The 57671-nt window shown below is 40.2% G+C and carries 48 protein-coding genes; 23 read left to right on the forward strand and 25 right to left on the reverse strand.

Annotated features, from left to right (window positions below; all coding sequences use genetic code 11):
• The first annotated feature begins 168 nt into the window (after positions 1-168).
• Genes N477_RS17345 through N477_RS17365 form a run of 5 tightly spaced genes read left to right on the forward strand, consistent with a single transcriptional unit; the run spans position 169 to position 7302 of the window.
• On the forward strand, positions 169-1422 hold the full coding sequence (locus N477_RS17345) for an efflux RND transporter periplasmic adaptor subunit (RefSeq protein WP_063360115.1): 1254 nt from the start codon (positions 169-171) through the stop codon (positions 1420-1422).
• A gap of 15 nt (positions 1423-1437) precedes the next feature.
• Positions 1438-2160, forward strand: a complete 723-nt coding sequence (locus tag N477_RS17350; protein ID WP_063360114.1) for an ABC transporter ATP-binding protein — start codon at positions 1438-1440, stop codon at positions 2158-2160.
• Complete coding sequence (locus N477_RS17355) at positions 2157-4598, forward strand: ABC transporter permease (protein WP_063360113.1); 2442 nt, start codon at positions 2157-2159, stop codon at positions 4596-4598. Before N477_RS17350 ends, N477_RS17355 begins: the two co-directional genes overlap by 4 nt.
• Before the next feature lie 59 nt (positions 4599-4657).
• On the forward strand, positions 4658-5992 hold the full coding sequence (locus N477_RS17360; RefSeq protein ID WP_063360112.1) for a sigma-54-dependent transcriptional regulator: 1335 nt from the start codon (positions 4658-4660) through the stop codon (positions 5990-5992).
• On the forward strand, positions 5989-7302 hold the full coding sequence (locus N477_RS17365; RefSeq protein WP_063360111.1) for a sensor histidine kinase: 1314 nt from the start codon (positions 5989-5991) through the stop codon (positions 7300-7302). Before N477_RS17360 ends, N477_RS17365 begins: the two co-directional genes overlap by 4 nt.
• A 485-nt stretch (positions 7303-7787) precedes the next feature.
• Here N477_RS17365 and N477_RS17370 read toward each other — a convergent pair whose 3' ends face one another.
• Positions 7788-8627 (reverse strand): cytochrome b, encoded by an 840-nt coding sequence (locus N477_RS17370; protein WP_063360110.1) that lies wholly within the window; start codon positions 8625-8627, stop codon positions 7788-7790.
• A 93-nt stretch (positions 8628-8720) separates the two neighbouring features.
• Between N477_RS17370 and N477_RS17375 the strand changes: the two genes are divergently transcribed.
• Positions 8721-9194, forward strand: coding sequence for an Rrf2 family transcriptional regulator (locus N477_RS17375; protein ID WP_269200073.1), 474 nt, complete (start codon positions 8721-8723; stop codon positions 9192-9194).
• Positions 9195-9280: 86 nt separating this feature from the next.
• Here the strand turns inward: N477_RS17375 and N477_RS17380 are convergent, their stop codons facing one another.
• The 3 genes from N477_RS17380 to N477_RS17390 form a co-directional block, all read right to left on the reverse strand.
• Positions 9281-9868 carry a hypothetical protein gene (locus N477_RS17380; RefSeq protein ID WP_063360108.1) on the reverse strand — a complete coding sequence of 196 codons (588 nt, stop codon included), beginning with the start codon at positions 9866-9868 and terminating at the stop codon, positions 9281-9283.
• Between the two features lie 224 nt (positions 9869-10092).
• On the reverse strand, positions 10093-11088 hold the full coding sequence (locus tag N477_RS17385; RefSeq protein ID WP_081216315.1) for a ChaN family lipoprotein: 996 nt from the start codon (positions 11086-11088) through the stop codon (positions 10093-10095).
• A gap of 582 nt (positions 11089-11670) precedes the next feature.
• Complete coding sequence (locus N477_RS17390) at positions 11671-12747, reverse strand: response regulator (RefSeq protein WP_063360107.1); 1077 nt, start codon at positions 12745-12747, stop codon at positions 11671-11673.
• 118 nt (positions 12748-12865) lie between these two features.
• On the opposite strand from N477_RS17390, the gene N477_RS17395 reads away from it, so the two are divergent.
• Positions 12866-13960 (forward strand): helix-turn-helix domain-containing protein, encoded by a 1095-nt coding sequence (locus tag N477_RS17395; protein ID WP_063360106.1) that lies wholly within the window; start codon positions 12866-12868, stop codon positions 13958-13960.
• A gap of 68 nt (positions 13961-14028) precedes the next feature.
• Here N477_RS17395 and N477_RS17400 read toward each other — a convergent pair whose 3' ends face one another.
• From N477_RS17400 to N477_RS17410, 3 genes are read right to left on the reverse strand one after another with little or no spacing between them, the layout of a single operon-like run.
• The gene (locus tag N477_RS17400) at positions 14029-14880 is read right to left on the reverse strand and encodes a hypothetical protein (protein ID WP_063360105.1); all 852 of its coding nucleotides are present in this window, start codon (positions 14878-14880) and stop codon (positions 14029-14031) included.
• A gap of 30 nt (positions 14881-14910) precedes the next feature.
• Positions 14911-15705: a hypothetical protein gene (locus tag N477_RS17405; protein ID WP_063360104.1), complete on the reverse strand. Its 795-nt coding sequence runs from the start codon at positions 15703-15705 to the stop codon at positions 14911-14913.
• Between the two features lie 28 nt (positions 15706-15733).
• The gene (locus N477_RS17410) at positions 15734-16591 is read right to left on the reverse strand and encodes a hypothetical protein (protein ID WP_063360103.1); all 858 of its coding nucleotides are present in this window, start codon (positions 16589-16591) and stop codon (positions 15734-15736) included.
• Between the two features lie 303 nt (positions 16592-16894).
• Between N477_RS17410 and N477_RS17415 the strand changes: the two genes are divergently transcribed.
• The gene (locus tag N477_RS17415) at positions 16895-17260 is read left to right on the forward strand and encodes a hypothetical protein (protein ID WP_063360102.1); all 366 of its coding nucleotides are present in this window, start codon (positions 16895-16897) and stop codon (positions 17258-17260) included.
• Positions 17261-17338: 78 nt separating this feature from the next.
• Here N477_RS17415 and N477_RS17420 read toward each other — a convergent pair whose 3' ends face one another.
• Both N477_RS17420 and N477_RS17425 read right to left on the reverse strand, forming a co-directional pair.
• The gene (locus N477_RS17420; protein ID WP_063360101.1) at positions 17339-18847 is read right to left on the reverse strand and encodes a hypothetical protein; all 1509 of its coding nucleotides are present in this window, start codon (positions 18845-18847) and stop codon (positions 17339-17341) included.
• Positions 18848-19051: 204 nt separating this feature from the next.
• Positions 19052-19261 carry a hypothetical protein gene (locus N477_RS17425; RefSeq protein ID WP_063360100.1) on the reverse strand — a complete coding sequence of 70 codons (210 nt, stop codon included), beginning with the start codon at positions 19259-19261 and terminating at the stop codon, positions 19052-19054.
• Positions 19262-19338: 77 nt separating this feature from the next.
• On the opposite strand from N477_RS17425, the gene N477_RS17430 reads away from it, so the two are divergent.
• Positions 19339-19845, forward strand: coding sequence for a GNAT family N-acetyltransferase (locus N477_RS17430; RefSeq protein ID WP_063360099.1), 507 nt, complete (start codon positions 19339-19341; stop codon positions 19843-19845).
• On the opposite strand, the gene N477_RS17435 is transcribed toward N477_RS17430, so the two are convergent.
• The 9 genes from N477_RS17435 to ald form a co-directional block, all read right to left on the reverse strand.
• The gene (locus N477_RS17435; protein ID WP_063360098.1) at positions 19840-20085 is read right to left on the reverse strand and encodes a hypothetical protein; all 246 of its coding nucleotides are present in this window, start codon (positions 20083-20085) and stop codon (positions 19840-19842) included. The genes N477_RS17430 and N477_RS17435 overlap by 6 nt on opposite strands.
• A gap of 13 nt (positions 20086-20098) precedes the next feature.
• Positions 20099-20941 (reverse strand): CsiV family protein, encoded by an 843-nt coding sequence (locus N477_RS17440; protein ID WP_063360097.1) that lies wholly within the window; start codon positions 20939-20941, stop codon positions 20099-20101.
• Complete coding sequence (mfd, locus tag N477_RS17445; protein ID WP_063360096.1) at positions 20938-24411, reverse strand: transcription-repair coupling factor; 3474 nt, start codon at positions 24409-24411, stop codon at positions 20938-20940. The genes N477_RS17440 and mfd overlap by 4 nt, the downstream gene beginning before the upstream one ends.
• A gap of 17 nt (positions 24412-24428) precedes the next feature.
• A complete protein-coding gene (locus tag N477_RS17450; RefSeq protein ID WP_046355559.1) occupies positions 24429-25319 on the reverse strand; it encodes a carbon-nitrogen hydrolase in 891 nt (296 codons plus the stop codon).
• Positions 25306-26364 carry an agmatine deiminase family protein gene (locus N477_RS17455; protein WP_063360095.1) on the reverse strand — a complete coding sequence of 353 codons (1059 nt, stop codon included), beginning with the start codon at positions 26362-26364 and terminating at the stop codon, positions 25306-25308. Before N477_RS17455 ends, N477_RS17450 begins: the two co-directional genes overlap by 14 nt.
• 56 nt (positions 26365-26420) lie before the next feature.
• Positions 26421-27017, reverse strand: coding sequence for a PilZ domain-containing protein (locus N477_RS17460; RefSeq protein WP_063360094.1), 597 nt, complete (start codon positions 27015-27017; stop codon positions 26421-26423).
• Positions 27018-27102: 85 nt separating this feature from the next.
• The gene (locus tag N477_RS17465; protein WP_063360093.1) at positions 27103-28971 is read right to left on the reverse strand and encodes a methyl-accepting chemotaxis protein; all 1869 of its coding nucleotides are present in this window, start codon (positions 28969-28971) and stop codon (positions 27103-27105) included.
• A 122-nt stretch (positions 28972-29093) separates the two neighbouring features.
• Positions 29094-29936, reverse strand: coding sequence for an HDOD domain-containing protein (locus N477_RS17470; RefSeq protein ID WP_063360092.1), 843 nt, complete (start codon positions 29934-29936; stop codon positions 29094-29096).
• A gap of 153 nt (positions 29937-30089) precedes the next feature.
• Entirely contained in the window at positions 30090-31211 is a 1122-nt protein-coding gene (ald, locus tag N477_RS17475) for an alanine dehydrogenase (RefSeq protein ID WP_039609996.1), read from the reverse strand.
• 137 nt (positions 31212-31348) lie between these two features.
• Here ald and lrp point away from each other — a divergent pair, with 137 nt between their 5' ends.
• The 7 genes from lrp to rmf all read left to right on the forward strand — a co-directional run bounded on the left by lrp (position 31349) and on the right by rmf (position 38898).
• A complete protein-coding gene (gene lrp, locus N477_RS17480) occupies positions 31349-31828 on the forward strand; it encodes a leucine-responsive transcriptional regulator Lrp (protein WP_039609997.1) in 480 nt (159 codons plus the stop codon).
• Between the two features lie 68 nt (positions 31829-31896).
• Complete coding sequence (locus N477_RS17485) at positions 31897-34542, forward strand: DNA translocase FtsK (RefSeq protein WP_063360091.1); 2646 nt, start codon at positions 31897-31899, stop codon at positions 34540-34542.
• Position 34543: 1 nt separating this feature from the next.
• Positions 34544-35173: an outer membrane lipoprotein chaperone LolA gene (lolA, locus tag N477_RS17490; protein ID WP_063360090.1), complete on the forward strand. Its 630-nt coding sequence runs from the start codon at positions 34544-34546 to the stop codon at positions 35171-35173.
• The gene (locus N477_RS17495) at positions 35166-36521 is read left to right on the forward strand and encodes a replication-associated recombination protein A (protein ID WP_063360089.1); all 1356 of its coding nucleotides are present in this window, start codon (positions 35166-35168) and stop codon (positions 36519-36521) included. The genes lolA and N477_RS17495 overlap by 8 nt, the downstream gene beginning before the upstream one ends.
• A gap of 6 nt (positions 36522-36527) precedes the next feature.
• On the forward strand, positions 36528-36908 hold the full coding sequence (gene crcB / locus N477_RS17500; RefSeq protein ID WP_063360119.1) for a fluoride efflux transporter CrcB: 381 nt from the start codon (positions 36528-36530) through the stop codon (positions 36906-36908).
• Between the two features lie 10 nt (positions 36909-36918).
• Positions 36919-38208 (forward strand): serine--tRNA ligase, encoded by a 1290-nt coding sequence (gene serS / locus N477_RS17505; RefSeq protein WP_063360088.1) that lies wholly within the window; start codon positions 36919-36921, stop codon positions 38206-38208.
• Between the two features lie 519 nt (positions 38209-38727).
• Positions 38728-38898 (forward strand): ribosome modulation factor, encoded by a 171-nt coding sequence (gene rmf, locus N477_RS17510; RefSeq protein ID WP_023398857.1) that lies wholly within the window; start codon positions 38728-38730, stop codon positions 38896-38898.
• Between the two features lie 69 nt (positions 38899-38967).
• On the opposite strand, the gene fabA is transcribed toward rmf, so the two are convergent.
• Positions 38968-39483: a bifunctional 3-hydroxydecanoyl-ACP dehydratase/trans-2-decenoyl-ACP isomerase gene (gene fabA, locus N477_RS17515; RefSeq protein ID WP_046355548.1), complete on the reverse strand. Its 516-nt coding sequence runs from the start codon at positions 39481-39483 to the stop codon at positions 38968-38970.
• 191 nt (positions 39484-39674) lie between these two features.
• Here fabA and N477_RS17520 point away from each other — a divergent pair, with 191 nt between their 5' ends.
• The 4 genes from N477_RS17520 to N477_RS17535 all read left to right on the forward strand — a co-directional run bounded on the left by N477_RS17520 (position 39675) and on the right by N477_RS17535 (position 42592).
• The gene (locus N477_RS17520; RefSeq protein ID WP_063360087.1) at positions 39675-40529 is read left to right on the forward strand and encodes a 6-carboxytetrahydropterin synthase; all 855 of its coding nucleotides are present in this window, start codon (positions 39675-39677) and stop codon (positions 40527-40529) included.
• On the forward strand, positions 40522-41340 hold the full coding sequence (locus N477_RS17525) for a M23 family metallopeptidase (RefSeq protein WP_063360086.1): 819 nt from the start codon (positions 40522-40524) through the stop codon (positions 41338-41340). The genes N477_RS17520 and N477_RS17525 overlap by 8 nt, the downstream gene beginning before the upstream one ends.
• The gene (locus N477_RS17530) at positions 41340-41771 is read left to right on the forward strand and encodes an acyl-CoA thioesterase (protein ID WP_063360085.1); all 432 of its coding nucleotides are present in this window, start codon (positions 41340-41342) and stop codon (positions 41769-41771) included. Before N477_RS17525 ends, N477_RS17530 begins: the two co-directional genes overlap by 1 nt.
• Before the next feature lie 527 nt (positions 41772-42298).
• Positions 42299-42592 (forward strand): hypothetical protein, encoded by a 294-nt coding sequence (locus tag N477_RS17535; protein ID WP_063360084.1) that lies wholly within the window; start codon positions 42299-42301, stop codon positions 42590-42592.
• An 849-nt stretch (positions 42593-43441) separates the two neighbouring features.
• On the opposite strand, the gene N477_RS17545 is transcribed toward N477_RS17535, so the two are convergent.
• Both N477_RS17545 and azu read right to left on the reverse strand, forming a co-directional pair.
• Positions 43442-45385 (reverse strand): S41 family peptidase, encoded by a 1944-nt coding sequence (locus N477_RS17545; RefSeq protein WP_081216314.1) that lies wholly within the window; start codon positions 45383-45385, stop codon positions 43442-43444.
• A gap of 243 nt (positions 45386-45628) precedes the next feature.
• A complete protein-coding gene (gene azu / locus N477_RS17550) occupies positions 45629-46078 on the reverse strand; it encodes an azurin (RefSeq protein WP_063360081.1) in 450 nt (149 codons plus the stop codon).
• Positions 46079-46579: 501 nt separating this feature from the next.
• On the opposite strand from azu, the gene N477_RS17555 reads away from it, so the two are divergent.
• On the forward strand, positions 46580-48577 hold the full coding sequence (locus N477_RS17555) for a S8 family serine peptidase (RefSeq protein WP_063360080.1): 1998 nt from the start codon (positions 46580-46582) through the stop codon (positions 48575-48577).
• Between the two features lie 59 nt (positions 48578-48636).
• On the opposite strand, the gene N477_RS17560 is transcribed toward N477_RS17555, so the two are convergent.
• Together N477_RS17560 and N477_RS17565 are read right to left on the reverse strand one after the other, a co-directional pair.
• Positions 48637-52005: a PAS domain S-box protein gene (locus N477_RS17560; protein WP_063360079.1), complete on the reverse strand. Its 3369-nt coding sequence runs from the start codon at positions 52003-52005 to the stop codon at positions 48637-48639.
• A 126-nt stretch (positions 52006-52131) separates the two neighbouring features.
• Positions 52132-53268: a response regulator gene (locus N477_RS17565; RefSeq protein ID WP_063360078.1), complete on the reverse strand. Its 1137-nt coding sequence runs from the start codon at positions 53266-53268 to the stop codon at positions 52132-52134.
• Between the two features lie 115 nt (positions 53269-53383).
• Here N477_RS17565 and N477_RS17570 point away from each other — a divergent pair, with 115 nt between their 5' ends.
• Positions 53384-54082 carry a response regulator transcription factor gene (locus N477_RS17570; RefSeq protein WP_063360077.1) on the forward strand — a complete coding sequence of 233 codons (699 nt, stop codon included), beginning with the start codon at positions 53384-53386 and terminating at the stop codon, positions 54080-54082.
• 168 nt (positions 54083-54250) lie between these two features.
• Positions 54251-55219 carry a CHASE3 domain-containing protein gene (locus tag N477_RS17575; RefSeq protein ID WP_196760652.1) on the forward strand — a complete coding sequence of 323 codons (969 nt, stop codon included), beginning with the start codon at positions 54251-54253 and terminating at the stop codon, positions 55217-55219.
• 129 nt (positions 55220-55348) lie between these two features.
• Here N477_RS17575 and N477_RS17580 read toward each other — a convergent pair whose 3' ends face one another.
• Complete coding sequence (locus tag N477_RS17580) at positions 55349-56416, reverse strand: response regulator (protein WP_063360075.1); 1068 nt, start codon at positions 56414-56416, stop codon at positions 55349-55351.
• A gap of 4 nt (positions 56417-56420) precedes the next feature.
• Positions 56421-57623 carry an EAL domain-containing protein gene (locus N477_RS17585; RefSeq protein WP_081216311.1) on the reverse strand — a complete coding sequence of 401 codons (1203 nt, stop codon included), beginning with the start codon at positions 57621-57623 and terminating at the stop codon, positions 56421-56423.
• Positions 57624-57671 lie beyond the last annotated feature (48 nt).

The raw sequence follows: 57671 nt of genomic DNA on the forward strand, positions 1-57671 counted from the left end.
GTTCATGATCTTGCCCTGCCTCCATATATTTCAATCCCATAATTATTTTAAAATTCCCGAAACCGGGAAGGTTTGAAAGCCGAAAAATTAAAAATCATTTTAAATCAGGGTCTTAAATTTGGCATGTAATTGGCTCTAGTAATTTAGAAATAATTACTGAGACTGAGCATGGATATTAAAGACTCGCTTTCTAAAAATAAAAAACACACGCCTCACTTAAAAATAGCTTTCTTCGGTATAACTGGTTGTATTGCATTAATTGCGTTGGCATTTTCAGATTTTGATAAAAAAGATCTTGATTTGCATAGCTTGGTACTCGCTGAAGTACAAAGGGGTAAACTGAATCTAGCAGTATCAGGTTATGGGACTCTTCGCTCTAAACAAAGTCGATTTATTACAGCAAGCCATCGCACGCAAGTAGAAGAGATCTTTTATCTACCCGGTAGTCGTGTGCAGTCCGACACTATCATTATGCGCTTGTCAAACCCGGAACTAGTACAAGCTTTAAATAGAAGTCGGCTTGCACTCGCAAGACAAAAAGCCACTTTTGAAGCGTTAAAACTGAGTCAGCACAATGCTTTATTGGCGCAACAAGGTCAACTTACGTTGCTAAAAAGTGAGCTTGCGAATGCACAAAACCGCGAAGAAGCAGAAGCAAAATTGATTGCAACAGGCATAGTATCGATACTTGACCACAAGCGTTCTCAGTTAGAGGTGGATCAACTCACCCAGCGGGTTAAATTAGCCGAATTACAACTAACTCAAACTGAGGCATTGCACGCGCAAAGACTGCAAATAGAACAAGAACTAATGCGCGAAGTGGAACTGAGCTTTACTGCAGCACAGCAGGATGTCAATAAATTGCAAGTGCGTGCCGGTATCAACGGCATGCTTCAAGAAGTGAATGTAGAGCAAGGCCAATCTGTTCAAGTGGGGGCGCCTTTGGCTTTGGTTGGCAGCGAATCTGCTTTGTTAGCAGATCTTCAGGTTCCACAGAAGCAAGCGAGTAGGGTTAAAGAAGGCCAAATTGGGATTATCAATACTTTTAGTGCGGAGGTAGAAGCGCGAGTCAAGCGCATCGATCCTGTTGTCAGGGATGGGCGCATAGCTATTGAGTTGGAACTTACAGGTGCTTTGCCGGATAACGCAAGGCCATCGTTGTCGATTGAAGGGCGGATCATCACAGATATCAAGTCCAATGCGCTTTCTTTGCAAAAGCCAAGTTATATTTCTGAGCAAAGTAATGCATCATTATTTGTACTTAATTTAAATACAAATCAACTCGTTAAAACCCCCATAGAGTTTGGTACACTCGCTGGTAGCGCCATCGAAATTCGATCTGGTGTACAAGCCGGCGAGCAAGTTGTGATCTCTGATATGTCTGACTTTAAACACCTCGCACAAATAACAATAACGCAATAATTATAAGGAAACACCATGGCTAATACTCCAGTTATCGAGCTTATCAATGTCTCGAAAGTATATATAAGTAAAGATGTAGAAACCCATGCACTCACAGATATCAACTTAAGCATCCATAAAGGCGACTACATTTCAATTAGCGGGCCTTCCGGCTGTGGTAAGTCGACACTCCTAAGTTTGATGGGACTGCTAGACGATATTACAGATGGTTCATACAAAATTGAGGGGGTGGATACCCGGAGTTTAGATGCGGATACCCTTGCAGAGCTTAGAAATCTGCATATTGGTTTTATTTTCCAGTCATTTAATTTAATTGATGAGTTATCTGTTTTTGATAATGTTGCATTGCCACTCATTTATCGTGAGCAAGCTTTGAGTCAAGAGGATATCAATACGCGAGTCACCCGCGCTTTGAGTCAAGTGGAAATTGAGCACAGAGCAAATCATAAACCTAACCAGCTATCAGGTGGGCAACAACAGCGTGTCGCGATCGCTCGTGCTTTGGCAGGCGAGCCGAGTATTTTATTGGTTGATGAACCTACGGGAAACTTAGACTCCAAAAATGGGGACGCGGTTATGGCCATCCTAGAATCTTTGAATCAACAAGGCACAACAATTTGCATGGTGACCCATGATCCACGATACGCTGGGTATGCAAAAAAGCAGATTAAGTTATTTGATGGTGCAGTATTAAATACAAGTGAATTAGGGTCTAAAGCGTTGAGGAAGATGGCATGAATATAGTTCGCTTTATTAATCAATTAAAATTAGCTGTTAATTCTCTTGGTCAAGCCAAAGGGTTCTCCGCTTCTATAATATTAACTCTGTCACTGACGCTAGCTTGTTTTTTCGTCGTAATGAGCCTTTTTAGCAGTTATTTTATAAAGCCCCTCAATGTTGAAAATGAATCACGATTAGTGATTGTCGAACAAGATAATATTTATGAGGATAAAAACAGTTCAGGCTATCAGAGCTTTCAATCGATCGAGCATTGGTATAACACTCAGCAAGTGTTTGAAAAAGCGGCTGCAGTCAGTACCGCACAACGAATTATTACCAGTCTACCAGGACAGCCTAAAATTCATGTGACGTACGCGACAAGTGAATACTACGAGCTATTTAAAGTCCCATTGGTATTGGGCCGCCATATAACCCCTGTTTCTAAACTTGAGGAAAAAGTGCAAGAGGTCGTTATTTCTTATACTTTTTGGCAACGGTATTTTGATGGCGATGACTCTGTTATTGGCCAAACTTTACAAACTGACGGTTTACGAGAGAATTCATTTAAAGTCGTTGGTGTTGCAGCAAAAGAATTTGTCGACCCATTTATGTTTAACGATGGAAAAGCGCAAGTATGGTTTAACTTTTCCTCAGACGTACGTTATTTCCGTGAAGAAAATCGCAGCCCTTGGTCAAGTTTATTCGGTACACTTAAGTTAGTGGGGATTTTAAAACACGGGGAAACACACAACAGTGCTCAAACGCATCTGTATCAATCTATTCAGCAAGTGAAAGCACAATGGAAAGAAGACTTTCCTAGCTTAGTAGACTTGAAACCCATTATAACGAGTTTTCGTGAGGCGGAACTGGGTAATAATGATAATTTAGCAATTTTGTTACTGGCTGGAGTCACAGGATTACTGTGTATCGCATTATTAAATGTGAGTAATTTGTTCATATCCAGAGCGGTTGTAAAACATAAGCAATTAGCGCTTCAAGCTGTATTGGGAGCTAAACGGCGAATATTGTTTCAGAGTATTTTATTAGAAACAAGTGTGTTAATGGCAGTATCCGTGCTGGTGGCATTGTTTTTGGCTGCATGGGGAATTAAACTTTTTGTTTCTATCAGTGAAGGGTTTTTACCTTTAATCTCTGATCTTTCTCTTGATATCACTGTGCTTACAAGTGCATTGGTTGCTTGTCTGTTGCTGTCTTTTTTATTTGCTGTAATAACCAGTCGGTTAATTGATTTTGGTAAGCTTCGTATCCAGCTCCAGTCTTCTGGAAAAGGGGCGATTAGTCAGGTGAGTGCCCACATAATAAAGTGGATGGTCGGGGGGCAGTTATTTTTAGCTACAGTCTTAGTAATCTGTGCGACCATGGTATTAAGCAAAAGTCTAGAAACACTTAACCGGCCACTTGGTAGTGAAACAGAAAATCTGTATACAGTTCAGTTTTTTATACAAGGTATCGAAGAAAGTGTCCCTGAACGTTATCACTATATCGACACTTTTAAGAATGCACTTCTGAATATTAATGGAGTTGAGAAAGTGGCACATGGAGGAAGTCCTGTTGAAATGAATGTGATTGCAAGCACAGTGACCGATATGGCAGGGAAAGAGAGTGTGTTTATTCCGCAAGCTTGGGTTGGTCGAGATTATTTTGACGTCACGGGCCTTAAAATCATTGAAGGAAGAACATTTAGTGAGGCGGCAATCCGCGGTGAAAAATATGAGTTTTTGGTTTCAAAGGCAGTTAATGATTTGCTTAAACCAGACGGCAGTTTAATTGGAGAGACTTTTGTTAGTTATGACCCTGATAATCCCGTAGAGGTAGTGGGTATCACGGAAAACTTTAATCATCCGAAATCTTTTGGTAGACACCAAGGGCGCCAATTCTGGTGGGCGGCTCAGCCCTATTCTTTTCCTTATATTGTAAAAATGAAAGAGGGAAGAAGCTTAAGCCGTGAGCTGGTATTTCAAGCGGGTAGGGACATTGATCCCCGAGCACACGTTTGGAGGCTAACAGATATGCACCATGAGTATGGCAAGATGACGCACATGGAGCGTATTACACGTAATCTCACTATTGTACTAGCGATGTTCACTCTAATTCTTGCCGGTGTTGGTATTTATGGGGTGCTTAGCTACAACCTGGGTTTACGCCGCTACGAGTTGGGTATTCGAATGGCCTTAGGAGCAAAAAGCAAAAGTCTGTATAAACAGTTAGCTAAAGACACTATATTACCCTTGGCGAGTGCATTTATATTGGCAATATTAGTGTGTGTATCCAGCTATCGTAAATTTATGGAGCACGTGAGTGACTATATGCTACTTAACTCCATTTGGTTGACAGCTGTGTGTATGGGAATTGTATTGTTTGCACTGTTTGCGACTTTATACCCTATGAGCAAAATATTAGGTTCGAAGCCGATGGCTTCACTTCGCCAAAATTAGATAGAGTGGTGGGCTAAAGCATCAATGTTTTAGCCCAAAATAAGAATTAGAAAGGCAGTATGAAAACAGTATTAATTGTAGATGATCTTATCGACGTGCGTTTAAGTGCACGGATTGTGCTTGAAAGCCATGGGTTTCAATGCTTGGAGGCGGATCATCCAAATACAGCGTTGACTTGTTTGGCTAAAGATAAAGTTGATTTGATTTTATTGGATATGAACTTTAGTCAGGATACGACATCCGGGCATGAAGGACTGGCTTTTTTATCAAGTTTAAGAGCTCGGGGTTTAGCTATTCCCGTTATCGTGATAACGGGGTGGGCGAAAATTGAGCTTGCTGTTCAAGCAATGCAAAAGGGCGCGTGTGACTTTATCGAAAAGCCTTGGAAAAATAACAGGCTAATAGATGCTGTAAAAAAGAGTGTAGAGCAGCCCGACGCCTCTTCAAATACCAAAGAGCAAGACGTATTTGGTGCCTTTAGTACAACCAGTCATTTGTTAATTGAAAAAGCCAAGCGTATCGCTAAAACCGATGCAAATATATTGATAACCGGTGAAAACGGCACTGGTAAAAGTATGTTAGCGAAGTTCATCCACCAACACAGTCATCGTGCGACCAAAGATATGGTAAGCGTGAATATGGCTGCGATCCCTGACAATTTATTTGAAAGTGAGTTGTTTGGCCATAAAAAAGGTGCATTCACAGATGCAAAGGAACATCGAATTGGTCGGTTTACGTTAGCCAATGACTCTAGTTTGTTTTTAGATGAGGTCGGGTGCTTAACTTTACCGTTGCAAGCAAAGCTTTTGCGTGTGCTGGAAAGCGGGGAGTACGAGGAAGTTGGTTGCTCTAAATCTAAACGAAGTAATGCTCGGGTTATTTCTGCTACAAATGCTGATTTGGATAAGCTTATTGATGAAGGGAAATTTAGAAGAGATCTCCTATTTCGCCTCAATACGCTCGTTATTGAGTTGCCGCCTCTGAGGTCGCGTTTGGATGAGCTTGCGGAGTTTGCACATCACTTTTTATATCATCATGCAAAGAAGTATGGTCAAGACCCACTGACTTTAACGCAACGCGCCTTCAACAAACTTAAAGAATACCATTGGCCGGGCAATATCCGCGAGCTTTCCCATGTTTTAGAACGTGCAGTAATTATGGCTCAAGGTAATGTTATAGAAGCTGATGATATTCAAATTACGCAAGGCAGTAAAAAAGAAGTGAACCATGTACCCCTGATGTCGTTAGAGCAAGCCGAACAAAGGCTAATTACTCAAGCGATAAATCATTTTGATGGCAATGTGATTAAGGCGGGAGAGTTCTTGGGTCTGAGTAAATCTGCGATTTATCGACGAATTGATAAATTTAGTATTCAGGTGAAAGGTACGCAATGAAGCTAAAAACAACATCGTTAGAACGCAGCTTAGTTTGGCTTTTTAGTATACCTATTTGTACTTTACTCCTGTTGATACTCTTTATTTCGACACATTTTAAGTTAGACGCTTTGGAGACCTTGACCTTATTTTTAGCGGTTATGTTACCGAGCATTATCGCGAGTTATAAAATATACGAGTGCGTATGTTCTTGCTTAGATGGGATCTCGATCCAGATCGAAAGCCTAGCAAATGAGGAGTTTACCATATGGCAATTAGCCCAATATCGGCAGGGGCGTGTTGCTCAGGTGAAAAGTGACTTGAGATCGATTGCTTGGCGAATGAAACACAAGCGTCAAGAGTATGCTCAAAATGAGTCGTTTATTTTTGATTTTATAAACGAACTTGATTTGCCCATTGTGGTGCTCGATCATCACTTTCAAGTTTATCATTACAACATAGCTGCTGGACGCTTTTATCAAGGCGCTAATATTACGGGGTTTAATGTCTCACAATTGGCGCTTGAAAAGGTAAATGGTCGCTGGCAAACAACAGTCGATAATCAGCGTTTTAAAGTCGTGGAACATACGCTGTTAAGGGGGCAAAGACACTATAGATTGATGGTGTATGTGTCAATTGAACAACAGCTTCGAAAAAATGAACAGCAAGCATGGCAAAAGTTGGTTCGGGTGTTAAACCATGAAGTGAGAAACTCGCTTACGCCAATTTATTCTATGGCGCAATCATTAAAAGTACTGCCAAGGAATACAAATAATGACTTAAAACATACTATGTTAGGAGTGATCGAAAAGCGTGCCGAGCACTTACTTGATTTTGTATCTAGTTATTCCAAGTTATCTCAACTGCCTGAGCCTAAAAAGCACTTTGTTGCAGCCACTGATCTGCATCAGCGTTTACAAGCCTTATTCCCCAACGTATTTATAAAACAAGTTTCTGAACAAGAGTTGACTGCATATTGTGATGTTGAGCAGTTAGAACAGGCATTAATTAACTTAGTCAAAAATGCTGAGGAAGCGAATGAGGTAGCAGGTGAGACTGAAGTAATATTGGTCATAAAACTCTCTGAGTCACAAAGTTGTTTTGAAGTATTAGATAGAGGTGAAGGTGTATCAAATACAGATAATTTGTTCACGCCTTTTTATTCAACAAAAGAGCAGGGTAATGGCATTGGATTGGTATTAAGCCGAGAAATTATTCGATCGCAAGGTGGCGAGTTAACATTAAAAAGCAGAGTTGATAGTAATGGTGCTATCGCAACGATTCAGTTACCCAATTTTTCTAAAGAACTAGGCTCCACTTCGTCTTTTTAGTTTGAAGGGTTTTATTCAGACTCCTTATAAAAAAAGCGTATATATTCATTAAAGTAGCTGAATTTTGCATCTTTATAAATTGATTCTCATAAGTATGTTAATCACGCTTTGTAGTGTTTCATTCTCTACCATGTCCTGTGAATTGACACGAGAGTACCGAGAGCTGAGGCAAGAGTTTATGCAGATGACTCAAAAACCATTTCAAGATTGCTACACTAATATTTTATTAATCAGTATGTTATTTAGTAATGTCGACTAATCTATGGATTGACCAAACTCAAGTGTGAAGAGCAGAGTAGAGCTCTTAGATAGTAAACATAGAGCTCTTAGTATGTCTGTTTCTATTTTGGTTAATTTACCAATGGGCTACCCTAGGATCCTATTTAGCACCTTGGTTTTTTTATCAAATAAATGATGTTTGAGTGCGCCTAAAATATGTGCGCCAAGTATAAGATAGATTAAGTAAGGTAATAAGTACTTGTGTATTACCCCCAAATGATCACGCCACGCTCACTGGGTTGCCAAAGTGGCTGAACTTCCCAACCAAATAAATAGGTGGGGGCCCCAAAGTAACTGGTCATGATGAATCCCGAGATGGGTAACGCCAGTAAAAACAAATAGAGCAATGCATGGACAGCACGTGAAAGTATACGCTCAAAGGTGCTAAGCCCTTCCACAGATTTTGGCTGGTGGCTATATAGCTTCCAAATAAGGCGAATGATTACCAGTGCAAATATTAGAACACCTATGGTTTTATGAACAACATAATACTCAATTCGATAAGGGGTTCCTTCGGGGATGATTGTTGCGAAAATACCCAAGGGGATCATTAATATAAATAAAAATGCCGTTGTCCAATGCAGCGCTCTAGCAACTAATCCATATTTGCTATCGTCATTTGTATTTTTTAAGGGTAAAGGAGTGCCGGAGCGACTCTGCTTGTAAGCGACATAAAGTAAAGCAATACCAACCGTAAGCGCAAATGTGCACTGAAGCCACAAAAGAGTCGGTTTAAAAGCGTCTAGTGGCGTATCATAGGGTTTCGGGTTGGTTAGAAAGCCAGTGTTGATAATAAACAGAAAAAACCAACTTGCAATTGCTAAACAACCGGTCGAAGCGAGTAAAGTGCCAAAGGCTCTAATTTTAGATTTACGATGATTGATAAACCAAGCAGTACAGAGTGAGCTAAGTATAATTGTCAATGAAATGATACTTTCACTGTGCCCAGGAAGACGCTCTGATAAATCTTGGATAGCTTCGCCAAATATCATAGATAACAGCGCGATAACAGATATAAAAATCGATACAATTATCAATAAGATCATGGTGTTCCTTAGAAGTACTGGTTTGTATCTGAGTAAATGGTTCGACTCGCTAATTTTACTGAAATACAATAACCAGATTTGTAGATAGTTAATCTGGTTGCACACGCTTGCGCTATTTTGGCGCTATTGCCCCCTAAACGCGCATTGTCAAAAGAGTCGCTTGCAGAATTTTTAGGTGTTCCAGCACCCTATTTAGCGAAACAGTTACAGGCTCTGAGTCGAGCTGGTATTGTGCTGACGCATCGGGGCGCAAAAGGGGGATATCGGTTGGCTAAAAGTGCAGACCTAATTTCACTTTGGGATATCACAGCGTCAGTTGAAGGAACTACGCCTAGTTTTAGGTGTACTGAAGTAAGGCGAAATGGCCCTTGCGGCGCCTCAGAAAAAGAGTGTGCTGGACCATGCCACATTGCGTCTGCGTTTGCTCGTGCTGAGGTTGAATACAGAAATTCGTTGGCGCAAGTAAAGCTAATCGACCTTGTTGCGGCGGGAGCAAGTGATGCCACTGAAAATCGCAAACAAGACATTGGTTTATGGCTTGAACAACATACTACTGACGTGGCCTAGCGTACGGCGCATATTGGGGGTCTATATTTTGTATTGGACCACTTAATGCAAATTTATATTGCAGGCTAGTGTAGTTCGGCCAACAGTTATTTATATAGAGCGGTAAGTTTTTCTGCATGCTTTTTCGCATCTAATGGAATGGATGCGATAGATATTAATATTTTAAGAAAAATTAGAGCGACCCCAGCTATAAACATATTTGCTGGCAGAGTGATTAAAAATGGTGTGGTTTCATAACCAAAATTCATAAATTTTGCAATTAACTGTGAATTGATATTTATTATAGTGTCGAGATAACTTCCTAGCATAAAGAAACAAAAGCTTGATACTTTAGCAAGTAAAAGAATTAAAATAGCCCTTTTTGGTATACGCTTGAATTCGATATAGCTTGATACAAGAAAAAACCAAATGACCGATGCTATACTGCCAATAAAAAGTATTGCACCGAAGCCACCGCTTATTATCATTGCAAAAAGCCATACTTGCTTTGACATTCCTAATAAACTATCAGTGTTAGGTGCAAAGTTATCAACACTGAGAAACACATAGATTGATAGATAAATAATGATATAAAGAGTTATAAGTGGTAAGTGTCGAGCCACTTCTATTCGCTCATTTTGTTTTATTCTTTCATGTTTCTTGTTTTTTTCGGTCAGCTTTTCTAAAGGATCCATGTGTAATTACTCATTCATTGTTTATCTTTTTATTGCTAAGTTTAGGTCCTTTTTAGAGCTAGAGTGACTCCCAAAATTGGCTTGATTGATAGGGCCAGAAAATTATGATATCAATCAATTTAAAGCGGATGTCCTTATCCAATTGGAGTGCCAAGTGTAACCCTATCATTGGTAAAATTTGAAGGCGATAGCTACTTATCTTAAGTTCATCTCTAGCAATAACATTATAATTTGCATTGGGTAAGTTTACGTTTTTCCATCATTGCTTTCACAGCGAGATTCAAATTTTCTTTGTTAATATAACGTTCTGGTAATGGTTTTATAGTATATACAAAATCACCAACAGACCAATCGATTTGGTCGTTTATAAATTGTGGGCTAATAACTGTAATTTTGAGGTCAGGATCAAGTCGCTTAAGCGCATCGACGGTGCCCAGGTGGTAGTTACTGTGGAAAGCGCCATTAAAGTGAATTACTTGGCTATTTTCAGATTGTTTTAGTGCATTAAAAATTGATTCCGCCATGGTATTGTCACGTGCCAGCTGAGCATAAAAGCTATTACTGAGTTTCACAGGGCTTGATTTAGTCGTCTTCGATCCGTGATGGCTCATAGCCGCCATAAATTTTTCTTGGTACGCTGATGAGCTGGTGGTTATATCCTCTGCGACCCATTTTTTCTGTGACGCTGTAAATTCTTTAATATATTCAGGGCCTTTGCGTGCAATACACCTAACAACGCTTAGCGGGGTGTTGGCGGCAATGGCATCTAGCTTATTTTCACGTGCAAATTCCACTAAAGGGCGGTAGTCACTTTGATAGTTGTCCCAAGCATCAGCTTGTTTAATCAATGTCTGTTCGCCAATTTCGTTGTTTAAGTATTGATTTAATATATGTTGTTTATCGCGTGTAAATTGCTCAAAGCTCAGTTTTAATTTTGGGTTTTGTTGGAATATTAAGGGCAGTAAATTTGCCTGTAAAAGGTGAGAGGCACTGTGGCTGTGGTATTCACCCACAAAAATTACGTCTGCGTTTTTTAACTTCTCAGTTAGCTTTTTAGTTGTGATAGGTTGCTCATTATTTGCGTCGTACAACGTATAGTCATGTAACATGGTTAGATGACTCGAGTGGGAGGTATCTTGTTGTGTTGTCATACAGCCCTGAGCCAACATTAAAGGGATTGATAGCATCACTGTGGCTTTAAAACGCTTGATTTGTTTCATTAAAATTCCGGTTACTTAAATTCGAATTGAAGATTTTACCACCTGTAATGATAACTGTTCTCATTAATTGTGTCGAGCTTGACCAAAGACATAGATGTTTTATTTTTATCTTGTAACTAATTGAAGTTTAATGAAAACAGAGGATGCGCAGTTAGTTCCACTGCGTCAAGTGTCAGATTTAGGTTTGTTACAAGTAAGCCTACCGCCGAGGTACCTTGGACTTATAACAGCTCGCCAATAAGGTGGGACTGTGAGAGTGAGCAGTATTGTACCTTTAGAAAAATCACAATGATGAGCCTAGTGGTGGCGCTGAAGCTTGTGCAAGGTGTGTTTTGTATAAAGATGGTAAATGGAAAAATATACACTCATGTACATATGGCATGTTTTGGTACGGCAGTGGTCCAGTGATTATCCCATTTACTGATGAAGCACCATCAGAAAAAATAAATTAAAGTTTGGTAGAATAAACTAAACTTTGGTGAATCACCATGTGAGTAATCATGGTAATGGAGTGCTTACATTATTGGTTAGAATATCAAAGATAATGGAAGAATGTTTTATCTAGATATTGCTTATAATTGGTTAGAAAAAAACCATATCATCATTGTCATCACTTAAATCTTTTTCGGTTGTGATGGCTGACAAATCATCTATTAGCTCATTCACTAATGATAGGCTTTTATCATCTTGTCGATCGCTTAAATGTGCTTGTATATCTTGAATTATTGAGTCCATGTGCTGCAGCTTGGCAATTTCATTCAGTCTGATGTCAATTGCTTCGACAACATAGTGAAAAATATCAATCAATGAGCCTTTGTTGTAACTGTCGGTTGGCATGTTTTTAACAATGAGTTCTGCTTGATGATATTTAAAAAAAGTAGATTGACCAAAAGATTGTACGTTTGCGCTATTAACCTCTAAATCATTGAATAGCTCAAGTTCCATATCACAAATAGCTTCATCATTATTTTTAAAATGATATTCAGTGCCGTCCGTGAGCTTTAGGCGGGCAATGTAATCTAGCTCCCAGCTTTGCATTAATGATGATAAATACCCCGAAAATTTGTTGATATCGTTCAGGTTTAAGCATTGACGGTAAAAGTGTATGAGTGCATTGTGATCAAGCTGTGTTCTAAAAGTTCTATCCGTTTGGATCTGTGAGTCCTTTTTTGCATGCTTAAGCGCGCGCAATCGCTTCGCTTGGTAATCTAATAAGCTGTCTAATTTTATTTTTAAAAGCTCTTTGCCAATGTCTTTTTGTATATAATTTTCTGCCCCAGCTTCAAACGCTCTTAGTCTCCATTCTAAGTCAGTCTCACCACTTAAAAACACAGTGATCGTATCCTCTTTTTTGGGCGTGTTTATTCTGCGGCAAAATTCTATGCTATCGCCATCTGGCAAATAAAGGTCAAGAAGATAGATATCGAATTGCTGTTTATCTAATGCTTTATTCGCTGCTTCTAAGCTATTACACCATATAAAATCAGCTCTATCTCCACTTAGAAGTTGTACTAGGTTTGCATAAACTTGGTTGTCTTCGACCAAAAGCACAGAGAATTTTTTCATGATATTCAACTTGTGAATAGATTGGACTGAACCCTGATAGATAAGTATGTGCTGCAATACGACAAAAGCAATTTCTGTACCTGCATGTTTCATGGTAATGCTTTGGAAAAGTGCTCTAGGTCACATTTATTTAAATTTGTAATTATTTTTGTAACATTTTAAGAGGGGGCACGGTCTGCTTTTGAGCGCAAATGAAAATAAGGAAAATAGTATGTTTGAGCTAGTTACCGATGTGATTAGAAATTTTTATATTCTCAGCTTAGTTTTAGGGTGTATTGTCAGCCTATTACTTTTCTTGTCTAAAACGAAAACCCTGGCATGTAGTCTCATAAGCATTTGGATATTATTGTTTGTGACTGAGCTGACTCAAGTTGCGTTTGTCATGACAGATATAATGACATATACCAGCTTTATATCATTTGATGCTTTATATGGATTGGTTTTCTATTTTTATGTTCGCTTCCAAGTCGAAGCAAAAAAAGTCTCCTTTGAGGATGTTTTTCATGCACTGCCAATCTGTGCAAGTTATTTGTTTAGCATGACCTGGGAGTTTTGCTTTGGTGTTGTCTGTGCACTGTCTTACGCAATTTATATTGTCTATTACTTAAACACGCATCGGCCAATACTTAAAATTGAAGTCACTCATCGGCAATACGACAACTATACTTGGCTTGTCGTGATGGCTAGATTTCAGCTTATCTGTTGGTGTTTAGTTTTTTTACTTTTGTCTGTCAACGATATTTTCTCTGTGCCGGTTAGTAAACTTATTGCCTTAGCTAGCTATGTGCCTATGAGCTTTTGGCTTTTCTATTTGTCCTACTTTAATCAAATCAAGCCGCTTTATGTACAAGGCAATGTGAATGAGTTCAGTGAGAGCATTGACAGTCCTCAAATACATAACAGTCACTGCAAGTCATATGAACAGATTATTCGCCAGCTTAACAGCTCAATGCGCAGTGATAGGCTCTTTTTAAACCCCCAATTGAGTATTTCAGAGCTTGCTAAGCATATTAACTCAACGACTGCTGAAGTCTCTTGCACGTTAAATACACATTTAAACATGAACTTTTATGACTTTGTAAATCGTTACCGTGTTGATGAAGCCAAGCTTTTATTGTGTAAAACTCAGCACAAAGTACTTGCTGTCGCTTTTGATGCAGGCTTCAATAGTAAATCCACATTCAATAAGTTGTTTAAATCTTATACTGGTTTAACACCAAGTCAATTCAGAAAAGAAGCCTGTGGCTTATTTCATGATAATTCACAAGGGACCGGTAATTCCCTCAATCATTTATTGGTTGAGTAATTCGCTCGTTCTTAAAAAAGCCATCAAGTTGATGGCTTTAACCGAAGAATGATGGGAGATGATTGTTACTACTGGTTTGAGAAGTAATTGCTACCTGCTCGATAGTCATGTATACCTGTTGTAGAGCGCTTAAAGCCACCTGCAACGGTTGAAGCTTCACCATTTGCTTCATTGAAGCGTCCGCCAAGTACAACCGCTGCTGGGCTGCCTGATTTGTTTTCGCTACCACCTACAACAACTGCATAAGGCGCGTTTGCAGTCGTCTGATTGAATTGACCGCCGCTGATTGAAGATGCAAAACCATAAGCAGAGTTATGTCTTCCTCCTACAACACTCGCAAACTGTGCGTATACTCGGTTAGTCTCGCCTCCAGAAATACTGGCCCAAGTTGCATCAGAGTAAATGGTGTTGTTGGTACCACCGAAAATACTGGCATGATCCGCTTCAACAGTGTGATTGCTTCCAGACATAATTGCTGCGCCATAACCGCTGATGTGGTTATTTGAACCTGCGATGACGCCTGACTTTCCAGTAACAGTATTATTCTTACCTGTCAAAATGGTACCCGTAGACTGATAGCTATGGCCATCACCTAAAATTACATTGTGTGAGCCTCGACGGTCTAGTTCAGGCGTTTGGCTACCGTATCGAAGCGTGTTGTAGCCTAAAATTAAGTTACCAACGCCATTGGCTGTGCTTACATTATTTTTTTCGTGTGTGTAGCCCGTGCCATTGGCAATATGCAGGTTGCAACCGTTAATAATTAACGTATTACCAACTTTACTCATGCACTGTAAAATTGCGCGAAGTGCTTGGTCGCTGTCTACTGGGTCATGGTCATGGTCGTGTGAGTTAGCAAAGGTCATGCTGCTGACGATTGACAGGCTTAATAGGGCAAATGATTTTTTTAAATTCAACATGTTGTTACTCCAAAATAGGTTGTTTTTAGGTTATTTATCAGAAAAGAAGTAGCCGGCTTGATAGTCGTCATGGCCACCAATAGTGCGACTGAGGCCGCCACCGATGCTTGAAGTAAAGCCGTTTGCACGGTTAAATTCGCCGCCAAGGACTGCACTGAGCTCACCATTTGCTTCGTTGTTTCGACCACCTGTGATACTGGAAAGCGGGCCTTCAGTGAAGTTATTCTGACCACCTAAAATCATAGAGCTTTGACCTTTTGCTATGTTGTTTTCACCCCCATACACGGATGCGTAGAAGTTTTTAGCTGTATTGCCTTTACCACCTGCAATCAAGGCATAATTATGAAATGGAAGCGTGTTGTTCTGTTGACCACCTAAAATGGCAGAGAAGGTCGCCTCGGCGGTATTTGATTCACCGCCCCAAATTACACTGTGTGGTCCAGAGACATAATTATTCACACCTGCAACGCTTGTTGCATCTGCAAATGCTGAATTATTGTCACCGGCAATCAAGGCGCCTGCAGAGTTAAATTGATGTCCATCACCAATAATTAAGTTATGAGAACCCGTTGCAACACGTTGCGAAGGAGTCGTTTGGGCATTGTATCCAATGATCACATTGCCTTTACCATTTTTAGCTGTGTTATCTTCAGAGCCATTAATGACTTGCACATCACAGCCACTCACAATCAGGGTGTTATCGACTCTTTCTAAACAAGACAGGATATCAATTAAAGCCGTTTGCTCTTGTTCAGTAAGTGTTGCTTGCGCGTTTAAAGAGGCAGCTGATAGCGCAACAACTGCAATTTTTGATAGTATTTTCATGTTCGTTATCCTTAAGGTTCTGTCTTAATTAGTTTTGTTGGTTTAAAGCGTCAGCTCTGTATGGGTCTTGTGAATTGAAAATACCCGCTCGGAACTCATGATCCTGGGTTGTTTGTCTGTCAGCGCCGCCTGCGATGGTTGAACGGAAACCTTTAGCTGTATTGTGTTGTCCGCCTAAAATAGTGGCCGCTTCTCGTGCTGCGGTGTTGTAACGGCCACCTGCAATAACTGTTTGTTGTACAGTGGCTGTGTTGTTTTGGCCGCCAAGAATGTTGACTTGCAGCGCTTTAACGACTTTGTTATTTACACCACCTGCAATGGTACTGTATTGGCCATCGAGGTCATTACCTTGACCGCCAAGAATAACCATGGCATGAGAAAACTCATCTGAAATTGTGTTGCTATTGCCCCCTAAAATACCGCTTAAAAAAGCTCTGTTTGTATTACCTAAACCACCTGCGATGGTACCTCTTTCTGCATTTGCTCCTTCAACTAAGCTACTCGACCCAGCAACAAAGCTTGATGGCGCATGCACGGTATTTTTGGTGCCGGCAATCAAAGAACCAGAACGTGTGTACGTATGTCCATAGCCTATAACAAGATTGTGCGATCCTGATGTTGTAACAACTGGGGCGAGTGGGTTAGATCCACCATCGTTGTAACCAATGATAAGGTTACCCGTACCATTATTTGATTTAGTTTCACCAAGACCATTAGTAATTTGTAAGTTACAACCATGGATATGGATAGTGTCATTAGACTGAGACATACAACCTAAAATGCTCGATAATTTAGCGCGTTGATCAGCATTCAAATGATGCGCGCTGGCTGAGATTGATATGCAGGTTAGCCCAGTTACAATGGCTAGTTTTTTAAATGTGTTCATATTAATTGCTCCAATTTAATATTTCTCTCATCTTGCTTCTAGTGTGCAGATAGCTTGATGAACTGTTTGGTGCTTGTTGCTAAGCACTGGAGCCACTTTATCGAGAGTGTGATTCGGATACGTCCGAACTGTTTTAAGAAGACTCTTTTTATTTTGGTTTTTTATAACATTATGAATATATTGAAATTATTTTAATTAAATTACAGTGCGCATAAATGTGGACTAGAAAATGAGCCGTTTTCAGGCTGGTCTTGCTGTACTTTTTATGGTTAAAGTAAAGGAGAGGATAAAAAAGGAGAAAATATGGTTATATCTAATATCAAGTATGTAACGTTAGGATGTTTAGTCTCATCTAGCGTATTGGCAGCACCTGTATTTTCGGACTTTAGTGATAAAATAGACATACCAAGTGTCAAACCGGTCACTGTTGAAAATCAAACACAAAGGCAATTCAGCAATTATCTCAGCGATATAAAAGTTCAGAAGCATGAGACTTCTATTGGCGCAATGTATTCAGCGCTGACGCCAGATGAGCAAATCAAATATAAATATCAAAAAGGCATTTTACGAGAGGCAGTCAAGTTTGAGTCGTTTCATGAGTACACTTACAAAGTGAAAGTGTCAGTTAACAGGGTTGAGCAGCAAACACATTATATATTTTGGGAATAGGTGACTGCTCGGTAAAAAAGCGATTTGCTGTTAAGGCCAGTTAAGCAGCAAACCGCACAAAGGTTAGATTAGTAAAATTTAGTCACATCCTTTTTGAATAGGTGTAGTCCAAACTCTCACGACAAAATCATTGTAGTCATTGTCGTTTTGATCTTCCCAGTATTGCTTGTCACCATATACCGCGTAATTTGTGGTTAAATGGTTACTATTGCCGTTGATTGCTAGAACATAGTTATAGCTACTGCCAACAAGCACATCGTAACTACCAGAACCGCCATACTCATCTAGTAGTTTGACATAACTACCGTTTACTCTAATACCCCAGTCATTATTATTGACTGCGCTTTCCCTAACAAATTGATAATTGATACGGGTGTATTCGTCTGGAATACACTGTGGGTCATTTTCAAGTACGGTACCAGGTAATGACGCTGATCCTGTCACATTCTGATCAGCGGTTGCTTGAAGAGTGAATGTCTCGTCGCCTTCATAATCTTGGTCGTCTGTCGTGTCAATCACTATGCTGGCAACGGTATCACCGTTTGGAATCGTTATGCTAGTTTGGCTCAAGGCCAAGTCCGCCGCGCTGGTCGTGCCATGCGTAATACTTAAATCAATAGAGACGTCTTGATAGTAATCATTACTTAAAGTGACTTGATATTCTAGTTGTGCTCCTTCAAAAGCAGAGTCTTTAACAGCTTCCAGTGTAAAAGTAGGGATCGGGTCGGTTTCACACGTTGGTGTGGTATAACATGCAACTTCATTGTGCGTGTTCGTGGCTAGATCGTTTAGTCTCACAGGTACAGTCGCCAGAAGGCAAGTATTACCTGACTGTGGATTCATTTTATAAAGCTTGGAGCGATTCACATGACCATAGTCATTGATCAGTGTTCGACTAACCACGACCTCTCCCGCTTGGTTTAATGTGGCTCCGGTTGCGGCAGTTAATGAGTGATTTGCAAGCTTGGTGACTTCGTATGTAGTTCTATCAATTTGATACACAGAACGACTGGTAATTAGATAGAGGTTACCGTCTTGAATGACTAAGTCTCCCCTAAACTTGCCCTTCAATGAACCCAAGACACCTAATTCAGTGGCCGCACCAGTATTCTTATTAATTTGATATAGCTTCTTAAAGTCAGTACCAAGTAGGGCGTTACTGTCAGGATCAAAGACCATACTCAAAACTTGTGTGGTTCTGTCAACCACGGTGTGTGAGTTGGTATTAAAGTCATAATAAGCAAGACGTAGATACTTAAAACGCTGCCCTTCAATAGGTAAGTGCGCCTTTTGTTCTTCAGTGAGGTCTGTTAAGCCACTGATGTCTACTTTGTATTCAATGGGTCTTGGTGCCGAAATGTAATACATGCGCTTATCTTCACTGTCATAAGCTAACGCGGAGGCGCTAAATTCGGCAAGGGTTTGTGCATATGCACTATTATTCTGCTCATTTAAGCCAAATAAAATCCCCACATCGCCACGACCAGCATTGATGCCGAATAATTCGCCGTGACAAGTATTTGCAAAGCCAAGGGTGGGCAATGACGCAGTTGCGAGGGTTAAAATGGTTAGTGATGTTTTTAGCATGGTAACAAACTCTGTTCAGTTTATCCTAAGCAAGCTAACACAACACAAAGTAATCACACATCTACATCCTCTGTAAGATGTGCATTCTTATTCCTTCGAGACAGACGCATCCATTATTATCTTTGCAATCTCATTATATCATCCTCTCTTATGAACAAAATTGCAACAATAAAATACAACTAATGGATTAAAAAAAAGCGAGTTTTAGCTGTTTTTCTTTGATTCCAAGTAGTTAGGCAGTAGTTCATCAACAATTAATTTTGCAGGGAGTGTATAGCGAACACCTTGGAACATGACAGAAGTGTGTTCATCGATGCCTGTAATACCAGTTAAGGTCCAACCTTCGCCTTTTTCTGGACACAGAACTTTCGTAGTCGGGGGGATCACCTTAAATTCGTCACTTTTTTCCGTCATATTTTTATCTTCACTGGACTTTCAAATAAGATGGGGTAGTTTATACCAAAATAATAAAAAATCGACCCATAAACCAGATGGAACTACGAACAAAAAGGCTGATATTACGCCTCGTTTCTTATAGAGACTGTAACGCGCTGCATAATATTTTAAATAACCCAAAAGTGAGTCACTATAACGACTATGGTACTGACTTATCTTTGCAAGATATCAAGGCCATGATCCAAGGTGATTTAGAGCTTTTTTATCAGGGGGTTGGAGCTCGTTTTGCACTATTAAAGGAGGGGGTTGTCATTGGCTCCATTGGTTTGTTTGACTATCAAGAGTCAACATCAGAAATTTCAATTGGTTATGAACTCGCACCTGAGCATTGGGGTAATGGGTATATGCGCGAAGCGGCTAGCTGTCTAGTTGATTCATTGACAAACGTACTACCCAAAGCGCTTATTGAGCAAATTAATGCCAATGTTGATAAAGAAAATAAAAGAAGTATTAATTTATTAAAGCATTTGGGCTTTGAGCAAAAGCATAAGCAATACCGCTTACACCTTTGCCAAAATCAATCACAGATGCGTGCCTTATAGGCCTTTTTTGCTAAATAGTGTTACGCGATCAGAAACCAGTGTCACAGTAATGTTCTTTGATTCATTTCCCCAAACACAGTTAGTATGCAACGTTTTTTCTTCGCATGAATCTGCTGAACCTAGGACTTTTTCAAGTTCTGCTTTCTCCATACCAACAGATATTTTTTCGTAGTTTTCGATACTGACTTTTGAGCAAGCGGTAAGTGAAAGTAAAGCGGCAATGACTAAAAGTTTTTTCATGCTATTGATCCTGTTAGTGCTTATATTTTCTTATCTGGAAAATAATACCCATTTTAGGGTGATCTAAATAATGTATATCGCCACTATAAACACGAGTGAACTGTGACATTCTAGCTGACTCCAGCTCACCAGTATCCGACATATAGCGATAGTCAAAGTTACTCGTCACATATAAGTAGTGGCGAATATGAATTTTCATCGTGCCATCTAGCTCCCACAATGTGTCACCGCCAGATGTTAGGTTGGGCTTTGGCTCGGTGCTGAGTAAGCTGATAAAGTTATCGTTACTCGACTCATTATAGATGTAGCTGGCAGGCTCAGCGTACTTTTTACCGCCATAAACAACAACGTTGGGAGCGCGTTTTTTGCTTTGATCAGGGAAACGCCAACCAGTATGTAAAATTGCTGTATGCCCTTTACGTTCAAGCTTTTTGCGTATTGACTCAAACTTAAGTTGCTCAGGTGCCAACAAATACATAGACTGCATATGTTCAAGGGGCTCACTGACAGGCACAATAGGTAAAATGTCATAGCGCTCTACATAGTTAATGTCGTCATCGCAATACCAAGAGCTTTGGGCTCTAGTAAACTTTTCAGTGACACTGCGTGGGTCATAGTTTGGGTCGCCTGATAAGCAAGATTGATGACCAACATTATTGTAACCCTGCGTGAGTAAATCTAATCGCTTCTCAGTAGGTAACGGTGGTGTTTCAATTGAAAAGTCTTCCTTAATGGTTGACGCATCTTTTTGAGAAAAAGCGATTAACTCAACTTCAAACCAGCGCACGGCAAAAGCAGGCATGGCCGATGTGCTCAATGCTGCTAATAGTCCCCATTTAACGATTGATTGCTTCATGCAACAGCCTTTTTCTGAAAGTCATCCATCATGGCGTTAATGAGCTTCAAACGCTCTTGGCCATTTTTTTCTTCTATATTAAAGCGTAGTTTACTCGCGCCTTCCATACGATATATGGCAGGATTGCTTTGTATCAAGCCGATGATGAACGTTGGGTTAACACCGGTGTTATTACTAAATTCAAAATAGCCACCTTTAGGATTCGCTTCAATCTTCTGTATTCCGATTTGTTGTGCTTTACATTTCAATAGCTGTATTTCGAAAATATTTTTAGCAGCATCTGGTAATAAGCCAAAGCGGTCTATTAGCTCAACCTTTAACTCGTCCAGCTCATTTTCAGAAGACAGAGTAGCAATGCGCTTGTACATGCTCAGGCGAGTATTCACATCATGGATGTAATCATCAGGCAGTAGAGCTGGTAGTTTCAAGTCAACTTCGCTTTGTTGCTGTAATAAGTTCTCAAGCGTTGGCTCTTTGCCATCTTTGAGCGCTTGAACAGCTTGCTCTAGCATTTCCATGTACAAGGTAAATCCAACCGTTTGGATTTGACCGCTTTGGTCGTCACCTAGCAGCTCACCCGCACCACGGATCTCTAAATCATGCGTTGCAAGTGCAAAACCAGCGCCTAAGTCTTCAAGAGATTCGATCGCTTGTAGTCGTTTTACCGCATCTTTGGTCAAGCTTTGGCTATTTCGAGTTAATAAATATGCATATGCTTGGTGATGGCTACGACCAACTCGGCCACGAAGCTGGTGTAGCTGTGCTAAGCCAAGTTTGTCAGCGCGGTCCATAATGATGGTATTCGCGGTTGGAATATCTATACCTGTTTCTATGATGGTGGTACATACCAATACGTTGTGCTTTTGATGGTAAAAGTCACTCATCAAATGCTCGAGCTCGCGTTCGCGCATTTGACCATGTGCAACAGCGATATTGGCTTCTGGTACAAGCGCTGAGATATCCGCTGCGGTTTTTTCGATGGTCTCAACGTTGTTGTGCAGGAAGTAAACCTGACCACCTCGTTTGATCTCACGTAAGATGGCTTCACGGATAAGTTCGTCATTGCGCTCACGTACAAAAGTTTTAACTGCCAGTCTCTTTGCAGGTGGCGTTGCTATGATAGATAAATCACGCATACCACTCATCGCCATATTAAGCGTTCTTGGAATTGGCGTTGCTGTCAGCGTTAAAATGTCTACGTCTGCGCGTAGCTTTTTAATCTTTTCTTTTTGACGCACACCAAAGCGGTGTTCCTCATCGACAATCAATAAGCCTAAGTCTTTAAACTTTATGTTTTCTTGAATGAGCTTATGGGTGCCAATGACAATATCAATTTTGCCATCTTCTAAGGCATTTAATGTTTCTTTTTGTTCTTTTGTGCTGTTAAAGCGAGAAAGTACGCCGACTTCGATAGGTAGATCGGCAAAGCGGTCTTTGAAGTTTTCAAAGTGTTGTTGTGCAAGTAGTGTTGTTGGTACTAGAACAGCAACTTGTTTATTGTCGTTTATGGCAACAAATGCAGCGCGCATGGCGACTTCTGTTTTACCAAAGCCCACGTCACCACATACGAGCCTGTCCATTGCTTGATTAGTTTGCATGTCACCAATGACGGCCTCGATGGCGTTGCGCTGATCGTCTGTTTCTTCAAATGGGAAACTATTGCTGAAATCTCTATATGCGCCACCATCAAGTTTAAATTGATGGCCTGGTTTGCTTTGACGCTTAGCATAAATATCTAATAGTTCAGCTGCAACATCTCGCACTTTTTCAGCGGCTTTGCGTTTGGCTTTCTCCCAAACATCTGAACCTAATTTATGGAGTGGGGCAGAAGCTTCTTCACCGCCAGAATAACGACTCAGCATATGTAAAGATGACACCGGCACATAAAGTTTGGCATCACCAGAGTAGATAATGGTCACAAACTCAGTGGCAACCCCCGCAGCATCAATGGTTTGCAAACCAAGGTAGCGACCAACACCGTGGTCTAAATGTACAATTGGCTGGCCTTCTTTTAGCTCTGCTAGATTACGAATCAGGGCATCTTGTCCTTGCTCGTATTTGTGCTTACGACGTCTGCGTTGGGATACTTTAATCCCCAGTAACTCTTGCTCAGTGATAAGTGATAAAGGTTTCGCGCCATTAAGAAAAACAGATGCTTCAAGCGGACTGACTACTAAACCAACATCTGTACGACCTTTAATGAATGCTTCAAAGGACTCGAATTCTTTTAGTTTCAAGCCTGTTGGCTTTAAAAGCGTTAATAATGATTCACGACGACCATCTGACTCAACACTGAAAAGTACTTTACCTTTTTGTTGTTTTTGTTCAGTGATGTAACTCACAATGGATGAATACGGATCTGCTTGCTTGTGGTCAATACGCACATCATCAATAAGGGCAGAATTAACGTTTGTATGGCCCGCTTTTGTCCCAAGTGATGCTTGGCTTAATCGAATTCTCGGGTAATGTGAAAACGCCTCAAAAAGAGACTCGACATTAAGGTAAAGTTCTTTTGGTTCAAGCAATGGTCTTAATGGATCAACTCTACGGTTTTCGTATCGCTTGCTGACATCTGACCAAAAGTCACCAGCGGCGTGCTCGATATCGCCTAGATGCATGAAAACAGCATCTTTTGGTAAATAATCAAAAATGGTCGCCAGCTTGTCATAAAATAACGGTAAGTAGTATTCGATACCTGCTGGCCAATTACCACGTGTTACCTGCATGTAGATGGAGTCTTGTTCAGAGCTTGCTCCAAAGGTTTCGCGGTATTGAATACGAAAGCGCTCAATGTCACTGTCGTTGGTTGGAAACTCGTGTGCAGGCAATAAGTCAATTGACTTTATGGTCTCGCTTGAACGCTGTGTTTCAATGTCAAAAAGACGAATACTATCTAGCTCATCATCAAAAAAGTCTAATCGGTAAGGGTGCTGACTTCCCATTGGATAAAGGTCAATGATAGATCCGCGCACAGCGAATTCACCATGTTCCATCACCTGCTGTACGTTACGATAGCCTGCTTGAGTAAGGGTTTCTTTGAGACCTTGCGCATCTAACGTGTCGCCCACTTTAAACTGCAGCGCATTGCCATAGATAAATTCAGGCGGCGCGGTTCTGAGCATTAATGTTGCAACGGGGATGAGTAGCACCCCCTGTTGCTTTGTGCGTAGCGCATTGAGGCTGGCTAAACGCTGAGAAATAATATCTTGGTGCGGCGAAAAATGGTCATAGGGGAGGGTTTCCCAATCCGGAAAAACCATGACGCTGTCTTCACCAAGTAAATAACCGAGCTCAGTTTCTAAGCGAAGTGCACTGGGGGTGTCTGGCGTGACTAACACGACAAGGGATTGATTCTTTTTTACGCCCTCGCTGATAGTAATTGCCAAGCTACTACCGAGTAATTGACCCCAATGGATCTTATCCTTTGCTGATTTTACCCAAGGTAGCTCATTCCACTGCACTAATGCCATTCTTAACTCCTAACTACTTAATCTCTGTATATTTTACATAGGTCTTGATAATGATCTATACGTCTATCACGTAAATACGGCCAAATACGGCGAACTGACTCACTGCGGTCTTGATCAATATCGACGACAAGTACTTCTTCTTGATCTTCAGTACCATGAACAAGCAGTTCACCCTGAGGACCGGCGACAAAAGAATTGCCCCAGAACAAGATACCCTCGCTTTGCGCACTTGGATCAGATTCGTGGCCAACTCGGTTCACACTAATAACAGGCACGCCATTAGAAACAGCATGTGCGCGCTGTGCAATCATCCATGCATCACGTTGACGAATTTGTTCATCTTTATCATCACGCGGGTCCCAGCCAATCGCCGTTGGGTAGATAAGCAACTCAGCACCTGCCATGGCCATTAATCTTGCGCCCTCAGGGAACCATTGATCCCAACAAACTAAAACGCCTAGTTTGCCTACAGATGTTTGGATTGGCTCAAAACCTAAATCACCCGGGGTAAAGTAAAATTTTTCATAGAAGCCCGGATCGTCAGGGATATGCATCTTACGATACTTTCCAGCAATGGTGCCATCCGACTCAATGACGACTGCGGTATTGTGATATAAGCCCGTTGCTCGCTTTTCAAAAAGTGAGGCGACAATAACAACGTTGAGTTCTTTCGCAAGTGCACAAAATGCATCCGTACTTGGACCCGGTATGGTTTCAGCTAAGTCGAATAAATCCGTGTCTTCAGTTTGACAGAAATATAGGCTACGGTGAAGCTCTTGTAATACAACTAATTTTGCACCTTGTGCTGCTGCATTTTTAATGCCTGAAATGGACTTTTCGAAGTTACTTTCTAGGTTGTCGCTATTAGCGTGTTGGATTAACGCGACTTTCAAATTATTGTTGCTCATTTGGGTTCCTACTTAAAAAGCCTTGAGGTAGTTGCATTGTGATACAGTGCAAGCTGCCAAATTGATGAATAATTGGCAGGCAGTCAATGCCAATAATGGTTCTTTCAGGATGTGCCTTTTGCAATTGAGTCAGTGCGAGTGCGTCTTTTTCATCCCCATAAATAGGGAGCAATACAGTATCGTTAATGATCAGATAATTCGCATAAGTTGCAGGTAAACGTTCATTCTCATCATTGTATTTAGCACTTGGCCACGGCAAAGGTATTAAGTTATATGGTTCACCTGAAAGAGTGACAAACTCTTTAAGTTGAGACTCCATCGCATTGAGTGCCTGATAGTGTTCGTCTTGTTCATCGTCACATTGCACATACACAAGGGTATTATTTGGTGCAAATCTGACTAGCGTATCGATGTGGCTGTCCGTGTCGTCACCAGCAAGGTAGCCATGGTCAACCCACAAAAACGAAGTTGCGCCTAGCTCTTTAGTGAGCTCAGCTTCAACTTGCTGCTTGTTCAGGTGTGGGTTGCGATTTGGATTCAGTAAGCACTCTGATGTGGTTAACAAAACTTTGTGCTCGTTAATCTCGACACCGCCACCTTCTAACACCAAGTTGACTTGTTGAACTTGGTTATGCTCGTCTGCAATTTGCTGACACATAGCGGCATTGATCTGGGTATCTAAATCGCTTTGGTATTTGTTTCCCCAGCCGTTAAAGATGAAGTCTTTAATACTGAGTTCACCGCATGTATTCGCTGTTGTCAGCGGACCATGATCACGTGCCCAAGTATCGTTGCAAGGCGCATCAACAAATACGACTTGTTGCATATCTACGCTGGCATCAATCAGTAGGGTGGTAATATGATTTTTAAGCGCTTCGTCGTGGGCAACGATAACCACTTTTTGAACTTGTGATATTTGCTGACATAGGGCGATATAAACAGGCTCAACTTGCTCAAGAATATCAGCCCAGTCAGTATTTTTGTGCGGCCATGTGACCATCACCGCATCTTGCGGTGACCATTCAGGTAATAACGTAAAACTCATGACGATAATAGATTCTTAATTACTAGGGGCTAAGTGTATCACTGCATGGCGCTGTGTCAGCTATTTTGATCACTTTCGGTGTCTGATTGACGCTTTTTTAATTGCCTTGTTTGTGCATGTAAGCTGGCTCGAACTAGTAGCTCTTGATCTGTGTCTCTAATTTGAGTGAAAGCTAGGGTATATTGAAGTGCATCATCATCTTGTTTTGAAATCTCAATCACTTGGCTATAGCAAAAAATGGCACTGGCTTCATATTGCAAAAAAACTTTGGTTCTAAAGTTTTGTCCTATTTGAAATTGCTCATTGGTCGTGACCTTGATCCCACCACCGCCATAACTGTCGCAATAGCTGGTTTCATCTTCAGGCTGTTCATTGGCAAGAATGTGGCTCATGATGAGGTCAATTTTTCTCGATTGAGCTTGTAGGTAAGCAGCTAAGTCTGATGCAACATCGCCTAAATTTCTTAAAGGTCTGAGTGCATTCAAATCTAGCTCATTAATTTCATTAGCTAGCCTGAATAAGGGGGGAATTGCAGCTTCAAGCTGAGCTTGGTTTTTAGGCACCATGTTTTCATCAACAGGGAATAAGTTGATTTGGTTTGCTTCGTCTATCTGAAAATATTGGTCAAAGTTTTCTTTTAAGTTCGTTTGCATTTATGTATGCCGATATTAATGTGGCTAGAGTAGCTATACCTTTATTCTCGCCACTCTAGCCATTTAAATCAAGATGTTAACTAATTTATACTTTAAATTGCTCTAACATGTCCTCTTGTTTTGCGATTTTATCAACTTGTGACTTCATGGTGTGATCCACCACTTTCGCTTCATCGACAACGGTATTTGACAAGTTTCGTATCTCAGATGCATTGTGATCGACTGCTTCTACCACTGTTTTTTGCTCTTCCAACATGCTGGCAATATTTACATTTAGCTCAACAATGTTGTTAATTGACTCGCGAATGGCATGGAGGGCATCTTTTGTTTCTTCCGCTTTGACAACGGTCTTTTCAACAATAGTTTGACTTTGCTTCATAACCCCTACAGCATTTTCAGCGCCAGATTGAAGTTGGTCGATCATCGACTTAATTTCTGTGGTGGCCTCTTGTGTGCGCTGGGCTAAGGTTCTCACTTCATCTGCCACCACAGCAAAGCCTCTGCCAGACTCACCGGCTCTGGCAGCCTCGATTGCAGCGTTAAGAGCGAGTAGGTTTGTTTGCTCTGCAATACCATTAATGACAGACAGGATCTGCTCAATCCCAGACGAAGATACTTCTAGTTCATTGACAACTTCTACAGCGCGTTCAATTTGTGATGAAAGCTCACTGATGGAGCTAGTGGATTGCACGACTATGCTCTCACCATCTTTTGCCAAACCGTCTGTAGTCTTAATTGCGTCAGCAGCAAGTTGTGCTGTACTTGCAACCTGTTGCTCCGTATTGGACATATTGGCAGTCGAGTTGACTAGCTCATTGAGTGCCTCAAGTTGTCTTTGTATGGCTTGTGTTGCGTGATTAGCACCGGCAGATGTTTGCTTAGCATCATCGAGTACTTCGTGTCCTAAAGTTTGAATGTCGGCAATGATGTTTTGCAGTCGAGAGGTAAATAAGTTGAAGTTTTCTGCTAAATCAGAAAACTCAGGTTCACTCGAAGCCTGCAACCGAACTGTAAGGTCTGCGTTACCCCTGGCGATATTAGACATCGCAGCGTTAATCGCTTCAAGTGGTTTTAATAAGATATTAATGACGTAAGATAAGGCTAAGAAGCTGGCAATAACTGCGATGATAGAGACGACTGTTGCGTTGTAGGTGAGCGTTTCCATAGCAGAAAATACTTTTTCTTTTTCAAGGGCGACACCGACGTACCAATCATATCCTTCAACTGCTTTAAACATAATAAGATAGGTGACCCCGTCAATTTCAATTTCCTGTGATGATTCCTTGACAACTGTGTTACCTAAGAAGTTACGTGCAGGTTGGCCATTTAGCGATACATCTGGATGAGAAATTGTGCTGCCGTTGGAGCTCACCATAAATGAAAAACCAGCATCAAATAAGTTAAATGAATTAATCATGTTGCCTAATTTCGCAAGGCTGACATCATAAAAGATGGCGCCGTGAAATTGGCTGCCTTTAAATACCGGTGCACCAATTGACACAACAATCTCGCCACTGACGGCATCCGCATATGGATCTGTCACGACCAAGTTTTTTGCTGCTTTTGCATCCTTATACCAAGGGCGAACTCTTGGGTCCCATGTCGAACCAGGGTTCCAGTTTGGGTCGCTTGCCACATATTTACCTGAACTTTCTTCACCGTAGCCGATGAGTAAAAACTCAGAGGTTAGCTTGGGCTGAGAAATCATAGGGCGTGCCTTTTCAAGGCCATCGACCTGAGCGACTAGCCCAGTAGTAAGCGCTGCAAGGTTCATAGCGCCCTGCATTTGAGCTGTGACAGTATTACTGATCCCTTGGATCACTTCTTCCATACTGTGAGTGACTTGTTCTTCTAAGTTTTCTTTAAGCAGGAAGTATTGCTTGACCGACAGTAAGAATAAGGCAAGCACTAAAACACTCGCAGAAACGGCGACTACTTTATATTTAAACTTCACTGAACGTCTCCCAGATGTGAGCTTATTATTAAAGGTAAATCATAAGCGAATAGTTGCAATGATTTACGGTAGTTTAATGGTTTTATTTACAATTTAGCATCAAAACTTCAAAATAAAGTACGTTATGTTGACTCTAAAGCACTATATAGCTCATCCAGTTCTTCTTCAGACATATTTACGAAATCTAATACTTCATCACTAATCGTCTGCCATTCATGATCGTTTTCGATGGTGGCGGTATTTTTGAATAGAAAATTACCGTGACGAGCGAGCTTTAAAACCGAAAGAAGCTCCAAAGCAATGCCGTCTAGCTCGCCTGAGCGGAATATGCCATTGGCATCATGTTGGTAATAGATGACGTTGATCATGGGTTTTGGCAACTTCCATTGCTGCGCAAGCAGTGCGCCTATGGTGGCGTGGCTAGTATTGTATTTACCAAATTCAAACTCAGTTGCTTTGCTCCAACCATCGGTTTTCGCAACGTCTATCACCTCGGTGTAATCATCAAAGTGTACGCACAATAAAGGGATCCCAACGGTATGGAATAACCCAAGCATGTAGGCATGGTTTGATAAACCGGGTTTGTTTAACTTCAAACACAGCGTTGAGCAAAGCTGCGCAATATCGCTTTGATCTTGCCAAAAGTTTTCCAAAGCTGGTGGCGTTTCGACAGTCGCTTTAACAGCAACCGCTTTAACAAGCGGTATTAAACGCTTCAGGCCGAGGATCATGATGGCTTGTTCAAGTGATTCAATTTCTTTACTACGGCGAAAGGCTGCTGAGTTAACGACTTGTAGTATTGCCGCGCTGATGGCAACGTCACTTTGTAAAATTTGGGTGATTTTATTGATGTTTGGTTCAGGGGATTTTGTTTCTTGTGAAAATTGAACAAGTGCTTCGGGTCTTGGCGGGATGGATATAGCCCTAAGGATCTGTTTTTCTTGTTGGGTTAAAGATATGGCCATAACTTCTCGCTCACTGCATTATCTTACATTGATAAGAATAGCCAAAAATTGTAAAAACGAGAAAAATAGAAAGGGTATGGGAAGGAACAGTTGATTTAAAATCAAAAAGGCCCGCGAAAAGCAGGCCTTTTAAATATTCAATGCTGTTTGCGATTATGCGTTTTCAACAGCTGAACGTGGCTCAACAAACTCCATATTGAAACCTTCAGCAACTTCTTTACAAGTTACTTGGCCCTTAAGAACGTTAAGACCGTTTAAGAAGTGCTCATCAGAAAGAAGTGCTTCTTTATAGCCTAGGTTCGCAAGCTTGATGATATATGGCAGAGTTGCGTTGTTAAGTGCAAACGTAGAAGTACGAGGAACCGCACCTGGCATGTTAGCAACACAGTAGTGAACAACGTCGTCAACGATGTAAGTTGGTTCTGCGTGTGTAGTCGCTTTAGAAGTCGCGATACAACCACCTTGGTCGATTGCAACGTCAACGATAGCAGCACCAGGCTTCATCGCTTTGATGTGTGCTTCAGTTACTAGCTTAGGAGCAGCAGCACCTGGGATTAGTACACCACCGATAACAAGGTCAGCTTCAACAACGTGCTTCTCTAGTGCATCAACTGTTGAGTAGATAACTTTTGCTTGGCTACCGAACTGAGCGTTAAGGCTACGTAGTACGTCGATGTTACGGTCAAGGATAGTAACATCAGCACCCATACCAACAGCCATTTGCGCTGCGTTACGGCCAACCATACCACCACCGATAACAACTACTTTAGCCGGCTCAACACCAGGTACGCCACCTAGTAGCATGCCGCGACCAAGGTTTGATTTTTCAAGCGCCTGAGCACCTGCTTGAATAGACATACGGCCAGCAACTTCTGACATTGGCGCTAGAAGTGGAAGACCACCACGTGAGTCAGTTACAGTTTCGTATGCAATACAAATTGCGCCGCTCTTAATTAGATCTTCAGTTTGTGGAAGATCTGGTGCTAGGTGAAGGTAAGTGAAAAGAATTTGGTCTTCACGTAACATTGCACGCTCAACAGCTTGTGGTTCTTTTACCTTAACAATCATTTCAGCTTTAGCGAAAACGTCTGCAGCTGTAGGTAAAATTTCAGCACCCGCTTGGATATAATCTTCGTCAGTGAAACCAATGCCGATACCTGCATTTGTTTCAACAATAACCTGGTGGCCGTGGTTAATTAGTTCACGAACACTTGCTGGAACCATACCAACACGGTACTCGTGGTTTTTAATCTCTTTAGGTACACCAATAATCATAATAAATCGCCTCAAATAAGAACGGATAACATTTTCGACTATTATAATTATGCATGGCTAGTGTGTCCTACCTTTTTTGTGGTAAATTAAAGGTGAATTGACTTTAAATTTCGTAAAAATAGGATAAAACACTTTTCATGCATACTCAGCTAGATAGAACTGATAGAAAAATTTTAGTCGAATTACAAAAAGACGGAAGAATTTCTAATGTTGAATTAGCCAAACGAATTGGATTAAGTGCAACACCCTGTCTGGAAAGGGTAAAAAAACTAGAGCGAGAAGGGTTCATTAAAGGATATAAAGCAGTAGTTGACCCGGTTAAGCTTGGCCAGGGGTTACTGGTATTCGTTGAAGTGACCATAAATAAAAACTCGCCAGATGTTTTTGAGCGTTTCAATGAGGCGGTAAAACAACATGATGAAATCATTGAATGTCACCTAGTATCTGGGAATTTCGACTTTTTACTAAAAACCCGTGTTACGGACATGTCAGAGTATCGAGGTGTGCTGGGTGAAATCTTGCTTAAATTACCAAATATTAATGAAAGTCGTACTTATGTTGTTATGGAAGAGGTAAAAGGGGAGGAGGGAGAGATTATAAAACCTTGTGCACCTTAAAGAATTTCTTGATATGGTGTAACCTATAATAGAAGTTTACAACAAAAGATAAATACAGGTTGAATGTAATGCGCTTAAATGGTGTTCAGCGCCTACTAGAAACGGGACTTATTGTTAGCACAGCTGCTGCAATTTTTACGCTTTGCGCCTTAGTTTCATTTGATCCAGCCGATCCGGCGTGGACACAAGCGGGTGAGTTTGTACAAGTCAATAATATCACAGGTGCAGCAGGCGCTTGGGTAGCTGACATTTTATTATTGAGTTTTGGTTGGCTTGCCTTTTGGGTACCAGCTGCAATGCAGCTTTTTGGTTATGTGTTATTTAAAAAGCCTCACAAAATTTTTCAGCTCGACTACACAACGCTTGGTTTAAGGATTATTGGCGCAACGCTCTTAATCGCGTCTTCAAGTGCCATTAGTAGTATCAATTTTGATGATATATACACCTTTTCTTCAGGCGGAGTAGTGGGAGATGTTGTGGCGGGTGCGATGATGCCAGCATTCAACTTCACAGGCACCTCAATTCTACTTTTGTGTTTCTTCTTTGCGGGTGTCACCTTACTAACTGGAGTTTCTTGGGTTGAAGCGGTTGATTATTTAGGTGAAAAAGTCGTTCAGTTTGTGAAGTTTTTATTTAGAAAAGCGACCACAAGAACACCTAAATCCGAGCCAACCTCTGCACAAGTCATTGCTGCTGAAACTGAGCAACCAGCTGAAGTAGAACAAACGGGAAGCATCGATGCCAGAGAGCAAATTGAAGAAAGTGAGCGCGCTCAAAAGGAGCCTGAGGTAGTTGTAGAAGAGGCTAAAGAATCTGATGAAGAACAAACTGAAAAACCGCTAAAATTAAAAGATAAATTGTTTTCAGTTGTTGGTCGTAAAGACAACAACGAGCCGGTGTCTCCTAAAAATGTTGAGCCTGTATTTGAGCAAAAGCAGGAGTTTAACGATGCGGTTTCTGCAGATGTGTTTGATGAGCTTGATCATATTCTTGAGCAAGAAATTAATTTTTCTGCTATCGACGATGAGTCACTTGATACGGTTGCTGCCCTGAATGCGTTGGATGATGCCGCAGTAAAAGAAGAGCCCGTGACTAAAGTAGTATCGCCAGCAAGACCAATTAAAAAGCCAACGCCAAGCTCCGAGCAGAAGCCAGCTTACCAACCACCACCTTCTGCAAAAGAGCAGTTTGAGGCTTTGTTAGAAGCGCAGCCACCTAAAGACCCGCTACCATCTCTTGATTTACTAGATAGACCAGACAAAGCAGAGAACCCAATTACTAAAGAAGAATTAGACTCTGTGTCACGCCTTGTTGAAGCCAAATTATTGGACTTTAACATTCAAGCCGCAGTTGTAGGCGTTTACCCGGGCCCTGTTGTTACGCGTTTTGAGCTCGACCTTGCACCTGGTATTAAAGTGGCCAAAATTACCGGTCTTGCAAAAGATTTGGCCCGTTCACTGTCAGCTGTAAGTGTACGAGTTGTTGAAGTTATCCCCGGTAAAACCTATGTTGGACTGGAATTACCGAATAAAAACCGAGAAATAGTCAGGCTTTCAGAGGTCATTAACGCCCCTAAATTTGAGCAAAACCCTTCACCATTAACCATGGTTTTAGGTAAAGACATTGCAGGCGAACCAGTTGTGGCTGACCTTGCAAAAATGCCACATTTATTGGTAGCTGGTACAACCGGTTCCGGTAAGTCAGTTGGCGTTAATGTTATGATATTAAGCTTACTGTATAAGTCACCGCCTGAAGACGTTCGTATGATCATGATAGACCCTAAAATGTTAGAGCTATCAGTGTATGAAGGTATTCCACACTTGCTGTGTGAAGTTGTGACAGATATGAAAGAAGCTGCCAATGCACTTAGATGGTGCGTAGGGGAAATGGAACGTCGCTATAAGTTAATGTCTGCATTAGGTGTTAGAAACTTAAAAGGCTACAACCAGAAAGTCACAGCAGCTAAAGAAGCAGGGCATCCTATTTTAGATCCGTTATTTAAAGATACGGACGGTATGGCTGATGGGCCAGAGGAGCTAGATAAGCTGCCAAGTATTGTGGTCGTCATCGATGAATTTGCAGACATGATGATGATCGTTGGTAAAAAAGTTGAAGAGCTCATTGCCCGTATCGCTCAAAAAGCACGTGCAGCGGGGATACACCTTGTATTGGCAACACAAAGACCGTCAGTTGATGTTATCACAGGTCTGATTAAGGCAAATATACCGACGCGAATGGCGTTCCAAGTTTCTAGTAAAATTGACTCGCGCACCATACTAGATCAACAAGGTGCAGAGAACTTATTAGGTATGGGTGACATGCTTTACTTACCACCTGGCACGAGTGTTCCGAGCCGTGTTCATGGTGCGTTTGTAGATGACCATGAAGTACATGCTGTTGTGAATGATTGGAAAGCGCGTGGTAAGCCAAACTACATCGAAGATATTTTATGTGGTGAGGCAACGGAAGAAATTTTATTACCTGGCGAGCAGCCTGAAGGTGCTGATGAAGAGTCTGATCCGCTCTACGATGAAGCCGTTGGCTTTGTTATTGAAACTGGTAAGGTATCGGTTTCAAGTGTGCAACGAAAATTAAGAGTTGGATATAACCGAGCAGCACGTTTGGTTGAACAGATGGAAATGTCAGGTGTTGTAAGTGCGCCAGGCCATAATGGCGCACGAGAAGTATTAGTACCGAAAGGTGGAGCAAATTAAAATGAAGTTTAAAACAATAGCCTTAGTACTAGGTTTAAGTTGTGGCTTTATGCCACTAAGCTTTGCTGGCGATGCGGAGTCTCTAAAGGCAAAGCTAAAATCGTTAAATACATTTAAAGCGAATTTCACGCAACAAGTGAAGGATGAAGAAGGCACATTATTACAAGATGGAACGGGGAATATTGCGCTAAAATATCCTTCAAAAATTCGTTGGCAACAGTTAGAGCCGGATGAAACGCTATTAGTGTCCGATGGTGATAAGACTTTTTATTTCGATAGCTTTGCTGAACAAGTAACTGTTATGAATACAGCTGGCTTAATTGATACTACCCCCTTTGTTTTACTGACAACACAGGATAAGTCTCAGTGGGCAAAATATGATGTCACAAAAACCACGGTTGGTTATCGTGTATCGCCAAAGCCTGATGTTGAATCTCAAGTGGAGCAATTAGATATTGTGTTCCAAAGCGCTGGGCTTGCCATTGATTCGTTAAGTATCAAAGATGCTTCAGGCCAGATCTCGACATTTAAATTTGCAGATGCTAAAACAAATTTAGAAATAGACGATAAATCTTTTACCTTTAAAATTCCGCATGGAGTGGTCATAGACGACCAGACATCAGGTGAGTAATTTCGGTTTTGATTTTGCCCCAGATGTTAGACCTTTGGCCGCTAGAATGCGGCCAAAGTCGTTACAGGGCTATATTGGGCAAACACATATTATTGAAAAAGGCTCTGTGCTTTATCGTGCCATTGAACAAGGTCGATGCCATAGTCTGATTTTATGGGGCCCGCCGGGAGTGGGAAAAACCACATTAGCTGAGATCATTGCAAATCATGCAGATGCTGAGCTTGAAAAACTATCTGCTGTGACAGCAGGCGTGAAGGAAATTCGTGAAGCTGTGTTAGAAGCAAAAAGTCGACTGTCTCAATCAGGCAGACGAACTTTACTTTTTGTCGACGAGGTCCATCGCTTTAATAAGTCTCAGCAAGATGCCTTTTTACCTCACATAGAAGATGGCACGTTTGTTTTCATTGGTGCGACAACGGAAAACCCGTCGTTTGCATTGAATAATGCTGTGTTGTCTCGTGCCCGCGTGTATACACTAAAGCCTTTATCGCAAGATGAATTACTGTTTACGCTACAAAATGCCATTGAGCATGATGAGCAATTGAGCCAACTTGCTATCCATATTGAACAAGAAGCCTTGGTTGCAATCGCACAAGCGGCTGATGGTGATGCAAGAAAAGCATTGAACCTGTTAGAGCAATCGGTTGATCTTGGCCATCGTACTGGCAGCGACATAAAAATTGACAGTGATGTTCTTTCGCAAATTTTACCAACTCACTTAGCCAAGTATGATAAAGGCGGTGATATTTATTATGATTTGATTTCTGCGTTTCATAAATCGGTTCGTGGTAGTAATCCTGACGCAGCACTTTATTGGTATTGTCGTATTTTAGCAGGCGGCGGCGATCCGCTTTATGTAGCAAGACGTTTGCTTGCCATTGCCAGTGAGGATATAGGAAATGCAGATCCAAGAGCGCTTCAGGTCGCACTGAATGCATGGGATATTTTTCACAGAGTCGGACCTGCAGAAGGCGAAAGAGCGATTGCACAAGCGACCATATATATGGCCAGTGCCGCCAAGAGCAATGCTGTTTATACCGCATTTAAGCAGGCGAAAAGGGATGCTGAGACAGACGGCGATTTACCTGTACCGGAACATCTACGTAACGCGCCAACAAAGCTGATGAAGGAAATGGGGTTTGGGGCAGAATACCGCTATGCACATGATGAACCTGGTGCCTACGCCGCAGGGGAAAACTACTTTCCAGAATCTGTATCAGACAGACAATACTACTACCCAACTGAACGTGGGTTAGAAAAGCAAATTAAAGAAAAACTCAATTACTTAAAAAGCCTCGATAATTCGAGTGCTCAACAAAGGTATACTCAAAAACCGGGTAAAACGTAAATGGAAGTGCTCAAAACTTATCTAATGATTGCTGTTGGTGGCGCATTTGGTGCCTGCTTACGGTTTTTTATTAGTGATATTGTGTTAAAACTCATGGGTAAGGGATTCCCTTTTGGGACATTGACCGTTAATATTCTTGGTTCATTGTTGATGGGCATTCTTTACGGATTAATCGAAAAGCAAATAATCGCGGTATCTCCTGCCAAGGCGTTGATAGGGGTTGGCTTTTTAGGTGCTTTGACGACATTTTCAACATTTTCCATGGACAGCCTTTTGTTGTTACAACAAGGCCAGTTTGTGAAGATGGCACTGAATATAGCGTTGAATGTCGTCGTATGTATATTTATGGCCTGGATAGGTCTTTGCTTAGTCATGCAAAAAGGTTAAAAGAACAAACATGTTAGATCCAAAGTATTTAAGACAGGACATCGAAGAAGCTGCTGCGCGCTTAAAAAAACGTGGCTTCGAGTTAGATGTTGAGGCAGTTAATGCGTTAGAAGAACAACGCAAGACGTTACAAACAAAAACACAAGAACTACAAAGCGAGCGTAACAGCCGCTCTAAAGCGATTGGTCAAGCTAAAGCAAAGGGTGAAGATGTTCAACCATTGTTAGATGCAGTTGCAAACCTTGGTGATCAGCTATCAGCAGCAAAAGCTGAGCAAGATAAAATATTAGCTGAGCTACAAGACTTAGCGTCAACATTGCCAAACTTACCTGCTGAGGATGTGCCAGCAGGCGCGGATGAAGATGACAACGTTGAAGTTTCTAAGTGGGGCGAGCCTAAGCAGTTTGATTTTGAAGTAAAAGATCACGTTGATTTAGGTGAAGCATTAGGTAAAGGCCTAGACTTTGAAACGGGTGTTAAATTAAGTGGTTCTCGCTTTACTGTTATGCGTGGCGGCGTTGCACGTATGCACCGTGCACTTGTTCAATTTATGCTTGATACGCACACTGACAAAAACGGCTACACTGAAATGTATGTGCCTTACCTTGTGAACAAAGCAAGCTTATATGGCACTGGCCAGTTACCTAAATTTGCTGCGGATTTGTTTCACACTGAAGTACTCGAAGAAGATCAAGATGGCTACAGCTTAATTCCAACAGCTGAAGTACCACTAACAAACTGTGCTCGCGATGAAATTTTCGACGAGAAAGAGCTGCCTATCAAGATGACAGCACATACACCTTGTTTCCGTAGTGAAGCGGGTAGCTATGGTCGTGATACGCGTGGTCTAATCCGTCAGCATCAGTTTGACAAAGTAGAATTAGTTCAGCTAGTCAAGCCAGAAGATTCAATGGCTGCACTTGAAGAGCTTACGGGCAGCGCTGAGGGTATTCTTCAAGCACTAGAGCTTCCTTACAGAAAAGTGGTTTTATGTACGGGCGACATGGGCTTTGGTGCGGCGAAAACATACGATCTAGAAGTATGGCTTCCTGCGCAAAATACATATCGTGAGATTTCATCTTGCTCTAACATGCAAGACTTCCAAGCTCGTCGTATGCAGGCTCGTTTCCGTCGAGCAGGTGAAAAGAAACCAGAATTACTTCATACATTGAATGGTTCTGGCCTTGCGGTAGGTCGTACACTAGTTGCAATATTAGAAAATTATCAACAAGAAGATGGCTCGATTATCGTACCAGAGGTACTTAAGCCATACATGGGTGGTTTAGAGATCCTTAAGTGATCAACCCAAGTGATTGATATCAGGCCGCTATCTTGCGGCCTTTTTTATGACAAAATAATGAATGTTTTTTTACGTCTAAACTGGTTATTTCTATTCTTATTTGTGATTTTTTTGGATTGAAAAGCTTTTTGTGTGAGATTTTGTGTATATATGTTGCAAATAAAAAATTCACAAAAAGTTCTTATCTACTCTTTGTTGCATGTCCTTTCAAACTATGATTAATTAGAACTTGAGGTTTGGCCATTCCTTCTGAATAAGTCTTGCACGCTTTTGAAAAAAGCGAGCTGGAGTCTTATTGTTACCATTATTGCAAAATTTATATTTGATTCTATCCAAGATAGTTAGGCAGGTAATGCACGCTCAAAAATCGCAGTAAATATTTTTCATATCAAAGAGGTTGTATGTGCTTTTGCATAACACGCGAAAAGAGTTTGCAAATTACAGTTGCGTTAACTATTTATTAAATGTGGATGTCGATAAGACGAAGCAATCAAAAATTTGAAGGTGAGGAATTTACCTATGAAGAGACAGAAAAGAGACCGTTTAGAAAGAGCACACTCACAGGGATTTAAAGCAGGTTTAGCAGGGCGGTCTAAAGATTTATGTCCATATCAACAAATTGAGCACAGATCAGAATGGTTAGGTGGCTGGCGAGAGGCCATAGACAATCGCAACATGTTTAAAACATAAAACAGAGCCAACAGAAACGAATTGAAAGAATAAAGCCCCGAAAGGGGCTTATTTGTTTAAAGCGCTAAATTAGAAAGCGCTTGTATCTTGGAATAGACCTACTTTCAGATCTTTTGCTTCGTAGATTACACGGCCGTCAACTTCAACAACGCCGTCAGCAAGACCCATAAATAATTTACGCTTGATAACACGCTTCATGTCTACGCGGTACGTTACTTTTTTAGCCGTAGGTAAAATCTGACCAGTAAATTTAACTTCACCAACACCTAGTGCACGGCCAAGACCTGGGCCACCAGACCATCCTAAGAAAAAGCCAACAATCTGCCACATGGCGTCTAAGCCTAGACAACCAGGCATTACAGGGTCGCCACGGAAATGACAATCGAAGAACCAAAGATCAGGGTTGATATCAAGCTCAGCAATGATTTGACCTTTACCGAACTCACCACCGTCTTCGTTGATTTCAACGATACGGTCCATCATCAACATATTATCGATTGGCAGGCGACAGTTGTTTTCACCAAACATCTTGCCTTCAGCACAAAGGATTAATTCTTCTTTTGTATAGCTATTTTTAGGTTCCATAGTATTCATTCTTCATTTTTTAATTGCGGGTACTCTAGCGTACAGTTGTACGCTAAACAACTCTGAACAGTTAAATTTTTATCTCAACAATACGTCAAAAAGATTAAAATCAATTCTCTTAATGAATAACGCGATTTTTAGTTGAAAAAACTTTATAATTAGTTTGTTTGTTAGTAATTTAATGGAAATTTATGATCCTTTTTGTAGATGCCTTGACGGTAATAGACTTTTCTTACTTGTGTGCTAAACGCGGAGCTGTTGGAGAAAGTTGGATAGTTGACATGACTTTACATGGCCAACTCAATGAAGAATCAATGGTTTTGGACTTTGCAAAAGTAAAAAAACAAATCAAAGCAATTATTGATAACACAATAGATCATAAGTTAGCCATTCCTTCTGCACTGAATTGTCAATTTGAAAATCGAGATGGTCGCGTATCTTTTGACTATGAATTCAGTGGCCACCACCTTGCCATGAACGCACCTGATGAAGCTGTTTGTGTAGTCGAAGGTGATAAAATTGATGAGGCGTCTGTGATTGCTTTCTTAAAGAAGCAGATCCTTCCTCAAATGCCAGATAATGTTAAAGATATTGAAATTACGCTTCGTCCTGAGCAGACAAGTAGCTTCTACTATCATTACAGCCATGGCCTTAAAAAGCATGATGGTAATTGTCAGCGTATTATTCATGGGCATCGTTCTTTAATAGGTATTTTCTTTGATGGTGTCAGTATGCCTAGACTCCAAAAAGAATGGTCTCAGAAATGGGAAGACATTTATTTGGGCACACAAGAAGATTTAATTGAGCATGCTCAATTACAATATATTACGGCTAAAGTAGATGATTACTCTTTTGCTTATGAGTCATCTCAAGGCTATTTTGAAATGTGTATTAGCAAATCACGTTGTGATATTTTGCCATGTGATACAACAGTTGAGTGTATTGCTGAATACCTTGCTAATGAAATTAAGAAATCAAACCCAGACAAAGAAGTTAAAGTGAGAGCTTATGAAGGTGTGGGTAAAGGAGCGATTGCGTATGCATAAACTGCTGCTGGCACTTAGCGCATGCTTTGCATTCAGTGCACAAGCAATTGAACTGAAGGGACATCTAACGCAAGGAGGTATGGTTACTGGCCAACTTGAAGGAATTAAATCAGTTTCTTTCAATGGTAAAGAGTTAGATGTTACGTCTGATGGTCAGTTTGTATTTGGATTTGGACGAGATGCTAAGTCTGATCACTCTTTGACATGGGTAGATAAAAATAATCAAAAACATACTAAAAGCTTTTTAATTACGAGTCGTGACTACGATATTGATCGCATCACGGGCGTCGCAAAAAAGTATGTATCACCCCCAAAAGAAGTGCTTCAACGCATTCGCAACGACTCTGCGAAAGTCGGTGCTGCGAGGTCAAAGGGCAGTAAACTAGAGTTCTTTGATATGCCAGTTTATCGCCCTGCTAAAGGTCGAATTTCAGGTGTGTATGGCAGTCAGCGGTATTTTAACGGTGAGCCCAGAAGACCACATTTTGGTTTGGATATAGCCAATAAAACTGGCACGCCTATCTGGGCGCCACTGTCTGGAAAGGTAGTGCTTGCTGAGAGTGACCTGTATTACAGTGGTGGTACGCTTATTTTGGATCATGGCTATGGAATAACATCAACGTATATTCATATGAGTAAGCTACATGTCAAAGTAGGGGATATGGTTTCAACCGGTGATGTTATCGGTGATATTGGGGCAACTGGCAGAGTAACAGGGCCGCATTTAGATTGGCGTTTTAACTGGTTTGGCGAAAGGTTAGACCCTGAATTACTTATGATTGATAAACTAGCAAACAAAAGCAGTAAATAATGACAGAACAACATAAAGACGCAACCATCGCGAAGCGTATTGAAGATTCAACAACCTCAGTAACTAAAACTGTATTCCCTGGGAGAACTAACCATCACAATACCCTTTTTGGCGGTGATGCGCTGGCTTGGATGGATGAAGTTGCGTTTATAGCCGCGACACGTTTTTGTCGTAAGCCACTTGTGACTATTTCATCTGACCGTGTGGATTTTAAAGAGGCAATTCCTGCTGGTACATTTGCTGAGTTAGTAGCAAAGGTTGTACATGTTGGTAATACAAGTTTAAAAGTAGAAGTTCAGATTTTCTTAGAAACGATGCACAAAGATGACAAGCATTTAGCAATCTCAGGTAATTTTACATTTGTAGCTGTAGATGACAACCACAGACCAACACCTGTCGTGTGTGACAAGATGCTTAATGGTTTTAAGTAAATAAAAATTCTGGGGCGATAAGCCCCATTCTTCCTCAGACTTCAACTCTTCCATCTATTCGTATTGGCTATCATTGGTAGTTTTATGATATAGCCTCTGTCATATCATTTTGAATGGGGTTTTACTCATTAAATTCCCAATTTAACTGCCTATTTTTACAGCAAAGATAATTTGGCATTGTTTTTAAGTTCTAAGATTTGGTTATGAATCTTTTTAATAATCAAAATTGCATAACAGACTAGGTTTTTTGTCGCTAAGATATTAAAAATTTTACTGATTTATTCATTGGTAAGATAGGAAGAGAAAATGTCTAGCATTTTTTGGCTGCACAAAATGTGTTTTGCTAATTGATTTATGAAGCTTCAAACATTTTTTTATAAGTATTATTTCAATTATATGTGTAGTATTTTCATGGCTTTTATACATCTTTTTTAAAAAAAGTTTAAGTCTTCTCACATGAATACACTCATCTGTTAATCCTGATCTACACTTGTCATTGGCTTTCATAAAACAGTAAGGAGCTTGTGATGATTACAGTACATAGAGAATATTGCTTATCGGGCGAAAGAGGGTTACATGCCCATATTGAAGTCTTTCCAACAGGGCAATTAGACGTTGATATTATTGAACTTCACGAGCATCACTCGACTGAATTCAATAAAATTAAGTATGAGCATACGGGGCCGGATATTGTGGTTACAGGCATTGAAGGATCAACAAGTTGGCAAGTTGTCCTTAAAGAGCGAGACGCGAGAGAATTGTCACACTTGATTGCTGATGCCAACGAAGAATATGAAATATTAATGCGTGATCTAGGCTAACCAAATTATTTAGATGAGCGTGTATTTATTAGCTAGGTAATGTAATAGAGTCGAAGGTGGCGTACCTGATTTTTTTCCAACACCAAGTTGCTAGTTGTGAGGCTATACACTCTAGTGTGCACACTAGAGTGTATAGCCTCAAGGTCTATGCAAATGTTACTGCCTACCAAAATCACAGAAGCGCTTCCAGTTAACTTATCGATTGAGTAATTTTCAAGGTTTCAGAATTTTTTCTTATTAAGTAGTTCAAAGCGCTCTTGGAATGTTCCAAAATGTGCAGTAATTTTCTTACATTCATTATATAATTTCGTTTTTGTAAATAAATGTCAGCTTAGTTTGTGTTAGCAGAAATGGGCTTGTGCAGTTTTTTTGGGTTGTAGTGTATGCCTAGTTCTGTCTTCTTTTTAATTTTAATCATTGGTACTTTGCATCACTGGATCGGCTATAAGCTGATACTGAGTGAAAAGGCGTTGAGACGGCTAAAACCAAAACGCTTGTTTGGGTGGCTTTGTATAAAAACAGTGCTAACTAATATGTGGCACTTTTCAACAGCGTGTTGGTTTGGTTTTGCCGCGATTATATTTGTGTTCACCGCATTAGAAAACCCTTCCAAGGAAATCACTTTATTTGTTACTTTGAGCGTATTTTCCTTCAGTGGTTGGCTATGCTCTTGCTCTCAGGATCATAAGTTGATCTATTGGGGGGTATTTTTAGTGATTGCTTCTATTAGCTTTATAGTAGCTAAGCATTAATTAGATCTCAGATTTCTTTTAACTAGATAGAGGCTGAGATCTAAATTTAGGCTTTAATTAATTTAGTTTTTTTAGGCTGATAACTACCACATCTAAATTAATAGAAATAACGAATTCCATTCCAAAGTGGTGCTTTGCCGCCATCTAAGCCAACAAACCTTACTTGGCCTTCTTGTGATGAAGTCGGGACTGTATATTCGATGGTTTTACTTGAATCACCATAGGCACTGATATTAATAGCATCAACTTTTACATCATTCAGGTAAATTTCAACTAACTCGGTATTAGTGACTTCGAGCGCGAATGTTCTGCCAACTGTGTCCAGATCGGTTACTCTTGATTGTAAAAAGCGTACGGTTGATTTATTGGGTGCTTCTCTGAGTAAATCTCTGGCAATGGTTTCAAAGTTACCTAGACCTGAATCCTTAAGGCTTTCAAGAGTTTGTGGTACATGCTTGTCTGCGACACAGCCAAAGTCTTCGATGATGGCATTTTTATGGTGTCCATGACGGATCATTTGTCTCCAAGACACCGTCATCTCTTGTCCGTAGGGTAAAGGTTCAAAATAAGGCGCACCAACGTATTGTGAAAACACTGAGTGCCTCATAACATTTGCACCACCAGCCCCAGTTCGATTGTGTTCTCCATATACTTTAGCAACACCATTGTCTTGTACTGAACAGGTAAAAACATCACCCGAAGAATAAGTTCTGGCGTCTGACCATACTCCCATTGGCTTGTAGTAGGACTGACCGAATTCGTTGTTTTGAGCGACAGTGATGTAGCTCGCCGTGTCAGTGTAGCGTGCGTTCGTACCTGCAACGTCAGCCAATACTTTCTGCCATTGTGGTCCAAATGTGCTAAAAACAGTATTGTGTAAAATATCATAGTTGAGTTTAGTATTGATAAACTTCAACTCTGTTGGTATTGCAGGTTTAGGAGAGAATAATTGCACCAATCTATCTGCGTACGTGATATATCCGCCAGGATTATTTCTAACGTCAAATACTAGAGCATCTGTGCCTGCCAACTCTTCAGTTAATAATTCACTCATCAGTCTGAGAGATGTATCTATGTCATTATCTACAACTCTAAATCTATCTAGCTTGATATAACCAACTTGCTTACCATCTACTTCGCGAATTGCCCAAGATACTTCAGGGTCTGTTGATGGAGTTGTAGCGAAAGGGGTACCTGAATCAGTATCTAGCTCAGCTTTAATTGTGTGATGTTGTTCAGCTTCTATGTTTGTGCTTTCTTCTAATAACTGTCCGGCATTTTCAGTGCGTACACTGTTTGTAGAGGTTGCAGGTACTCTGGTTATCCAAGGAATAGTTGCTGTATATGTTTCCCCCGTTTGACTGGATAAGAATTCGATGGTCACTTCATTATGTTCTGGGACAAGAGTCACAGCGTGACTTTTACGCGTGATCGCTCTTAGTGCTCTAACAAAGCCTGCGTCTTCATTTGCGCCGAAGCCGACATATAAATTTTGTTCTACAACCTGATGGATCGGATTGCCATTATAAGCAATTACTTTGTCGCCAACTTCTGGCAACCTAGTGTCTGTAACATAAGGAACAAGGTTTTCTAGTAAATTCGATACTCTCACTTCTGAGTTGCCAAATACGTCTAATGTTTTGTCAAATTCAAAAGGTAAGTATGATGTGTAGCTACGTACTGGTTGGGGGTGAACGTAAACTAGATGCAAATCTCTTTGTGCTTTGAATATTCTAGTAAGTCGTATATGTACTTGCTCAGTACTTAAAGTATCAAGTTCATCAATGACCTTATGAATTTCAGATACCGCATTTACATGACCGCCCGGGGAAATACCATAATAAATATCTTTTGAATATTGATGTACGTATAGATCCTCAAGGAAGATCCTCGCTTGTTCTACGACTCGTTGCTTTTCTTGTTGTGTATATTCTGGGGATTTGATTTGATCTCGTACTTCAGAAAGAGGGACGTAACTATTTGCTAGTGTGCCGGTGCTCAAAACCAGTGCCAATGCATACGCTAATGATGATTTTTTCATCAAGATATCCTTACTTGTTATTTTGGTTACATATGTAAACGCTATGTATTTATAAAAATAACATTGCTATTGGCTGTTTATATTATGAAAGTCGCGGTTAAAAAGAGTGCATGAGATTATTTAAAAACCCCTAACGATTTGCGAGCAGAGGAGGGCATATTTTATATGGCTATAAAGAAAGATTTTTATTGTGGAGGTAATTTGATAAGCCAGTATGAACGGCGTGTCATCCTGGCATCAAACTTATATGATTTTGAAAGCGCCTTTCATAATTGCAAAGTGTCCAGGGAATGAACAAAAGAAATTATACTCTTTATTTTTACTCATGCCTTTAGTTGAAAAAGTAATTGACGTCGATTCGCCACCGCCAATCACTGGTGTAAATGCAAAAACTCTTGGATCATCAGGCTTTACATAACTATTTTTTACACCAGCTCTCATGCCATCAGAAGCAACAGCTTTAACATTTTTCTTCTCAGTTAATACCCAGTTATGCCCCATAACCGCTGCTGCTAGTTTTCCTGTGTGAACCAGTGTTAACTTTACTTCTTCACATTTTTCTGGCACTGATAATGTTTTTTCTGAGAATTGCATCATATCGTTTGATTCAATTGTCAACTCACAGTCATTGGCTGAAGCATGAAAAGCTGAAATACAAAGCGCGGTAACCACAACTTTTTTAATGATTTTCATTGATGTTACTCCTTAATAGAAATTATTCTCATTATCCTAGAAACTGATTCTGGAGTAAATCAGAATTATTTTAAATAGTTTGGCTTAGTTTGATCTTGGTTATTTATTGGGTCTTTTTTGTTGTTTTACTCACTAGCAACAATCTAGAGTCAAAAATTAGTTTTAAACACCTACGTTTAATCAATGTGAATAAAGTTTTGTGCGCGATTGTATAAAAAAAGTTTCCAATATTGTTATTTTTTTTGATTTTGGTTGTTTTACTAGAAAGCTAAGTAATTTTCATACGCCCTTATTGAGAATTTCTGCTCAAAAACCAGTCAATTGCATAATTTGATTTATTGCTTTTTTAATTTTAATGAAGAAAAAATGAATTTTTGTAAATAAATGGTTGTAAGTTGGGGGTTCCTTGTGTAGGGTGTTTGCATGTTAGGTACATAATTGCTAGCGCAATAGGGATTCACCGCATTGGATGCGGATAAAAATAAGAATATAGGAATCAACATGAAAAAAATGTTCAAATTAACTTCAGTCGCGTTTGCAGTTGCAGCGCTTTCTGCAACGGTTGCTCAAGCACAAGAAACAAAACAATACATCTTAAAGCAAAGCGATCTCAGTATCTTTGCACCTGAGACAAGTCGTTTTGCAAGAGCAAATATTGCAGAGAGCTTTAGTGCAGGCGCCTCTACAGAAGTTCTATCTGCAGATACAACAGGTACTGTTGTAACCATGGAGCTGACACCTGAGCAAGTCGCTAAGTTAAAAGCATCAGGACAATACGCTTATATCGAAGAAGATTTCGAATATGTGCCATTTACTCAAGACTTCGTAGGTGAAGCGTCTCCTTATGGACTTGCAGAAGTTCAAGCAAATCTATTACAGGACACTAACGCTGACTTGTTCAAAGTCTGTGTTATCGACTCGGGTTATGATTTAGGCCACCCTGATTTGCCGCAAAATGCAACTGGCTTCACTGATTTACCTGGTTTAACTTGGTATCAAGATGGTTCAGGTCATGGTACTCACGTAGCAGGCACAATCGTTGCGATTGATAATGGCTTCGGCGTAGTAGGTGTATTACCAAATGATAAGGTTGGTATTCACAATGTACGTGTATTCGACAATGACGGTAAACAAGGCCTTACATCACGTATTGCTCGTGCAGTAGATAACTGTGTTGAAAACGGCGCTAAAGTTATCAACATGAGTTTAGGTGGTGGCAGTCCAAGTCAGTATTTCCAAGAGCGTTTGCAAGCTGCATATGACAAAGGCGTGTTACTTATCGCTGCTGCGGGTAATGATGGCAATGCAACAATGAGCTATCCAGCGAGTTACGATACTGTCGTTTCTGTAGCAAACATTGACGAAAACAGAGTGAAGAATCCATCTTCACAATATAACGTGCAAGTTGAAATTGCAGCACCTGGTACTGATGTATTATCTACCGTGCCAAGAAGTTCTGGCATTCTTGCTGCTATTACAGTGGGTACTGATGTAGTTAAAGCTGGCGGCATGACACACTCAGTAGAAGGCACTGTAAGTGCAGATCTCGTTGACTGTGGTCAAGGTTTATCAGCATGTGCTGCGACGCAAAGTATCTGTTTAATAGAGCGCGGCGGTGCATCGTTCAAAGATAAGGCTGCTAATTGCCAAGCGGGCGGTGGTGTAGCTGCAATTATCTACAACAACTCGCCAGGTGAATTCGGTGGTACGCTTGGTGATACAAACCATGGTCTAACTATTCCAGTACTGTCTTTATCACAAGAAGCAGGTACAGCACTTAAAACATCTGTTGGTAGTTCAGTTAAAGTAGAACTTAATGCAGTTCTTGATTATGGCCTTATGACGGGCACTTCAATGGCAAGTCCACATGTTGCCGGTGTTGCAGCGTTAGTTTGGAGCCAGCATCCAAGCTGTACAAACGTAGATATTCGTAATGCACTGAATGCAACTGCAATTGATCTAGGTACGGCTGGTCGTGATGACGAATACGGTCATGGTTTAATACAGGCGAAAGCTGCATCTGACTATATCGCTGCAAATGGTTGTGGTGGTGCTGTTGATAATCAAGCTCCAGTAGCAGACTTCACTTTCAGTTGTAGTGCATTAGCATGCGATTTTAATGCGACTTCAAGCCGTGATGCAGATGGTCAAATCGTGAGTTACGACTGGAATATCGGTGGTTTTAATACAACTGGTGCTAGAGTTTCACACGCATTCGCAAATGCTGGCGCATATCAAGTTTCTGTTACAGTGACTGACGATGCAGGTGCTACACATAGCGTGACAAAATCTGTAACAGTTACAGATGGCGTTGATAATACAGGCTGTGTTGGTCTAACTGAGTGGAGTGCATCTAAAACGTATGTTGCAGGTGCTGAAGTGTCTTACCAAGGCAGTAAGTATCGCAGCAACTGGTGGAACAGAGATGCAAACCCAGCTCAGAATTCTAATGTTGGTAACGACTGGAAAGTATGGACTGACCTAGGTAAGTGTAACTAATTCCTTAAAAACCTTGAGATGAAAAGGTAAAAAGGCGACATCTTATGTCGCCCTTTTTTTTATTTGGTAACGTCCAGAATTTTTTTAATGAGCTGCTGTTTATTAAAAGGTTTGTAAAGAATTTTATCTGTTGTTAGATGCTCAGTATCTTCGCAATCAATAAAACCAGAAATAAACAAATAGTGTAAGTTATTTTGAATCGTTAATGCGGATTGAATAAACTCTATGCCGTCAGAGTTAGGCATAATGACATCGCTCACCACGAAATCAACACTCTGTTGTTGTAAAATAGATAACCCCTCTTGAGCATCACATGCTTCTATAACTTGCACATGTGTACTCTCTAAAAATGATTTAATGAGATACCGAATATCTTCTTCATCATCGACTATCAATAAGGTTTTAATCGCCTCTGGCAATATTAAGGGTTGATCAGTAACAGTAGGGGGAACGGAAGTAGGTTTCTTGGTAACAGAGGGGAAATATACTGTAAATTCAGTACCTTTCTCAACCTGTGATACGACGTCAATTGCACCATTTGAGGCTTTTACAAAGCCGTAGCATTGTGAAAGGCCTAAACCGTTACCTGTTTCCTTTTTAGTCGTAAAAAATGGGTCGAAGATTTTATCTATATTTTCTGGAAGAATACCAATGCCTGTGTCTTTAAAGCTTACCTTGATAATATTAGGGGTGTTCAGTTCAAGTGCTTGCATTCTCTCTTGAGGAAGTAATATTTGTTCTGTTGATATTCTTAATTCTCCACCATTTGGCATTGCATGCATGGCATTGATGGATATGTTCAATAGTAAATCTTCAAACAGGTTCTCCTCTAGATATGCCTGTTCGATATTGGCAGCTAGGTTTAGGGTTAGCTGTATTTTGGAGGTCATTGCTGCTTCGAGAAGCTTTTTGTTTTTCTGGATTAGCTCATTAATATTGACATAATGAGGTGAACTAGGCGTTTTTTTTGCAAAGGTGAGTAGATTACCTGTTAGCTTTTGTCCGCGATAGCATGCTCTTTCAATGGCTTTTAAACTTGTTGTGGTGTCTTTACTAAAGTTTTCTAAGAGGTTTGTATAGCCTAAAATAATCCCTAATATATTGTTGAAATCATGCGCAACACCACCTGCTATATTTCCAAGAGATTCAAGTTTGGAACTGCGATTAATTAGCTTAGCTTGTTGCTCATGCTCACTCATATCTTGAAAGTTGGCAATAAAGTGTAATTCTTCACATTCGGTTAATGGCATACTAGCAACTGAGATCCTTATTGGGAAAATGTATCCTGTTTTATGCTTTGCGTTGACATCTCTACCCAAACGGTTGTTGATGATTTGCGATGAGCCTGATTGTATATAGTTGGCAAGTTTTTCAGTGTGATGGCCAACGCCATCTGTTAATTCGTCTATGCTGTGACCAACGATTTCATGTTCTTTATAGCCAAATATGTTTTCAGCTTCTGGGTTAAAAGACAGGATAGTGCCACGTGAGTCCGTGGTAAAAATACCCTCTAATAATGATTCAATGATACGTTTTTGTTCTGCTTCTTTTAGTTCGATTAATTTTTGTTTAGACTCCAGTTCCGTTATATCTTCACCTTTAAAGATAAAGCCGATAATTTCCTCGTCATTAGAGTGGTAGGGAATATAAGAAACTTGCAGTTTGCGCTCTTTCGGTGTGCTCGCAAATAAAGTTTCTTTAAATGAAATTGTCTCACCTTGAAGTGCTTTATCTATTTTGCTTTTGACTTTGTCAAACAAGGGGTGACCTAATATTTCAGAAACTGTACGACCTATAACTTCGTCACGGTTTTTGTTATGTAGCTTTAAATAAGCTTCGTTTACAGTTATAAACGTGTACTTTAAGTCAAGAAAAGCAAACATATCATTGGAATTCTCAACGATGCCTCTGTACCTTTCAAGTTCTCTCATTTGCTTATATTTGTCAGCTAGGCTTACTATAAATACAATGAACTCTTGACTGGTTTTATTGAAAATAGAGCCACCAATTAAAATAGGGACTTCGTGACCTAATTTGTGCATATACACTTTTTCAAATGGCGTCCAGTATCCCTTTTCATTGGCTTCTTCGACGGCACGAAGATCTAAGGGAAGGTATTTATCTGGAGTAAGGTTTTTCCAGTCGATTTGGCCATTTAATAGGTCATCTTTTGTATAGCCAATCATATCCAATAGTGTTGTATTGGCGTCAAGGATATTTCCTTTTGCATCGGAGTGAATAATGCCAATAAAGTTGGACTCTTTCCAGCGCTTAAACCGCTCAGCTTCAGAATCTAATTGATTATTTAGCTTTATTAGTTCATCGATATTACTCTGTAATGCCTGTTCAGTCAGGTCGCGCTGCTTGAGCATGAAGTTTATGGATTTGATTACTTCCTGAATTTCATGAATCGTATGTTTATCAGTAATACTGAAATGCTTGCCATCTGCGGCTGTTACCAATGCTTTATGAATGATAAAAAAAGGTTTAGTGAGCCAGCTGATTAAAATAAAAGAAAGTAGAGAAACGAAACAAAGCGTGCCTATGACAATTTCTATTGACTGTAAGTTTAATTGTTCAACCCTTTTAAAAGCTTCCGTTTTATCTATTTTTACAACCATACCCCAATCTGTTTCTGGTATGTGATGTGAAATCGCTAAAACAGGGATCTCCCTATAATCCACATAATCAGGAAAAATATCATTTGTACCATTGATAGCGTGTGTGATTGGGATCTCTAAATTACTTTTAGGCACAGTGAATGAGAGCGCGACAGATGGGTCATTTCGTGTGGGCGTTAGAAATATGGCATCCCCGTTTGTATCTCGAGACGCAAGTACAATTTCACCACTTTTGCCAAGGCCGGTGTAGTCATTGACAATGGCTTGAAGCTCATTGTTTGTGAATGCGACCTCGATGTAACCAATTAATTGCTCATTTAGTTCGATGGGTTCGATAAACAAGAGTAATTGAGACTCTTCAGAAAAAAGTATTTTTACGTTATAAAGGGAGCCATCAGTTTTTAAATCGCTTGTGTTGATAAGTGACTGTAAGTCGTCTTTAGAGGTAAATACAAGTTCCTTGTAGCCGTTGTAGATTGCAATACCATATATATTTGTACTAGATGAAATGGCATGAGTTATTATTTCACCAATTTTTTTGACCAAGTGGTGTTCTGGTTTGCTTGATGTTTGCTTTAAAAGATTTCTGAGTTGAGTTCGACTTTTAATAAGTGCGACAGCATTTTTTTTGTTGGCCAGCAAGCTGGTTATTCGTTTGTGATTGATATCAGCAACATCTTGCAATTTGGCGATAGTTTCATTGCGAAGCAACTGCTTTTCACTGGTGACGTTTAATAGGTGAAATATGATTAAAGGAACAGTGGTACAGGACAGCATAACCAAGAGGATTAATGTTCTAAGCTTCATGCAATGTTCTCAATTAAATAAATAAGACACTCGATACTGATTTATTATGACTGGCTCAAGCGAGCTAATGGTATTGAAACTCACGTTGCGTCTACAAAGTGTAGTTAAATAACTGAATATGTGTATCTAAGGTTTTGACTTTGGCTCCGAAAAAGGACGAACCTGTGAAGATTCTGTTTTGTGGATTTCGGTTGATAAACTTGCCGCTGAAGAAGTAAGCCTTTGACTTGCTTCATCTATTCGAGATAGCGTGTGTTTGGTTAGCTCAGTTAGCCATTGGTTTTGCTGATCTGTTATGTTTAATGATTGAAAATTCGCCGTGATTTTGTACATCATGATTGTCAGGAGTCTACTCGTATCCTTTTGATAGTCATTGACTTCGAGACGAAGTGCTTCAAGCTTTTGAGGAAAAGTACAGATTGGTGATTCGTTTTTAGGTTGCTGACAAAGTTCTAGTGCTTTTGCGTTCATTGCCTCAGCTAAACCACACGCATTTTGCTTTACCAGCTTAAAGTTTTGGCTATTATCTGGCGTGTGTTTAATCAAAAATGACACATTGTCCTGATTAATAAGTACTCGGTTGGAAAACTCATGTATGTGACCTGCATGTTTTAATATCTCAAAGATTTCTTCCTCAATAGGTGCGGTGCGAATACGATCATCTCGCAGGCAGGTTGGTTTGGGTAACCTGAAACAAATAGACGTCTGTAACCCAAAACTTGACATAAGAGAGAAAAAAGCCTCGGCGATACCGTGTACAGTAGAGCAGAAGGTAATATCGTTATAAAAATGCATGATTTGATTGCATTGGGACACTTGCTTTATACGTTTGTTATATGCCTTGTTATTACTATAAATGGATTCTTGTAACTGCTCCCGATTTAATTGGCGTCCTATACTAGTGCCAATTTTGTGTTTGAGTTCATCTATTTCAAAGGGCTTTGCGAGAAAGTCAGCTGCTCCCATCTCAAAGGCTTTTAGCTTTTGAGATATATCTGTTTCACCAGAAATGAAAATAATTTCGAACTTGGATTGCTCCAAATTTTTCTTATGCAGTTCTTCGCAAAATTCTATGCCAGTGATATCGGGCAAATGTAAGTCAAGTATGATGGTTTGTGGTTTTAGCTTTTCAGTAGCCAGAAGTGCTTCTCGTGCGCATGTGAATGTGTAGACATCGAATTGAGTATTTAAAATCTCTTTATAAAGGGCTAAATACTCCAAATCATCCTCAACAATCATGACTTTACCTTTTGAGAGTTGCATTTGACACCTCAATTACTATGCAAACCACAATGAAGCCTAGTACTTATTTGTGTCTATACTTTTTCTAGAATATTTCTGAGATATGTCTGGGTTGATAAATGTAATGGGAGCGAATATGCGCACTTTACTGCTCATTGAAGATGATGAACAGCTTGCCGAGGTTACTTGTGCCTATTTGGAGTTAACTGGTTTTAAAGTAGATAGGGCAGCGACTGCAAAAGCATGTTGGGAAAAACTGCAAGGGAATTCGTATGCGCTAATCATTCTCGACTTAGGTTTGCCTGATGAAGATGGTTTGGTATTGCTGCGTAAACTAAAAAATCGTCAAAGTTTAACCCCTGTAATCGTTTCTTCAGGGCGTGGAAGTGATGATGACAGAGTGGCAGGCCTTGAGTTCGGTGCGAATGATTACCTAGCAAAGCCTTATACAGTTAAAGAGTTATTGTTGAGAATTAACCTTTTGATTGATAGCACGCCAAATAAAACGACAGGCACAGGCAAAGTTGTGCTTGGTGATAAAACGATAGATTTTGATAATCAAGTGGTGTTAGATTCTAGTGGCAGTGAAGTCGTGTTAACGCTCCATGAGCAAACAGTGTTATTTTTACTTGCCAAAAACGCGCCACGTATATACACCCGCGAGGAAATAATAGACGCCACGAGATTGCACCAAGGCCCTGAGTCGGTGCGTGCAGTTGACACCATTATTTGCAGGCTACGAAAAAAACTTGAAATAAACCCAAAAAAACCTCAGGTTATCCAAACGAAAAAAGGCCTAGGTTACCGTGCTATTACCAAGTCCGGGTTATGCTGAATTGGTAGAGCTCTACTAATTTTTTGCAAAACCACTTTAATTAATGTCCTTTTGCCTGATCGTGTCTACACTCTTTGAATGTGTGACAGCAAAAAGGGTATCCTTTTGAATTACAGCCTAAAACGTATACTTATTATCTTTATCAGTTTTAGCATTTTTGCTGGTACTGTGAATCTATTAATTATTACAAGTAGTTATTCAAATAAGAATGAGCATGAATTTTGGTTAATCCACACCTATGAAGTGCTAGATTTAGTTAGCCAACTGAAAGTTCAAGTTAAAAGAGCTGAAACTGGGCAAAGAGGTTACTTGTTAACTGAAGACCGAGAGTATTTAGTACCGTATAAGCAAGGTATTAACCTGAGCTTGAATACCTATGAGGCGCTAAAAATAAAAACCAAAGATAACCCGACACAGCAGAAAAGGTTAACTGAACTGTATGATATCCTAAACCAAAAGTTTTCAGAGTTGGAGCAGACAATCCAGTTTGCTAAAAAAGGCGCTATGGATGAAGCAAAAAAGTTGGTGAAAACGGATATTGGTAGGCATTTAATGGAAGAGATTGAGTTGGTTTTATTGGCATTTGAGCAAGAGGAGCGGTACCTACTAAATAAACGCTCAAGAGATTACATCGAAGCAAAAAGTTTGCATTCCACTTCGGTCATTATTTTGGAGTGCGTGTACATTATATTGATAGTCTGGCTAATCTATTCTATTCGAGATAAAGTGCTTAAGCCACTAAGAGTACTTGGATTGTATATTAAAAATTATCCAGAGTCTGAAAAATTTGAAATAGCAAAAGATAATAACTGTATCGAAGTGAGTGAACTGGCACAGGGGATCAAAAGTCGTTGCTCAGAAAGTGAAAAGGCAATTATTCAATTAAAGCAAAACGAGCAGGAAATGGCTGAGCAGTTGAAGTCTGTTACACAACGTGCTTTGGCACTTTGCAGTTCAAATGAGCATTTTACGGCAAAGTTATCTTCAATGCTACAGCAGTATTTTCGAGATAAGCAGGGGGCCTTCAGCCATGAAGATATTGATCATATTCTAAAGCTCACCATTTCCGAAAGAGATTCTAATAAGGAGTTAGAACTTTATTTAAAAAACAATATAAATCAAAGTGATAAAATTTAATGCAATACACGTTATGGGTTTTGCGAGCTGGTTAGTTAACGTAATAAAGATTATTTTTTCGCTGACCAGATAGTAATCTGGTATTTTCAAATTACCAGACAAAACCCAAGCTATTCAATTAATTGTATTTTAAACATCGCGAGCAGCATCATTGATATGCTCAAGTATATCTTGCAATTCAGACTCTATTTCATAGCTTGTTTCCATCAAAGAATCTGCATTTTTCTGAGCGCGCTCAATTAAAGCGAGCAGTTGTGTTTCTGTTTGCTGTGAAAGCTCATGGCCTAACTCAAAAGTTGCGAAGACCTGATTGAGTTCTGATTCAAGGTTATCAATAATATTAACTACACCAGATTTGATGGCTGCATTCTTATCTTTGTAATTAGTCAGTGCATTATTTAAGCTTATTTCTGTCATTATTCTGATAATACAGCTTTCTATCCCATCCATAAGGTAAGCCAAATAATCTTTCATAACGCCGCTTTTACTATGATTACTCGGCATATTTTTAACCAGTAAACTACAGTATTGCCAATTAAATGCTGCGCGATTACTACCAAATTCCATAATACGTTTGGCGCTTTTTAGTGAACTGAGCAGACTGACATCAATGTTGTTGAGTATTTTATTGTCAAAAAATACTACCTCTTCACGATTGACTCTAAAGGTGAGAGATGTACGCAACCCAAATGAACGAGTGGTTTGAAAAATAGCATTTGCAAGCTGGCTGAATGTTCGACATTGTTGAGTTTGTTTATAAAACTGAATGATCGTGCCTAAAGATGCGATGTCTGATAAAGCCTGAATGGTAATTTCATCTGCATCACTGCTTGTTTGTTGTGCATAAGAAAGTAGTGTATTGATCTTTTTAATGAGTTCAGTCGGCTCGGCAGGTTTGGCAATAAAATCATTGCCGCCAGAGTCGTACGCTTTAAGCCTTTCTTCAATCGAGCATAGGTTGGATAAGAACAGAATAGGTATTTGGTGACCAGCTTGACGTATTGAGTAGGTCGCTTCATAGCCACTTATTCCTGGCATCTGTATATCCATAATGACCAAATCAGGCTGGAATATGTTGACACGCTCAAGTGCTGCCTCTCCGCTGCTTGCGGTTTCGATTTCATAGTGCCCAGAAAGCGTATTGATTTGATATTCTAAAGCGAAGTCGTCGTCATCGACGATTAATATTTTATTCATATAATTACCGTGTTAGTTGGTTGTTTAGCCAATGGACGAAATCTTTAAAAGGGAGTGGCTTTGATATAAAGTAACCTTGAGCGAGGTCACATTTTAGGTCTCTCGCAAGATCCCAATCAGCTTGCGTTTCAACACCTTCAGCGACAATATGCATACTCAGCGTTTTTGCAAGACTCACACTTGATTCAATAATGGCTTTACTTGTTTTGTTATTGGTCGCATCAGAGATAAATTGACGGTCTATCTTTAACTCTGTAAACGGTATTTTTTTTAGTTGCTCTAGACTCGAATACCCCGTGCCAAAGTCGTCAATACTTAAACCGAAGCCTTTTAACCTCAGTCGTAAAAGTACATCAAGGGTAGAAACTAGATTTTGTATGAGTCGACTTTCTGTTAACTCTAAAGTAATGTTGTTACAAGGAATACCATGGATGTTTGCGAGGTCTTCAATTTGCTCAGGCAAATCAATGGCACACAAGCTATCCGTGGAGAGGTTTATGGACAAGTTTAATTTATCACCATAGATATTAGAAAGCTCTTTAAATTGCTTTAGAGCTTGCCGAAAAATACTTCGTGTGATCGCATCAATCATACCAGTCTCTTCAGCCATTGTAATAAATGATGCGGGGCCAATTATTCCTCTTCTAGGATGTGCCCATCTAGCGAGTACTTCTATCGATTTTAGTTGCCCGGTTGAAAAGTCGAGTTGTGGTTGATAAAAAGGGATAATTTCATCGTGGGCTATGGCCTCTTTGAGCTCTTCAAGGCAAATATCCTTGGTAATTGGGTTGAATACTGGTACTTTCTCCTCAAAAAGCCTATTTAGCTTTTGGGTTAAAACCTCAATGGTGATCGGTTTAGGAATGGCACCTAAAACTCTAATATGTTGCGCACCAGCAAGCGCAGCTGTGGTGTCTAGTATGCGTTGGTCTTGGCCACTTAACAGTATAACAGCGCCTTTGAAACTATACTCTGACAAGTGTCGAAGCACTTCAACGCCATCCATATCAGGCATGATTAAATCTATAATTATCAGGTCAAAACACTCACCATTTTTGATACGTTTCAGGGCATTAACTCCACTTATTTCGACTTGGATATTTTCGACTCCGAGCTGATTAAATTCATGGGTGAGCATGTCATGAATGAAGTCATCATCGTCTATTACAAGCACGTTAAGTGCTTCATATTGTTTTTTTAGTGTCAATGGTACCAAGCCTTATATTTACAATGATGACTCTAAATTGAGTAGAGT

The organism is Pseudoalteromonas luteoviolacea H33-S (assembly GCF_001625695.1).
In the GTDB taxonomy this organism is placed as follows: domain Bacteria; phylum Pseudomonadota; class Gammaproteobacteria; order Enterobacterales; family Alteromonadaceae; genus Pseudoalteromonas; species Pseudoalteromonas luteoviolacea_B.

Coding starts and splice junctions, on each gene's coding strand:
- N477_RS17345 (WP_063360115.1), top strand. CDS start 169: ATGGATATTAAAGACTCGCTTTCTAAAAATAAAAAACACACGCCTCAC.
- N477_RS17350 (WP_063360114.1), top strand. CDS start 1,438: ATGGCTAATACTCCAGTTATCGAGCTTATCAATGTCTCGAAAGTATAT.
- N477_RS17355 (WP_063360113.1), top strand. CDS start 2,157: ATGAATATAGTTCGCTTTATTAATCAATTAAAATTAGCTGTTAATTCT.
- N477_RS17360 (WP_063360112.1), top strand. CDS start 4,658: ATGAAAACAGTATTAATTGTAGATGATCTTATCGACGTGCGTTTAAGT.
- N477_RS17365 (WP_063360111.1), top strand. CDS start 5,989: ATGAAGCTAAAAACAACATCGTTAGAACGCAGCTTAGTTTGGCTTTTT.
- N477_RS17370 (WP_063360110.1), bottom strand. CDS start 8,627: ATGATCTTATTGATAATTGTATCGATTTTTATATCTGTTATCGCGCTG.
- N477_RS17380 (WP_063360108.1), bottom strand. CDS start 9,868: ATGGATCCTTTAGAAAAGCTGACCGAAAAAAACAAGAAACATGAAAGA.
- N477_RS17385 (WP_081216315.1), bottom strand. CDS start 11,088: ATGAAACAAATCAAGCGTTTTAAAGCCACAGTGATGCTATCAATCCCT.
- N477_RS17390 (WP_063360107.1), bottom strand. CDS start 12,747: ATGAAACATGCAGGTACAGAAATTGCTTTTGTCGTATTGCAGCACATA.
- N477_RS17395 (WP_063360106.1), top strand. CDS start 12,866: ATGTTTGAGCTAGTTACCGATGTGATTAGAAATTTTTATATTCTCAGC.
- N477_RS17400 (WP_063360105.1), bottom strand. CDS start 14,880: ATGTTGAATTTAAAAAAATCATTTGCCCTATTAAGCCTGTCAATCGTC.
- N477_RS17405 (WP_063360104.1), bottom strand. CDS start 15,705: ATGAAAATACTATCAAAAATTGCAGTTGTTGCGCTATCAGCTGCCTCT.
- N477_RS17410 (WP_063360103.1), bottom strand. CDS start 16,591: ATGAACACATTTAAAAAACTAGCCATTGTAACTGGGCTAACCTGCATA.
- N477_RS17415 (WP_063360102.1), top strand. CDS start 16,895: ATGGTTATATCTAATATCAAGTATGTAACGTTAGGATGTTTAGTCTCA.
- N477_RS17420 (WP_063360101.1), bottom strand. CDS start 18,847: ATGCTAAAAACATCACTAACCATTTTAACCCTCGCAACTGCGTCATTG.
- N477_RS17425 (WP_063360100.1), bottom strand. CDS start 19,261: ATGACGGAAAAAAGTGACGAATTTAAGGTGATCCCCCCGACTACGAAA.
- N477_RS17430 (WP_063360099.1), top strand. CDS start 19,339: ATGGAACTACGAACAAAAAGGCTGATATTACGCCTCGTTTCTTATAGA.
- N477_RS17435 (WP_063360098.1), bottom strand. CDS start 20,085: ATGAAAAAACTTTTAGTCATTGCCGCTTTACTTTCACTTACCGCTTGC.
- N477_RS17440 (WP_063360097.1), bottom strand. CDS start 20,941: ATGAAGCAATCAATCGTTAAATGGGGACTATTAGCAGCATTGAGCACA.
- mfd (WP_063360096.1), bottom strand. CDS start 24,411: ATGGCATTAGTGCAGTGGAATGAGCTACCTTGGGTAAAATCAGCAAAG.
- N477_RS17450 (WP_046355559.1), bottom strand. CDS start 25,319: ATGAGCAACAATAATTTGAAAGTCGCGTTAATCCAACACGCTAATAGC.
- N477_RS17455 (WP_063360095.1), bottom strand. CDS start 26,364: ATGAGTTTTACGTTATTACCTGAATGGTCACCGCAAGATGCGGTGATG.
- N477_RS17460 (WP_063360094.1), bottom strand. CDS start 27,017: ATGCAAACGAACTTAAAAGAAAACTTTGACCAATATTTTCAGATAGAC.
- N477_RS17470 (WP_063360092.1), bottom strand. CDS start 29,936: ATGGCCATATCTTTAACCCAACAAGAAAAACAGATCCTTAGGGCTATA.
- ald (WP_039609996.1), bottom strand. CDS start 31,211: ATGATTATTGGTGTACCTAAAGAGATTAAAAACCACGAGTACCGTGTT.
- lrp (WP_039609997.1), top strand. CDS start 31,349: ATGCATACTCAGCTAGATAGAACTGATAGAAAAATTTTAGTCGAATTA.
- N477_RS17485 (WP_063360091.1), top strand. CDS start 31,897: ATGCGCTTAAATGGTGTTCAGCGCCTACTAGAAACGGGACTTATTGTT.
- lolA (WP_063360090.1), top strand. CDS start 34,544: ATGAAGTTTAAAACAATAGCCTTAGTACTAGGTTTAAGTTGTGGCTTT.
- serS (WP_063360088.1), top strand. CDS start 36,919: ATGTTAGATCCAAAGTATTTAAGACAGGACATCGAAGAAGCTGCTGCG.
- rmf (WP_023398857.1), top strand. CDS start 38,728: ATGAAGAGACAGAAAAGAGACCGTTTAGAAAGAGCACACTCACAGGGA.
- fabA (WP_046355548.1), bottom strand. CDS start 39,483: ATGGAACCTAAAAATAGCTATACAAAAGAAGAATTAATCCTTTGTGCT.
- N477_RS17520 (WP_063360087.1), top strand. CDS start 39,675: ATGATCCTTTTTGTAGATGCCTTGACGGTAATAGACTTTTCTTACTTG.
- N477_RS17525 (WP_063360086.1), top strand. CDS start 40,522: ATGCATAAACTGCTGCTGGCACTTAGCGCATGCTTTGCATTCAGTGCA.
- N477_RS17530 (WP_063360085.1), top strand. CDS start 41,340: ATGACAGAACAACATAAAGACGCAACCATCGCGAAGCGTATTGAAGAT.
- N477_RS17535 (WP_063360084.1), top strand. CDS start 42,299: ATGATTACAGTACATAGAGAATATTGCTTATCGGGCGAAAGAGGGTTA.
- N477_RS17545 (WP_081216314.1), bottom strand. CDS start 45,385: ATGAAAAAATCATCATTAGCGTATGCATTGGCACTGGTTTTGAGCACC.
- azu (WP_063360081.1), bottom strand. CDS start 46,078: ATGAAAATCATTAAAAAAGTTGTGGTTACCGCGCTTTGTATTTCAGCT.
- N477_RS17555 (WP_063360080.1), top strand. CDS start 46,580: ATGAAAAAAATGTTCAAATTAACTTCAGTCGCGTTTGCAGTTGCAGCG.
- N477_RS17560 (WP_063360079.1), bottom strand. CDS start 52,005: ATGAAGCTTAGAACATTAATCCTCTTGGTTATGCTGTCCTGTACCACT.
- N477_RS17565 (WP_063360078.1), bottom strand. CDS start 53,268: ATGCAACTCTCAAAAGGTAAAGTCATGATTGTTGAGGATGATTTGGAG.
- N477_RS17570 (WP_063360077.1), top strand. CDS start 53,384: ATGCGCACTTTACTGCTCATTGAAGATGATGAACAGCTTGCCGAGGTT.
- N477_RS17580 (WP_063360075.1), bottom strand. CDS start 56,416: ATGAATAAAATATTAATCGTCGATGACGACGACTTCGCTTTAGAATAT.